The sequence below is a fragment of the Gracilinema caldarium genome, from assembly GCF_029265695.1.
GTDB lineage: Bacteria > Spirochaetota > Spirochaetia > Treponematales > Breznakiellaceae > Gracilinema > Gracilinema caldarium_A.
Map to the genome: position 1 here is coordinate 1 of NZ_JAJUHW010000023.1, position 43583 is coordinate 43583.

At 48.5% G+C, this 43583-nt stretch carries 41 protein-coding genes and 3 tRNA genes; 31 read left to right on the plus strand and 13 right to left on the minus strand.

Going from position 1 to position 43583, the window contains the following annotated elements; translation table 11 throughout:
* The 4 genes from Q7P68_RS08575 to Q7P68_RS08590 form a co-directional block, all read left to right on the plus strand.
* A partial coding sequence (locus Q7P68_RS08575; RefSeq protein ID WP_304224800.1) for an early set domain-containing protein occupies window positions 1–1690 on the plus strand: 1690 nt, incomplete at its 5' end.
* A 21-nt stretch (window positions 1691–1711) separates the two neighbouring features.
* Window positions 1712–2179: a hypothetical protein gene (locus Q7P68_RS08580; protein WP_304224801.1), complete on the plus strand. Its 468-nt coding sequence runs from the start codon at window positions 1712–1714 to the stop codon at window positions 2177–2179.
* Window positions 2180–2664: 485 nt separating this feature from the next.
* Window positions 2665–2922, plus strand: coding sequence for a type II toxin-antitoxin system Phd/YefM family antitoxin (locus Q7P68_RS08585; RefSeq protein WP_304224802.1), 258 nt, complete (start codon window positions 2665–2667; stop codon window positions 2920–2922).
* Entirely contained in the window at window positions 2915–3172 is a 258-nt protein-coding gene (locus tag Q7P68_RS08590; protein ID WP_304224804.1) for a Txe/YoeB family addiction module toxin, read from the plus strand. Before Q7P68_RS08585 ends, Q7P68_RS08590 begins: the two co-directional genes overlap by 8 nt.
* Window positions 3173–3187: 15 nt before the next feature.
* On the opposite strand, the gene Q7P68_RS08595 is transcribed toward Q7P68_RS08590, so the two are convergent.
* Together Q7P68_RS08595 and Q7P68_RS08600 are read right to left on the minus strand one after the other, a co-directional pair.
* Window positions 3188–3871 (minus strand): bifunctional nuclease family protein, encoded by a 684-nt coding sequence (locus Q7P68_RS08595; RefSeq protein WP_304224805.1) that lies wholly within the window; start codon window positions 3869–3871, stop codon window positions 3188–3190.
* A 20-nt stretch (window positions 3872–3891) separates the two neighbouring features.
* Entirely contained in the window at window positions 3892–5019 is a 1128-nt protein-coding gene (locus Q7P68_RS08600; protein ID WP_304224806.1) for a polyprenyl synthetase family protein, read from the minus strand.
* A 66-nt stretch (window positions 5020–5085) separates the two neighbouring features.
* On the opposite strand from Q7P68_RS08600, the gene Q7P68_RS08605 reads away from it, so the two are divergent.
* Window positions 5086–5706 (plus strand): SAM-dependent methyltransferase, encoded by a 621-nt coding sequence (locus Q7P68_RS08605; RefSeq protein ID WP_304224807.1) that lies wholly within the window; start codon window positions 5086–5088, stop codon window positions 5704–5706.
* Between the two features lie 11 nt (window positions 5707–5717).
* Here Q7P68_RS08605 and Q7P68_RS08610 read toward each other — a convergent pair whose 3' ends face one another.
* Together Q7P68_RS08610 and Q7P68_RS08615 are read right to left on the minus strand one after the other, a co-directional pair.
* Window positions 5718–5921 (minus strand): PIN domain-containing protein, encoded by a 204-nt coding sequence (locus Q7P68_RS08610; protein WP_304224808.1) that lies wholly within the window; start codon window positions 5919–5921, stop codon window positions 5718–5720.
* 151 nt (window positions 5922–6072) lie between these two features.
* Entirely contained in the window at window positions 6073–6324 is a 252-nt protein-coding gene (locus Q7P68_RS08615) for a hypothetical protein (protein WP_304224810.1), read from the minus strand.
* Window positions 6325–6457: 133 nt separating this feature from the next.
* On the opposite strand from Q7P68_RS08615, the gene Q7P68_RS08620 reads away from it, so the two are divergent.
* Window positions 6458–6703, plus strand: coding sequence for a DUF6364 family protein (locus Q7P68_RS08620; protein WP_304224812.1), 246 nt, complete (start codon window positions 6458–6460; stop codon window positions 6701–6703).
* A 5-nt stretch (window positions 6704–6708) separates the two neighbouring features.
* Entirely contained in the window at window positions 6709–7134 is a 426-nt protein-coding gene (locus Q7P68_RS08625; RefSeq protein ID WP_304224814.1) for a PIN domain-containing protein, read from the plus strand.
* Window positions 7135–7141: 7 nt separating this feature from the next.
* Here Q7P68_RS08625 and Q7P68_RS08630 read toward each other — a convergent pair whose 3' ends face one another.
* Window positions 7142–9751: a beta-mannosidase gene (locus Q7P68_RS08630; protein ID WP_304224816.1), complete on the minus strand. Its 2610-nt coding sequence runs from the start codon at window positions 9749–9751 to the stop codon at window positions 7142–7144.
* A gap of 132 nt (window positions 9752–9883) precedes the next feature.
* On the opposite strand from Q7P68_RS08630, the gene Q7P68_RS08635 reads away from it, so the two are divergent.
* The 9 genes from Q7P68_RS08635 (at window position 9884) to feoB (ending at window position 21503) form a co-directional block, all read left to right on the plus strand.
* Entirely contained in the window at window positions 9884–11050 is a 1167-nt protein-coding gene (locus Q7P68_RS08635) for an ROK family transcriptional regulator (protein ID WP_304224817.1), read from the plus strand.
* Between the two features lie 111 nt (window positions 11051–11161).
* Window positions 11162–12451 carry an ABC transporter substrate-binding protein gene (locus Q7P68_RS08640; RefSeq protein ID WP_304224819.1) on the plus strand — a complete coding sequence of 430 codons (1290 nt, stop codon included), beginning with the start codon at window positions 11162–11164 and terminating at the stop codon, window positions 12449–12451.
* 203 nt (window positions 12452–12654) lie between these two features.
* A complete protein-coding gene (locus tag Q7P68_RS08645) occupies window positions 12655–13569 on the plus strand; it encodes a carbohydrate ABC transporter permease (protein WP_304224820.1) in 915 nt (304 codons plus the stop codon).
* A 1-nt stretch (window position 13570) separates the two neighbouring features.
* Window positions 13571–14683 carry a carbohydrate ABC transporter permease gene (locus tag Q7P68_RS08650; protein ID WP_304224821.1) on the plus strand — a complete coding sequence of 371 codons (1113 nt, stop codon included), beginning with the start codon at window positions 13571–13573 and terminating at the stop codon, window positions 14681–14683.
* Window positions 14684–14687: 4 nt separating this feature from the next.
* On the plus strand, window positions 14688–17153 hold the full coding sequence (locus tag Q7P68_RS08655) for a glycoside hydrolase family 94 protein (protein ID WP_304224822.1): 2466 nt from the start codon (window positions 14688–14690) through the stop codon (window positions 17151–17153).
* A gap of 148 nt (window positions 17154–17301) precedes the next feature.
* On the plus strand, window positions 17302–18408 hold the full coding sequence (locus tag Q7P68_RS08660) for an endonuclease/exonuclease/phosphatase family protein (protein WP_304224823.1): 1107 nt from the start codon (window positions 17302–17304) through the stop codon (window positions 18406–18408).
* Window positions 18409–18471: 63 nt separating this feature from the next.
* Window positions 18472–18882 (plus strand): nucleotidyltransferase domain-containing protein, encoded by a 411-nt coding sequence (locus Q7P68_RS08665; protein ID WP_304224824.1) that lies wholly within the window; start codon window positions 18472–18474, stop codon window positions 18880–18882.
* Window positions 18883–18990: 108 nt separating this feature from the next.
* The gene (locus Q7P68_RS08670) at window positions 18991–19368 is read left to right on the plus strand and encodes a FeoA family protein (protein ID WP_304224825.1); all 378 of its coding nucleotides are present in this window, start codon (window positions 18991–18993) and stop codon (window positions 19366–19368) included.
* Entirely contained in the window at window positions 19365–21503 is a 2139-nt protein-coding gene (gene feoB, locus Q7P68_RS08675) for a ferrous iron transport protein B (protein WP_304224827.1), read from the plus strand. The genes Q7P68_RS08670 and feoB overlap by 4 nt, the downstream gene beginning before the upstream one ends.
* Window positions 21504–21679: 176 nt before the next feature.
* Here the strand turns inward: feoB and Q7P68_RS08680 are convergent, their stop codons facing one another.
* From Q7P68_RS08680 to Q7P68_RS08695, 4 genes are read right to left on the minus strand one after another with little or no spacing between them, the layout of a single operon-like run.
* Window positions 21680–22552: an SDR family NAD(P)-dependent oxidoreductase gene (locus tag Q7P68_RS08680; RefSeq protein ID WP_304224828.1), complete on the minus strand. Its 873-nt coding sequence runs from the start codon at window positions 22550–22552 to the stop codon at window positions 21680–21682.
* A 32-nt stretch (window positions 22553–22584) separates the two neighbouring features.
* Entirely contained in the window at window positions 22585–24909 is a 2325-nt protein-coding gene (locus Q7P68_RS08685; RefSeq protein WP_304224829.1) for a DNA translocase FtsK, read from the minus strand.
* 3 nt (window positions 24910–24912) lie between these two features.
* Window positions 24913–27282, minus strand: coding sequence for a flagellar assembly lytic transglycosylase (locus Q7P68_RS08690; RefSeq protein ID WP_486187669.1), 2370 nt, complete (start codon window positions 27280–27282; stop codon window positions 24913–24915).
* On the minus strand, window positions 27206–28162 hold the full coding sequence (locus Q7P68_RS08695) for a LysM peptidoglycan-binding domain-containing protein (RefSeq protein ID WP_304224831.1): 957 nt from the start codon (window positions 28160–28162) through the stop codon (window positions 27206–27208). Before Q7P68_RS08695 ends, Q7P68_RS08690 begins: the two co-directional genes overlap by 77 nt.
* 115 nt (window positions 28163–28277) lie before the next feature.
* On the opposite strand from Q7P68_RS08695, the gene Q7P68_RS08700 reads away from it, so the two are divergent.
* A complete protein-coding gene (locus tag Q7P68_RS08700; RefSeq protein WP_304224832.1) occupies window positions 28278–29657 on the plus strand; it encodes a tetratricopeptide repeat protein in 1380 nt (459 codons plus the stop codon).
* Here Q7P68_RS08700 and Q7P68_RS08705 read toward each other — a convergent pair whose 3' ends face one another.
* Window positions 29658–30950, minus strand: a complete 1293-nt coding sequence (locus Q7P68_RS08705) for a DNA recombination protein RmuC (RefSeq protein ID WP_304224833.1) — start codon at window positions 30948–30950, stop codon at window positions 29658–29660.
* A gap of 39 nt (window positions 30951–30989) precedes the next feature.
* Here Q7P68_RS08705 and Q7P68_RS08710 point away from each other — a divergent pair, with 39 nt between their 5' ends.
* Genes Q7P68_RS08710 through Q7P68_RS08720 form a run of 3 tightly spaced genes read left to right on the plus strand, consistent with a single transcriptional unit; the run spans window position 30990 to window position 33982 of the window.
* Window positions 30990–32510 (plus strand): NfeD family protein, encoded by a 1521-nt coding sequence (locus tag Q7P68_RS08710; protein ID WP_304224834.1) that lies wholly within the window; start codon window positions 30990–30992, stop codon window positions 32508–32510.
* Window positions 32510–33496: a flotillin-like protein FloA gene (gene floA / locus Q7P68_RS08715; RefSeq protein ID WP_304224836.1), complete on the plus strand. Its 987-nt coding sequence runs from the start codon at window positions 32510–32512 to the stop codon at window positions 33494–33496. Before Q7P68_RS08710 ends, floA begins: the two co-directional genes overlap by 1 nt.
* A gap of 3 nt (window positions 33497–33499) precedes the next feature.
* Window positions 33500–33982, plus strand: coding sequence for a hypothetical protein (locus Q7P68_RS08720; protein ID WP_304224838.1), 483 nt, complete (start codon window positions 33500–33502; stop codon window positions 33980–33982).
* A gap of 122 nt (window positions 33983–34104) precedes the next feature.
* Here the strand turns inward: Q7P68_RS08720 and Q7P68_RS08725 are convergent.
* Window positions 34105–34186: transfer RNA gene (locus tag Q7P68_RS08725), tRNA-Leu, on the minus strand.
* Between the two features lie 121 nt (window positions 34187–34307).
* On the opposite strand from Q7P68_RS08725, the gene Q7P68_RS08730 reads away from it, so the two are divergent.
* Entirely contained in the window at window positions 34308–34694 is a 387-nt protein-coding gene (locus Q7P68_RS08730; protein WP_304224840.1) for a rhodanese-like domain-containing protein, read from the plus strand.
* Window positions 34695–34825: 131 nt separating this feature from the next.
* Here the strand turns inward: Q7P68_RS08730 and deoD are convergent, their stop codons facing one another.
* Both deoD and Q7P68_RS08740 read right to left on the minus strand, forming a co-directional pair.
* Window positions 34826–35530: a purine-nucleoside phosphorylase gene (gene deoD, locus Q7P68_RS08735; protein WP_304224841.1), complete on the minus strand. Its 705-nt coding sequence runs from the start codon at window positions 35528–35530 to the stop codon at window positions 34826–34828.
* An 82-nt stretch (window positions 35531–35612) separates the two neighbouring features.
* The gene (locus Q7P68_RS08740; protein ID WP_304224843.1) at window positions 35613–36881 is read right to left on the minus strand and encodes an MFS transporter; all 1269 of its coding nucleotides are present in this window, start codon (window positions 36879–36881) and stop codon (window positions 35613–35615) included.
* 135 nt (window positions 36882–37016) lie between these two features.
* Between Q7P68_RS08740 and Q7P68_RS08745 the strand changes: the two genes are divergently transcribed.
* The 10 genes from Q7P68_RS08745 to rpoB all read left to right on the plus strand — a co-directional run.
* A tRNA-Thr gene (locus Q7P68_RS08745) sits at window positions 37017–37089 on the plus strand.
* A gap of 248 nt (window positions 37090–37337) precedes the next feature.
* A complete protein-coding gene (rpmG, locus tag Q7P68_RS08750; RefSeq protein WP_013967848.1) occupies window positions 37338–37511 on the plus strand; it encodes a 50S ribosomal protein L33 in 174 nt (57 codons plus the stop codon).
* A 6-nt stretch (window positions 37512–37517) separates the two neighbouring features.
* A tRNA-Trp gene (locus Q7P68_RS08755) sits at window positions 37518–37590 on the plus strand.
* Window positions 37591–37745: 155 nt separating this feature from the next.
* Window positions 37746–37925: a preprotein translocase subunit SecE gene (secE, locus tag Q7P68_RS08760; protein WP_304224844.1), complete on the plus strand. Its 180-nt coding sequence runs from the start codon at window positions 37746–37748 to the stop codon at window positions 37923–37925.
* A 9-nt stretch (window positions 37926–37934) separates the two neighbouring features.
* Window positions 37935–38492, plus strand: a complete 558-nt coding sequence (gene nusG, locus Q7P68_RS08765; RefSeq protein WP_304224845.1) for a transcription termination/antitermination protein NusG — start codon at window positions 37935–37937, stop codon at window positions 38490–38492.
* Window positions 38493–38654: 162 nt separating this feature from the next.
* The gene (gene rplK / locus Q7P68_RS08770; RefSeq protein WP_304224847.1) at window positions 38655–39086 is read left to right on the plus strand and encodes a 50S ribosomal protein L11; all 432 of its coding nucleotides are present in this window, start codon (window positions 38655–38657) and stop codon (window positions 39084–39086) included.
* Between the two features lies 1 nt (window position 39087).
* Complete coding sequence (gene rplA, locus Q7P68_RS08775; protein WP_304224849.1) at window positions 39088–39768, plus strand: 50S ribosomal protein L1; 681 nt, start codon at window positions 39088–39090, stop codon at window positions 39766–39768.
* A gap of 3 nt (window positions 39769–39771) precedes the next feature.
* Window positions 39772–40317: a 50S ribosomal protein L10 gene (gene rplJ / locus Q7P68_RS08780; RefSeq protein WP_304224851.1), complete on the plus strand. Its 546-nt coding sequence runs from the start codon at window positions 39772–39774 to the stop codon at window positions 40315–40317.
* Between the two features lie 179 nt (window positions 40318–40496).
* Window positions 40497–40886 (plus strand): 50S ribosomal protein L7/L12, encoded by a 390-nt coding sequence (rplL, locus tag Q7P68_RS08785; RefSeq protein ID WP_304224852.1) that lies wholly within the window; start codon window positions 40497–40499, stop codon window positions 40884–40886.
* 207 nt (window positions 40887–41093) lie between these two features.
* The coding region (gene rpoB / locus Q7P68_RS08790; RefSeq protein WP_304224853.1) for a DNA-directed RNA polymerase subunit beta at window positions 41094–43583 on the plus strand (2490 nt) is incomplete at its 3' end.

A 43583-nucleotide genomic window follows, 5' to 3' on the forward strand; every position in this document is an offset into this window, starting at 1 on the left:
AAAGTATAAGTTTATCGTAGACGGTACTTGGCTCTTCGATGCCAAGTCTCCTGACAAGACTGACGATGGTTTCGGTGGCTTTAACGGCGTGGTAGATATTGCCAAACTCGTGGCGGTAGAAAAGGCCAAGGCTTCCGGCGATTCCAGTGCCCTTGAAAAACTTATGGCCAGCCAGACCGGGCTCAAGTTCGGGACCTTTACCCAGGTAACCGCCCGGGGAAACTTTATTACCCGGAATATCGCTGATCCAGCCAAGAAAGGTTTTGAAACCGACTTTGTGGATGTTAAAGCAAAGTCCTACTGGAAACTCTCCGGTGAGCTTCTGAAAAACGTTCCTGCATATATTGAGTTACAAGCCTTTGATACTACAAAAACGCTATATGCAGTTGGTCCTACTGGAACAGTTACGACTAAAATTGAAGATGGACTTAACGATTTTGCTACCGGTATTTTGTTCTATCCCTTTAATTACCTGAAGGGAGGTACTCCTGAAGTTGGACACTTTAAAGTTGGTGTGAACAATGATTATGTAAACCTGGAAACCGCTAACAACTGGGCAAAACCTGCAAAACGGTCAACCATTCTGTGGACCACTGTAGCAGACAGTGATGCTAAGGATGGATATCTCCAGTTCACCAATGGCAAGGCCATCCAATCATTCGGTGATATTAAACTCGATGTCGGTGTTGTTCCCAACAAGACACTCAGTGCTCTTGGGCTCCGCACCTGGGTTGCTGGTACCTACATGGACGACTACACCGTAGAAATCCAGTGGGATAGTAAGTCCACCGCAGCCGAGCAGCTTGTGACCAACTATTTCGATGCCTTTACTGGTGACCTTATTGCCGGTGCCAAGGGTGTGTTTGGCCCTGTAACCGCTAAGGCTCAGATGCTCATGCCGGTTAGTTCAACAACTATTACCAAAGCCCTTGCCGCAAAGGGTGAAGTTACCTTTACTGCTACTATGTTCGGTATTACGGCGAACGCTGGATACTATGAGCCTAATGCAAGTATGCTTTATGGTGATAACGGCGGGCTGTCTGCAGGTAAATTTGTGGTGTATGCCAACCCTTATGTATCTATAGTAGACGGCGCCAAGGTTGGTATGGAAGTAACCAATACGACCACTTACGAGTTCAAATATGCTGACAGTAACACTACAAACCTGAAGCCCTATGTGAACCTGGATCTCCTTAAGGCCTTTGACCTCTACAATGCTACGGTAGATGCCTATGCTAAAATGGACCTCAACCTTGCAAGCGGTGTCGCTAGTTCCGACCAGTTCAAGTTTAACGAACTGGGCATACATGTTGGTCTCCCTGAACTGTCATCTCTTGACATTAACTATGGCCTCCAGATGGGTACTGTAAAGATGTTCAATACCCTTATTGCCACCGTTGCAACGAAGCCTGGCATCAATGTGCAGGCAGGTTTGGGACTTCGCACCACTAATGATAAGGCTACCCAGCTAGATAAGGACAAGAATGAACTCCTCGCCTTCAGTCTTGGCGCAAATTACAAGGTAGAAGCCATGAAAAACGGTGTTGTTTACGCTGCCTTTGTGTACAACATGGATCCCTATGAAGATGACAAGGATAACCTTGCTATGAGCGGTTACCGGCCTGACAAAGGAATTGATGACTTTGCTGGTTATGCTCGGTTCCGACTTGGCGTTAAGTGGGACTTCTAATTAAAAGAAGGAGATAGAAGCATGAAAAAGATACTATATGTACTTGCTGCCGCAGTTGCCCTCTTTGCAATTGCCGGTTGTTCGACCGGAATGCATGATGGAACACAAATGAATGTGACTACGGTGACTATTACTGGTCTCGATAGTTACACTGGTTATACTTATGAAGGAAAGACATTAGTTATCAATGGTCCTTTTAACGGATGGTCGGCCTGGACCACTGCAGCATGTCCTAGTGCTGTAGTTTCCAATGGTAGTGCAACATTCACCATTAATGAAATTATTTCAGATCCTCAGTTTGAATTTCTGATTGCACCTAGAACTCCTGAATCTACAGGTGATTATGATTGCGATTGGGCTTATAAAATTGGTGTAAAAGTAAATGGTGATAATGTTAAAATGGATAATAAATGGACTGGTCCAGTAACTGAACAAAAAATAAAAGGAACAATGTCTGCTAATGGGGATATTAGCTGGGATTACGAATAGAAATTGTTGATAAATACTATTAAAACATTATCTGTTAGGAAGTCTTAACCTTCTTCCTGACGTACTAGTGGACCAACCATCCGCTTCCGGGGCAGTCTGAAAGAGCTGCCTCGCACAACGGTTAGTGAAATGCAGAGAGTGTTTCAATAACTGTCATAGGCCTGGGGGCCGCGGACAATACAAATGGTTGTCCTGCGGGTCTCCAGCGCCTTCTTTGAATAAGCTAACTGACGGCTTTGGCGGTGCCAAGGCGCGGTCAGCAAACAGCCTGTTACAGGCTCACAATGTGGCAATTACCCAATCGGGTTTTGGGCGTTCTTGTACCGCCGTTGGCGGCAGGAAGTGTTTGGAACAGAGCGGGATTGCATAGGGCCTTTTTCATTAAGGAGGAGGACCGGGGACCCCAGACCCCTGGTTTTCCTCCTTATTTTTTTCTTGACTTTGTTTTGTATGTACAATATATTGTACAAGAGGTGATTGATAATATGAATGCAGTATCATTTTCTGATTTGCGTCAAAACCTAAAAACTTATTTAGATAAGGTTTTTCATGATCATGAAGTCCTTATTGTTACCCGTAAACATGACGAAAACGTGGTGCTTATTTCTATCGATGAATATAATAGTCTTATAGAAACAAACTATCTGCTCGGTAATACTGCAAATGCAAAGCATTTAGCCGAATCTATTGCACAATACGAAAATGGTTTTGTTCAAGAAAAAGAGCTTGCATTAAATGATTAAGTTATTTACCGATTTAGCATGGAAAGACTATGTGTATTGGGTAGAGACTGATAAAAAAATCTTAAAAAGAATAAATGAGCTTATAAAAGAAATAGATCGTACGCCCTTTGAAGGAATTGGAAAACCCGAACCATTAAAACAAAACCTTAAGGGTTTTTGGTCCCGCAGAATCAATCATGAACACCGCATCGTTTATAAGGTAGAGAACGATAGAGTCATATTCATCGCCTTTAGATACCACTACGAATAATTCTATTTATTTTTCCTAATCGTCCCCGAGGGATGCGAGGAGGTCCCGCAGTTTAGCGGCCCGTTCGTATTCTTCGTTGGCCACAGCCTGGTCGAGTTCTGCTTTAAGGGCTTTTCGCTGGGCTTCTTTGCTTTGGGCCTGGGCGGACTGTGGGGGCGAAAGGGGCATCCCTTCCCTCAAAAATTCGTCTTCTATGCCTTCGCTGCGGGGGCGGTTCCCCTCCTGCTGGTCATCGGCCAGGTTTTGGAGGTCCTCGGCGGCGCTGGCGGTGGCGGCGTCCACGATAAGGTTTACCGAGACGCCCGCTTCCTGGACTACCTGCTCGGAAATGTACACGGGGCATTTGAGCCGCACCGCCAGCGCCAAGGCATCGGATGGCCGGCAGTCCAGCGTAAACTCCGACTCGTCAATCAGAGTGGACTGGAGGACAAGCCGTGCATAGAAGGTGCCTTCCTTTAAATCGGTGATTTCAATCCGCAGGAGCTCCGCTCCCAGGTGCTTAATCAAACTGATCATAAGGTCGTGGGTGAGGGGCCGGGGGATGGTGACGTCCCCGAATCCAATCAGGATGGATTGGGTTTCCAATTGGCCGATAAAAATAGGAACCGCGATTTCCGAGCCGATGGGGCGGATAAGGACCGCATTGCCCTGATCTGTCCGGGCGATGGTCCAAATTTCTGCACGTACCAGGGTATACATGTGCTGCCGTCCTTTCCTGCTCAGCCGAGCAGGGCTACGAAATTAAGAAGCTGCCGGTGGGCCTCGGCGTTAATGGGGTAGCTCATAAAGGCTTCGGTTTCCAGGATCTGCATGGCCTGTTCAATGAGTTCCATACCCCGCTGGCGGGCCTCGGCGATAACTCCTGCCTGGTCCAGTTCCCCGATGAGTTCTTCAACTTCCTTGGCACTTGTTCCCTGGGCCCGGGCCGCGGAAAAACAGCGTTTAACAAATTCAATGCGGTTCGGGTTCTGATTCAGGAAAAGGATAACCGGGAGACTCTTTTTTCCTTCCACAATATCATCGCCCCGTTTTTTGCCCGGATTGCCTGTGGTCAGGTTTTTTACGTCGTCCAATATCTGGAAGCCTACGCCGAGGTTTTCTGCTGCAAGGCCTAGCTTTTCTGCAAGACGGCCCTCTTCCTGGAGCCGCCGTGCGAGCTCCGGCGCCGGTTCGGAGAGGTATTCATCAATCTGCAGGCCCTTCCTGATATCGTGCTTAAGACCTGCGCTGTATACCCCCAATTCTATGGCGAGCCGGGCGAGGACACCGGTTTTCATGCGGCACATGAGGTCGTATTCATCTAGGGATGGCAGGGATGAAAAGTTCTGGTGCCAGGCAATGTCCATGGCCTGGCCCAGGTGGATGCGCCTCAAGTGGAGGCCCCAGCATTGATAAATTCGGTTTTTTCGTTCCGCAGGGGCGTTCCAGTTTTGGAGCGAGGTAAGGCCCGTAAAATAAAGGAAGCTGCCCGCATTAAGGCCCCGGTCTAGGCCGTATAAGATGTGGATGGCCGGTTTTCCCCGCCGTTCATCGGAGCTGTCTTCTATGTCGTCGTGGATAAGACTCCCGTTGTGGGGAAATTCCACAAGGGGCACCAGGTCCAGGGCTGAGTCTCCGCCGCCCAGGGTCTGGCAGGTAAGGTCCATAAGGAGGGGCCGCCAGCGTTTGCCGCCCCGGTCTAAAAGATCCCGGCCGGGGGCGGTAAGTTCCTGTACCAGGCTGGTTTCGGGTATGGCTGGAAGGTCCGCAAAGGTCATACGGACCCATGCTTCGTCTGGTGTTTGGGGCAGGCTCTGGTTGAGTACCGCTTCTATTTTTTCGAGTCTCTCGTTATAGTATGTTTCCATACTTGTACTGTAATCTATCCGCCGTGAGTATGGAAGTAGGGGCGGGTTAATTTGTGGAGTAACACGATGGGTTCCTATGACACCTTGGATTATTGGTCACTCAAGGCGCAAAAAGAGGGCTACCCGGCCCGTTCGGTATATAAGCTTAAGGAAATGGATGAAAAATTTGGTCTTTTTAAGGGAGCGGTGAAGGGCGCGGGTTTTAAGGTCCTGGATGTCGGGGCTGCCCCGGGAAGTTGGAGCCTCTATGCGCTGCGCCGTATGGGTGGTTCTGGCTACCTTGTTTCGGTGGACCTCTCCCCCCTGTCTCGGGTGTATGATAAGGGGCTTTTTGACGCCTCCAATTTCTTTTTTATCCAGGGGGACATTACCGATGCGTCGGTGCGGTCCCAGCTTCTTGAGCGGGGGCCCTATCACCTGGTGATGAGCGATGTAGCCCCGGCCACGACGGGGAACCGCGCGGTGGATACCCTGCGGTCCCTGGCGCTGGTGGAGGAAGTGGTTGCCTACGCCGAAGCGTCCCTCGTTGTGGGGGGGAACCTGGTGGTTAAGGTCTTTCAGGGGGGGGATACCGCGGAGGTGCTGAAACGGCTCCGGAGTCTCTTTGTTACCGCCCGGAGCTTTAAGCCCGAGGCTTGCCGCTCCGAGTCCTTTGAAACCTACTACCTTGGGCTGGGGAAAAAATGAGTGGGGTGGTATTATGCAAGATTATCCCAAATTCGCAATCCTTCAATTTGCTTAAAATGGGTATCGAAGGTAATAAGCTTTGAACCCGTTTCTATTAAATGGGCGGCGATCCAAATATCATTTATGGGAAGCATTTTACCTTTTTTGTGTAAAGCGTTTTTAAGCTCCCCAAAGATTTCAGCAGTCTCTAATGATACATTTATAATTTTTATCATAGTTACGTCCGCCATAAAAACCGGCAAACAATTCGCCGATTACTACGGTGGACAAGTATATTTCTTCTGCTTCTACTAGATATTCTAAAACTTGTGTGTTGCCTGCCATGAATGCGCTATATGCATTTGTGTCGAGCAATATTTTTTTCATTTATTTCCAATCCGATATTTGAATGGTTTCGAAATCGCTGATTCGGGTTTCAAAATCCTTTTTTTCTTCATCTGACCATGTTCCGAATAGGTCTAAAAAGGAATCCCTTTTAGACACTTTTTTGTCGGTTTTTAATGTTTTCTGAAGAATGTATTTTATTGTTCTGTTCTGGCTATATCCGGTTTCATTGGCAATTTCTGTAATTTTTTGTTCAAGTTCAGCATCTATGCCATGTATAGTGATGGATTTCATAATGAACCTCCCAATGAACCATTACTAACTAAAATATAGTTCATGAATGAGGGAATGGCAATAAAAACTGTCGGCTGTATGGAGATATTTACATATACGTATTTTGTATTTATATTATACGTAGAGGTTAGATATGTTAAATAAATTGACCTTAACTATTGATGAATCTGTAATAGAGAAAGCAAAGGAATTTGCTCGTACTAAAAATAAAAGTGTTTCTCGAATTGTAGAAGAATACCTTCGTACTATTTCTTCGGGAAGTAAATCTTTCTCTTATTCTGGCAAATTAAATGCGCCCATTACTGATGGAATTATAGGAATGTTTAGTGATAATGGTCAGGATTATAGAACTCAGCTCGAAGAGGCTCTAACTGAATAATATTTATGATAAAGCGTGTACTCGTTGATACAGATATAATTCTTGATGTCGCATTAGCACGAAATCCTTTTCTAGAATCCAGCAAACTTGTTTTAGCCTTATTAGAAAACTACATCGCCGTTGGTTTTATTACTTCAAATGAGATTACAAATCTTTATTATATCCTCAGGAAATCGGGCGGCGATGCAAATGCAAGAAAATTTATTGCTGAAATTTTAAAATATCTCACCGTTATAACTGTTGAGCATGCTGATATTTTACACGCCTTAACATCGCCCATTGCTGACTTTAAAGATAGTGTTCAGCATAATGCGGCGTTACGTAATCAATGCGATTGTATTATAACAAGGAATCTGGATGATTATAAATATTCAGATCTTGCAGTATACTCACCCATAGATTTTCTAAGTCTTTATAAAGAAATAATATAATCCTCCCTCATTTATAGGTCTCCCGCAGGTGCCGGATGTGTAAGTTCTTTTGGCAATAATCTAGAGACGGGAGCGGCTGGCCCTTTTGTGGTACAAAACTGATAGAATAGAGGTTCCCGGGGAGCAGGGTCATCATGTTGTTTTCCCAGTGTCCCTTAAGGCCCGGAATATCTACGGCCACATAAAAGGCCGGGCGGTCTGCGGAAAGTTGGAGAACCAGTTCTGTTTCTCCTCTGTAATTTTTTGCCGTAAAGAGGTGGCTCTGAATGGTTGGGGTTTCCAGGCTGCACTGCTTGGGTGGGACTAGAAAGCTTGTAGTTTTGAGGCTCTTGTCCGGTTCATGGGGATCCCTGGCGCAGGAATCCCGCGGGAGTTCATCAATATGGAGTGTTCCCTGTAAAAAGACCCGATTGGGAGGAACGGCTAGGTCCTTAAGGGGGAGGCTCCACACCTGGCGGGCTCCCTCTCCTGCATCTTGTATTGGCACGGTTAATTCTTGAACGGTGAGGCCAGAAAAATCGATAAATGCGATGGTCACGCGGCCGGAAAGCACCCGGTCTGTGTCGTTGATGAGGTGCACCTGGATGATGCCATCCTTTACGAAGGAAACGAGGGCGATGGGGGCAAAGAAATGCCGGGCTGCGTAATGCAGGAGTTTCCATTTTCCGCCATATTCTATGGATGACCAGGACGCGACGGGCCAGAGGTCGTTGAGCTGCCAGTACAGGGCTCCCATGCAGATGGGCCGGTGGCTGCGCCAGTATTCCACGGCGGTTTTAATGGCCAGGGCCTGCTGGACCTGGCTCAGATAGAGCATGTTGGTAAAGCCTTCGGGAAAGCGGAAATAGCGGGAGAAATTTTCTATGATAATAGAATTTCCCCGGGGATTTTTTTGGTGATGTTCCATGACCGGCGATGTCAGATTTCTCTGGTCTTCGCTGCAGTAACTTGCGACGGTTTCCTCCGAGGGGAAGGACTGGTAACCGAATTCGGAGCAGAAACGGGGTGTTACGTCGTAGTAGGATTCAAATGGTTTGCCCTCGTGCCAGACGCTCCAATAGTGCATATCCCCCCGGCCGTCGGAGTGCCAGTTGTCGGAAAAGTCGTCGGGGCCTGCGGAGGGAGAACTGGGCCACCAGGGCCGGTCGGGGTCGAGGGCCCGGATGGTGCTGCCGACGGCGCCTTCGTTGAGCCGGTCGTAGTCGATAATATACCGGTCCCGGTTTGCCCGTGTTTCGGGGTACCAGGTCAGGGCTCCCACGTTTTCGTTGTTGCCGCACCAGAGGGCTATGCTGGGGTGTTCCTTAAGCCGCAGTACCTGGTAGCGGACTTCGCTGCGGACGTTTTCGAGAAAAGCCGGGTCTGCCGGATAGGTGGAACAGGAAAACATCATATCCTGCCAGACGAGGATGCCGAGTTCATCGCAGAGGTCATAAAAGATGTCCCGTTCGTACTGGCCGCCGCCCCAGACTCTGACCATATTCATGTTGGCCTGTACCATGTCTGTTAGAAGCTGCCGGTACCGTTCTGGGGTCTGCCTGCTTGGGAAAGCGTCCAGGGGTATCCAGTTAGCCCCCTTGGCCCATATATCCCGGCTGTTCACTCTGAATTTCATGGACCGGCCGGTTTCGTCATCCTCGGTAATGACCGTAAGGAGGCGGAACCCGATCCGCTTTGCGGCTTTTTGTGCCTCCTTGCGGTCCCCCGTGGCCGGATGTACTGCCGCTTCGATGGTGTACAGGCCCTGTTCGCCGTAACCGGCGGGCCACCAGAGTTGGGGGTTCTCGATAGAAAGGAATGCTTTAAGTTGATGTAATCCCGGCTCTTGGATTGTATACTCCTGGTGCTGTTCCGCTACTAGGTTGCCTTTCGGGTCCCTGAGGCTTACTTCGAGGACTAAGGGGTAGTTTTGTGTGGTACTGGTGACGGGACTGGAGGCCGGAAACTTATCCGGAATGCTATAGTGTACGGTAACCGGAATTTCCCAGAGGCCCTGGTCCTTCGCAATCGTTCTTGCCGAAAGAACATCGATTCTGCCGGGATAGGCGAAATCGAGGTAGCAGGCTCCGTATAGCCCCGATACCATGAGACAGGGTCCCCAGTCCCAGCCAGAGTGGCACTGGACTTTGCGGATCTGGTTGCGGTGGGGAGACTGTACGGGGTAGCTGCTGTGGGGAATCGGGTAGGGGAGGGCCTGTGCCCGTTCGGCGGCGGCCTTCTCTGCGGAATGGAAGTGGATCGTGAGCCGGTTTGTACCCGATTTAAGAAGTCCGGTTGCATCGAGTACGAGGGCGCGGAACATATTGTTTGTCTCGCCGAGCCGCTGCTCGTTCAGAAATACCTCGGCCACCGTATCAATGGACTCAAAAAACAGGTAAGGAGTTCCCTGTTCGAGCTCTGTTTCGCTCAGGGTAAAATCCCGTTCCAGGACCATGTCTTCCTGGTTGAGGAACTGGACATCCAGTTCCTGCGTTCCCTGGTAAGGGTCCGGTATGAGACCCGAGGCAAGGAGGGCGCTGTGGCTGTCGCCGGGGATGCTGCAGGGAATGTTCACCCTTCCCAGTACTGGAGATTCTAAATGCAGAGTCCAGGTTCCCGATAAATCAATCCGTGCCATATGCAGTGCCTCCCTGTCTGCGGTTCTCGCAGCCATTATACGTGTAAATAAAAAATTTTGCTTGACAGATTCTAATACTGGGAGTATACCATAGTTGATTGTATAAATCAACCAAGTAAAGGTGGTAAAACGGTGGCTCGCAGCAGTGGGATAGACCAGACTGAAAAGGCTCGGAACGCAGCCCGGATCATTAGAACTATCTGGAAAAATCCTCTCATCAGCCGCTATGAAATTGCAGAGCGGCTGCACCTGGAAAAATCTACCATTACTCACCAAGTCAGCAGACTCCTGGAATTGGGGCTTATCACCGAAATCTCCGAAGGCCAGGCAGGGCCCGCAGGGGGCAGAAAGCCTATCCATTTGGCGATTAACAAGGATTACGGCTATATCATCGGCATAGAGATGCAGGTAGAAGCCTATTCGGTTGTGGCGGTAAACCTGGCGGGGGAGGTCCTGCGTTTTAAAACTGCGGAGAAACTGATTACCCAGGAAAGTTTTATTCAGGATGTGCTGAATATCGCCATTGAGTTTGCCCAGGAAATGGGTGGCACCGAACGGCTCATCGGTGTCGGGGTCGGTATGGGGGGAATTATCGATTCGGACCGGGGAATTATCCACTATTCTATACCGCTGCACCTTACGAGCCCCATGAATTTTTCTGCCGCTATTGCGGAAAGGACTTCTATACCCTTCTTAATCGGCAATGATGCGAACTGCTGCTCCTGGGGCGAGCTGGCCTTTCATAAAGCAGACGGCTTAAAAAACTTTCTATTTGCCTTAGTACAGTTTCGCACCGGCGATGTGGCTTTGCAGGAATACGGCGGGGTTGGTGTGGGTTTTGGGATTGTGATTGATAGCAAGGTCTATACGGGGACCAATTTTACCGCCGGTGAATTCCGCAGCGCTTATTGGACCGAGGGCAACCGGGCCCAATTTTCTATTCCCTATGAAGAAATTATGACCGTTACTCGAAATCCTGCAATTTTGGAGCGTTTTGTGCGTGAAATGGGCCGGAACGTAGCCCTCTTTGTGAACACCTTTAATCTGAACAAGGTCTTTATTGGCGGAAATATAGAAGCCTACGATTTAGATGTCCCTGCAATTTTTACAGAAGAAATTAAGCGAAATTGGATGTACCCCATGCCGCCGGCCTGCGAAGTAAGCTATTCGACCCTGGGAGAAAAGGCTGTAGCCTATGGGGCTGCGGGTATGCTGCTTTACCGGATTTTTACGTCGACCCATTTGCCGGTCGACTCTGACAGTGACCAGGACCCGCTGGTGCTGTCCCTGCATTTGTAAAAAAATCATGACGACTGTCATGGTTTTTAATAAAAACCCCGTTGGGGATACGGTGCGGCAAGTGGATTACCACCTGTGCCATGGTACCGAAATACAAGAGGAGGTCTTTTTATGAAAAAGACTGTATTCGTCCTTGCAGCTTTGCTCGCTGCTTCTGGCATGCTTTTCGCCAGCGGACAGACTCAGACTGGTCAGTCAGGGTCAAAACAGGTCGTGGTAAAAACCATGGCCTACGGTGACAACTCTAACTCAGAAGGAGTTAACTGGGTTCGGATTGTCAAGGCTTTTGAAAAAGAAAACCCCAATATCAAAATTGATTACGAGCTGCTCTACGACGAGGCATATCATCAGAAAGTCGCTGCCCGTCTGGCCGCTGGCGATGTTCCTGCCCTGGCTTATATGGGCGCTGATGCCCGTTGGGGTGCCCCTTGGAAAGAAGCGAAACAGCAGTTTGATCACCGTCCCTATATCGATGCAAACTTCTTTGACCTCGCCCTTATCCCCCCAATGGGTCCCAACGGAGAAATTTTCGAGATTCCTCTTGGCACCAGCAACATCACTACTGTTCTATATATGAACGAAGAACTGGTCAAGTCCCTGGGCTTTAGCGAGCCGAAAACCTATGAAGACTTGGTCGCCATGGTTCCCAAGGCCCGGGCTGCGGGTCTCGATGTGGTATCCATCGATGGTGCTGACGGCTGGGCCTGGGGTTCCTGCCTCATGTCTGCCATTATCGCCCGGGTTTCTGGGGATCCGAACTGGGTATCCAAGGCGGTAGCCGGCCAGTACAAGTTCACCGATCAGGCCTTTGTGGATTCTCTCTCGCTGCTCCAGCGGATGGTCAAAGACGGAGTTATTTCCGATAAGTCGGTACTCGTCGATTACGGCGCCAACATTTCCAATTTCAGCAACAAAAAGGCCCTCTTCATGGTACAGGGTCAGTGGGCCGCTGGTTCCATCGATCCTGCGGTCGCTGAAAAGACCAAAATGATCGCCTGGCCCAAGCTCCCCGGAGAAAAAGCCAGCACCGCTGGCTCTGTCGCTGCGGCTATCCAGGTTGGATACGGTATTACCCAGGCTGGCGCCAAGGATCCCGCTGTTCGGGATGCAGCTCTGAAGTTCCTCAAATACTTCTATAGCTACGAGGAAACCACCCAGCGGCTCCGGGATGGCGCCATTGTGGCTCCAATCCTTAAGAACTATAAGGTTCCGGAAGACCTCCCCTCCATTGTAAAGCAGAAGGTAGGGCTTGCCCAAAAGGCTAAGAATACCGATGTTATCGACGCCTTCCTGGGCGGCGCACCCAACGATGCCTTGAATGCGGGCATGCAGAAAATTGTTGCCGGCACCGCGACCCCTGAACAGGTTGCTGCGGAAGTAGAAAAACTGCTTCGTAAATAACGAATGACAGGCGGTTGTGTCTCCGCTGCTGCGGAACATGACTGTCTGCCCAGAGCCGTATATCAGGGACTGGAAGGTCCCTGGAAGGTCCATGGTATACGGCTCTTTCGGGGGGCTGCAATATACCAGCGCCTTACATAGCTGTCATTGTAGCTCCATAAAAGGACCCCCCTGTATCCATCTCTATTTATGAGGAGTACGACATGAGAGGTCGTAACGGCAGAAACCTTCCAGCCTATATCGGCATGGTCGGTCCAGCTACCGCTATTTTTTTGTTTATTGTCGCCTATCCGATAGTGTATTCATTTTGGCTCAGTTTTACCGATTTTAACCCGAACAAGGGGGGCTCCTGGAATTTTGTTGGTCTGGAACAGTATGCAAAAATGGTGCAGGACCCCAATTTTTGGCATTCTCTTAAAAACAACCTCATTGTGGTCGCCGTATCGGTTTTTGGCCAAATCCCCATCGGCTTTGCCCTTGCCTATATTTTGTACCGGAAAATGGTGAAGGCTTCAGGTTTCTTCCAGTCCATGGTATTTCTGCCGAATTTCCTTTCCACTATCGTTATCGGTATTCTTTGGAAACGGATGTTTCAGGCTGATGGGCCTGTAGCGCGCTTTATTCAGATAGTAACCCAAAATCCACAAGCCCAGTTCGATATGATGCTGAGGGCGGAAACCATAATGTACCCCATCGGTTTTGCACTTATTTGGATGTACACCGGTTTGTATATGGTGATTTTTCTTGCCAACCTGCAAAAGATTGACAACGGTATGATCGAAGCGGCCCAAATTGATGGAGCTAATGAGTTTCAGATATTTACTCGAGTCATCGTTCCGGTCCTTTCGGGGACAATTCTTGTGTCCAGTATTCTCGCCATTGCAGGATCTCTCCGTGGCTTTGACCTTATCTTTGCTATAACCACCCAGGGGCTCCAGCGAAATAACGCCATGGTGCTTCCCATTTTTATGTATCAAACAGCCTTTCAGGATTACAACAATCCCTCCCGTTTTGCCTACGGCGCGGCAATTTCCAACGCGATTATCATCATCAGTGTATTGCTTATTCTCTTAAGCAATTTTATCGGCAAGAAACTGAATGCCGGGGAGGAATACTAATATGAATGAGCGGTTAGCTACCCCGGGTCTTAAAATAAAACACCTTATCGGCTCCTTTATTTCCTATGTGGTCTTTGTGTCCTGGACCCTTATCACGATAGTTCCCCTTATCTGGATGCTTTATTCATCATTTAAGTCCAACGAGGAACTGGTCAAAGATATTTATGCCCTGCCAAAGGCCTTGTTTGAAAATAAAAACGACGAGTATGTGGTGATCCCCAAAACATTGAACGTCATACTTCCCTATGATCCGGAAAAGGATCCGCGGGAACGGATTATCATAGAATCGACCACGATTGCCCCAACCCTGCGGCTCATGGTGCATTTCCTCGTAAAGGATGAACTTCCCCCTGACCTGCAGAACCTTAAGCCCGGAGACACGGTGCGGGTTTCCCAGCTCCCTAAAAAAATGCAATGGGATATCCATTGGAAGACCGTATTCTTTAACTACCGGTCAGCCTTTGAACGGGGAAAACTGGCAGGAAAATTTGTAAACAGCCTCCTGTATTCCGGTATATCAACCTTTTTAATCGTCCTTTTTGGATTGATGGCCGGCTTTGGCTTAAGCAAGATGGCCTTTAAGAAAGCGTCGCTTGCGATCTCAGGTCTTATCGGCTTTGGCTACCTTATCAGCACCAATTCGGTAATCATCCCCCTCTTTCTTATGCTCTCCAACATGAAGCTCACCGATACCCATTTGGGAGTCATTCTTGTGTATACCGCCTTTGGGCTCCCCCTCTCGGTTATGCTCACAACTCAGTTTATCCGTGACCTGCCGGACAGCCTCATCGAATCGGCTTTCATAGACGGGGCGACCTATTTTAAAATGTTTTTCAGTATTATCGTCCCCATGACGGTGCCGGTCATTACGACTATTTCAATTATCAGTGCTCTGGGAATCTGGAACGAGTTCCTTCTTGTGTTGGTTATCGCCAGCTCTGAACTCACCAAGTCGTTACCCGTGGGAGTCTATTCATTCTCCAGCCTTACCAGTACTCAGCTTGGCTGGCAGCTCGCCGCTTTAGTTATTGCGGTGCTGCCGGTTATGATTGTCTATTTCATTTTTAACAAACGGTTAACCCAGGGCGTTGTCGCCGGTGCCGTGAAAGGATAGGATTATGCGTTTTGGACACTTTGATGATGCGAAACGGGAGTATGTCATCAACACTCCCCGTACACCTCACCCGTGGATTAACTATCTGGGAACCGAGGGCTTCTTTTCCCTTATTTCCAATACCGCCGGGGGCTACTCCTTTTACCGGGATGCACGGCTGAGGCGCCTTACCCGGTACCGGTACAACGATGTTCCCCAGGATACGAACGGCCGCTATTTGTATATCCAGGAACGGCAGGTCGCTGCGGGAAACAGCCTCGGTAAACTAAAAGGGGAACCCTGGAATCCGGGATGGAAGCCTACCAAGATAGAGCTTGATTTTTACGAATGCAGGCACGGCCTTGGCCGGACCACCATTGTGGCCGAAAAAAATGGGCTGCGGGCCACCGTACGGTACCTGGTACCTATAGGAACAAATGCGGAGCTGCAGGAACTGGTGCTGGAAAACATAAGCCGGGAAGACAAGGCTGTCTGTATCCACTCCTTTGTAGAATTCTGTTTATGGAATGCCCTGGATGATTTTACCAATTTCCAGCGTAACCTTTCCACCGGACAGGTAGAAGTAGAGGGCTCTGCCATTTACCATGTTACGGAATACCGGGAACGGCGGAACCACTATGCTTTTTTCTGGACCGATGCGGACATTGCGGGCTTTGATTCGGACCGGGATGCCTTTGTCGGCCGGGACGGAGACTTTTCTCGTCCCCAGGCTGTAGTCCAGGGAGCAAGCTGGAACTCTATTGCTGATGGATGGTCCCCCGTGGCAAGCCACCGTATAGAGTGGACCCTTAAGCCCGGCGAAAAGCACCGGGCCCTTTTTATGCTGGGGTATATAGAAAATCCGCAGAACGCGAAATGGGCGCAGCCTGGTGTGGTCAACAAAGAACTAGCCCGGAAACTCCAAGAGCGGTTCTCCAAACCCGAAGCATTTAAGACTGCCTGGGATGAGCTCGAACGGTTCTGGGATGAAAAACTTTCTCATATCTCGGTTATTACGGGGGATGAAAAACTGGACCGGATGGCCAACATCTGGAACCAGTACCAGTGTGTGGTTACCTACAACATGGCCCGCAGTGCATCCTACTTTGAAAGCGGTATCGGCCGAGGTATTGGATTCCGTGACACTTGCCAGGACATGCTTGGCTTTGTCCATCTTATGCCCGAAAAGGCTCAGGAACGGCTTTTTGATGTAGCCTCTACCCAATTTCCCGATGGTGGGGCTTACCACCAGTTCCAGCCCCTTACCAAGCGAGGCAACGCGGACATCGGTGGAAACTTTAACGACGATCCCCTGTGGCTCGTGATTGGGGTAGCGGGGTATCTCAAAGAAACCGGTGACTGGGATTTTTTAAAAACTCCCGTACCCTTTGATAATAACGCTGCAAATACCGCAAGCCTTTTTGAGCACCTTAAGCGTTCATTCCATCACGTAACGGACAACTTAGGTCCCCATGGGCTTCCTCTCATTGGCCGGGCTGACTGGAACGACTGCCTGAACCTGAATTGTTTTTCCACAGACCCGAACGACTCGTTCCAGACCAGCACCAACAAGGACGGCAAGACCGCTGAATCGGTGCTCATCGCCCAAATGTTCCTTTATGCCGCGCCGGATTATATCGAAATCTGTAAACGTTTCGGAGACGCGGAAGAGGCTCGCAATGCCGAAGCTGCGGTCCGCGCCATGGAAAGGGCCCTGTTGGAACACGGCTGGGACGGCCAATGGTTTATCCGGGCCTATGATGACTCTAGCCGCAAGGTTGGTTCTGCCGAATGCGAGGACGGCAAAATATTTATCGAAACCCAAGGTTTCGGCGCTATGGCCTTAGTCGGCCAGGATCGGGGCTATCCAGTTAAAGCCCTGGACTCTGTGGCTCAGCACCTGGACACACCCCACGGTATCGTGATCCTCGATCCGCCTTATAAAGAATATCACCTGGAACTTGGCGAAGTCTCTTCGTATCCGCCGGGTTATAAGGAAAACGGGGGCATCTTCTGTCACAACAACCCCTGGGTTATGATCGGTGAAATCCGTGTGGGCCGGCCTGACCGGGCCTTTGAATACTGGAAAAAAATCGCCCCCGCCTACCGTGAAGAGATTTCTGAACTTCACCGGATGGAGCCCTATGTCTATTCCCAGATGATAGCCGGTAAGGGAAGTCGCCGCCATGGGGAGGCTAAAAACTCATGGCTCACCGGCACGGCCGCCTGGAATTTTGTGGCCCTTTCCCAATGGATCCTGGGCATCAGGCCCGCTTTTGACGGCCTCGTGGTGGAACCCAGGCTGCCTTCGCATGTAAAAAAGGCGGTCATCCGCCGCTATTTCCGGGGTGCCCATTACCAAATCGAAGTAGAAAACCGAAAGAACGACGGCCAAATAAGCATCCGTGTAAATGGCAATCCATTAAATGGTACCCTGGTACCTGCCGCCGCTCCCGGATCACAGGTACACCTTCAGGTGACCGTCGGTTGATAGAGCCAAACCGCATGGTTAGTGAACGCAGGTGACCGTCGGCTATCGGAGCCGTACTTTCCGATTAAAGCAGCCTCCTGGTTTGGGGCCGTACTGTGGGAGGAGGTCTCCCATGGTACGGTCCTTTTTCTTTCGGTTGACTAGGTTGATGAATAAAGCTGTCCTTCTGCTACCCCTCTTTTTTCTTGGCTGCACTGGCTGTGAAAATCCCCTTGCAAAACCCAAAAAACAGACCCATTTCCGCCTTGCGTCCTGGAACCTCCAAGCTTTTTTTGATGGCCAAGAGGCGGGCACTGAATATGCAGACTTTACTGCCAAGGCTTCCTGGAATGAGGTGGCCTATAAAAGCCGACTCCAGGTCTTATCCGACGCCATGGGCCGCTGGGGCGAGGTTCAGACTCAGGGCGACATACCCGGTCCGGACATGTTTGCCCTCATAGAAATAGAAAACGCCCAGGTCCTTGCGGACCTTCTGGCAGGACCTCTCGCCTCTTTTAAGTACACCTATAGCGCTTTTGCTATAAATCCCGGCGCTCCCCTGGGGCTCGCGCTTGCAAGCCGCTTCCCTATTACGGCAACCCGCTGCCATTCTATACAGACCCCCTCATTTTCCGCCCCGCGGCCCATGCTGGAAGCGGAAATTGAACTCCCCGGCAAAGAAGGAGAAAAACTCATTGTCTTTGTCTGCCACTGGAAATCTAAACTGGGAAGTATCAAGGAAACTGAAGCAATTCGCAGGGCCAGCGCTCAGCTTGTAAACCGACGTATCCAGGAACTTGTGCAGGATAGGTCGGGAAAGGTTCCCCTTTTTCTAGTGGCAGGAGATTTGAATGAAAATATTGATGAATACGATCGGCAGGGAACTACCATACTTACCGCTCTAATGCCTGCTGGTATATCGCTTGATCCATACCCGGAAGCGGCTCTCAGCCCTCGCCCCTGCCTCATGGTGACCGATTCTGTTCAGGAACTGCCCACTTTTACTGAAGATCCTGCTCTCTTGTATAGCCCATGGAATCAGAGCGAATGGCAGGGCTCATACGCCTACCAGAGCGCCTGGGAAAAGATAGACCATATCCTTTTAGGGTATCCCTTTTTTGATAATCTTGGCTGGGACTATGCAGGTTTTTCGGTTCTGGATCATGCGCCCTTTGTTAACGACGCCGGATACCCAAACAGCTTTAATCCCCGCACCCGCAAGGGACTCAGCGATCACCTGCCAATTGTGGCTGATTTTAAGCAACACTCTCCGTAAATGAGCCAATTTATAAGCTTTCTGCGTATTGAATAAGCTATGAATGGCTTATAATGTTGAATCATGGGTGATCAATTATCGGTTTTAGCTGAAAAACTTCGACACTTTGCATATGGTAACCCGCAGATTATCGCTGTACTGCTTGTGGGTTCATATGCACGGCAGGCTCAAAGATCTGATTCCGATATTGACTTTGTTATTATTGCAGAAGAAAAGGGCCCTTGGCTGGAAAACACAGATTGGATTAAGCAATTTGGAAGTCTTAAGCGGTTCCAGTTTGAGAATTATGGTGAGATTACTTCAATCCGGGCCTTTTTTAATGAATATGAAGTGGAATTTGGAATTGGTTCTTCACGATGGATAGCGCTTCCATTGGATGAGGGAACCAAACAAGTGATTAATGATGGATACAAAATCATATATGACCGGGATGGAACGTTGCAATCCTTATTAGACGGTTCCGGTATTGACTGAATATTTTAGAAGTTATACACTACTAACAACAAGCGGTTCAACCCGTTGTTTTTATTTATTCTTTTTGTTAGCCATATCTAACAAAAAGAATACTAACGAGGAGCTATTATGTACTTATCCGATGCACCAAATGGGGCGTCTTTTAAAGTTATCCGGGTTTTAATCGGCAAAGAAGTGGGAAAACGGCTTGCCGATATGGGCTTTACTGAGGGGGCCGAAGGTGCGGTAGTCCGCGGCGGCCTGTTCCGCGGTCCCCTCCAGGTTCGCATCCGGGGCTATGATGTGCTTATCCGCCGGAGCGAGGCCGCGGGCATCGAAGTGGAACCTGTCGGGGACTGGTCCGCTGCGGAGGACGCAAATCGCCTGTTCGGGACCTTTGGCCGCTTCGGCGGAAAGGGCCGAGGGTGGAGAAAAGGAGGCGGCAACGGCTGGGGCCGCCGCGGACGCTGGTATAACCCCCACAATTCAGAGGAGACACCACAATGACACGGGAAAAAATACGTATCGCCCTGGCGGGGAACCCCAATTCGGGTAAGACCACCCTCTTTAACGCCCTCACGGGGGCTCACCACAAGGTGGGTAATTATCCGGGGGTAACGGTAGAAAAGAAAGAAGGCTCCCGCATCCGGGGCAGCCGGGAATACCACTTTGTAGACCTTCCCGGTATATACAGCCTCACCGCCTATTCAATCGATGAAGTAGTTGCCCGTGATTTTTTGCTCGATGAAAAACCGGATCTCATTGTGGATGTCCTTGACTCCACCAACCTGGAGCGGCATCTCTACCTTTGTCTCCAGTTTCAGGAACTGGGCATCCCGGTCATTGGGGCCCTCAACATGACCGATGAAGCGGAAGCCAAGGGCATACAGGTCGATTCAGTTTCTCTTTCCGGGATCTTAGGGATTCCCATGGTAAAAACCGTGGGTCCCCGGGGGGCCGGCGTGGATGAACTGCTGGATAAGGTTGATGAAGTTCTATCTTCCCTGCAGCATCAGGACCGGAGCATCCGCTACGGCGATGAAATAGAGGGTAGACTTCAGCACCTCCAGGCTCTTATTGGAGAAGATGAGACATTTTCCAGCCAATTCCCTTCCCGCTGGCTTGCGTTAAAATTGCTCGAAAAAGACATTAATGCCTATGAACGGCTTAAGGCCCATCGGAACGCTGAGGCAATTGCCGCCGAGGCCCGGACTTCCATCAACTGGCTAGAAAAACACTATGGCAAGGATAACGAAATAGTCATTTCAGAACAACGATACGGCTACATCCGGGGAGCCGTGCGGGAATGCATTAAGATTGTTAAAAAGAGTGATTTCAGCGTAACTGAAATGATAGATAAGGTTATTATGCATCCGTTGCTGTCCCTCCCCATATTTGTGCTGGTACTCTGGGGCATGTTCCAGCTTACCTTTACTCTCGGCGAATACCCTATGGCCTGGCTCGAAGGTTTTTTCACCTGGCTATCCGGTACTCTGAATGGGATAATGGGCGAGAGCGGTTTTAAGTCTCTGCTCATTGATGGGGTAATTGCCGGAGTCGGCGGGGTACTTTCCTTTGTTCCCCTTATTATAATCTTGTTTTTCCTTCTATCCATTCTGGAAGATATTGGCTATATGTCCCGGGCAGCCTTTGCGACTGACAAATTTTTGCACACCTTCGGTCTTCATGGCCAATCAATTTTCCCCATGATGCTCGGTTTTGGCTGTTCGGTTCCCGCAATTATGGCCGCCCGTACCCTCAAAAGCCGGAGGGACCGGATACTAACCATCCTGGTCATCCCGTTTATCAGCTGCGGGGCAAAGCTCCCGGTCTATGTGCTGCTGGCTGCAGCCTTTTTCCCGAACAATCCCGCCCTCATGGTAATGGCCATCTATGGCATAGGTGTGGTGCTTTCCCTCGTAGCAGCCTTTGTGCTGAACAAGACCATACTCCGGGGCGATCCAACCCCCTTTGTCATGGAACTTCCGCCCTATCGGTCTCCCACACTGCGGGGGATCCTCTGGCATGTGTGGGATAAGACCTGGCAGTATGTTAAAAAGGCAGGCACGGTGATTCTGGCTGCATCAATCCTTATCTGGGCGATTACTAGTTTTCCTGGCTATACCCTGCCAGAAGACCAGCGGGAAAATTTACGGCAAACCTATATGGCGGAGAACCCGAATAGTACACCTGAAGAAGTGAGTGAATATATTGATATACAGGAATCGGAACTCAGGCTGGCCAACAGTTTTGCTGGCCGCCTCGGCCGCCTTATAGAGCCCCTGTTCAAACCCCTTGGGTTTGACTGGAAAATAGGGGTAGCCATGCTCACTGGTTTTGCCGCAAAGGAAGTCATTGTTTCTACTCTGGGCATCTTGTACGGAGTCGGGCATGGAGAATCGGAGGAATCGGAAAGTCTCCGAGCAGCTCTGCAGCAGGATCCTGCGTGGAATCCGCTGGTTGCCTTTGTGCTTATGCTCTTTGTTTTGGTAATACCCCCCTGTTTTGCGGCTCAAGCCACCATGCGGGCCGAACTGGGCTGGTCCTGGTGGGCCTTTTCGGTGCTGTCTCTCCTCGTCTTCGGATGGCTTTTAGGATTCGCCATTTATCAGATAGGGCTTTTGGTAGGAGCACTTGCATGAAGTGGCTGGATATTTTTGCAGTCTCAGCTGCAATACTTGGTGCATTAGCATTTTCGCTTTATAGGCTGATGAGAAACAGGGGAAAAAGAAAAAGATCCTGCTGTTCTTAATTAGTTGTGAACTGCCCGCGCTGAGACACCGGGATGAGCCCGATGTCTTCGCCGCTTAGTTTAGATTTACTGCTGTGGTTTCCGGTAAGGCCGGACGAGAAATTTGTTGGCAAAACGAGCGCTCTGTACGGGACCTACAAGGAGGCTGGCCCAGCGCTGTAGTTTCCAGTTTAAGCGGGGGATGCTATAGGCTTTTCCTTTGCCGGCCTGTTTAAGGCAATGAGCGGTGGTTTTGTTAGCGCTCCATCCATGGGCAACCTTGAGCCGTACCCCCTCTGAAGCCACCTGGGCAAACTCGCTGTCCACCGATCCGGGGCACAGGGCATGAACCCGGATGCCCCGCTCTTCCCATTCAACAGCCAGGGCAATAGAAAAGGACAGCACATAGGCTTTTGTGGCTGCATAAACCGCAAAGCCTCCCAGGGGGGCAAAGCCAGCAAGACTTGCCACATTGATAACCAGGGAGCCCTTGGTTAAAAGGGGCGAAAAACGGCTGCAGGCTTCTGTAAGAGAGCGGCAGTTAAGGTCAATCTGGCCCAATTGCCGGTCCATATCGATGACTGCAAAGGGGCCATAGGTACCGTAGCCCGCGTTGTTTATTAAAATGCTGACCGGTTTTCCCTGTTCTTTTGCCTTGTCTGCCAGGCCTGCGAGGGTGTTCGGTGCAACCAGGTCAAGGGCAAAGGTCCTGATAATGAGGGTTTTTTCATCATCCTTGGTGCTGTAGGTGGCCTGCAGCTCCTCTGCCAGGGCTGCGAGCCGGTCGCCCCTGCGGGCAACGAGCCACAGTTCATCAAAAAAGGGAAGCCCCCGGTATTTTTCTTTTCCTGCCGCAGCGGCAGCGAGCCTGCGGGCAAAGGATGCACCGATTCCGGACGAAGCTCCGGTGACAAGGGCAATCCCGCCTGGTAACTTATTGAACTTTTCGTCTTCTTCCATAAAAAAGAACCCCTTTCTTGTATAGTTTCGCTTTATTGTCCCCGCAGCAGTTCCCGGGGTTTGGAACCCTGAGCGGGTCCCACGATGCCCCGTTCTTCCATAAGCTCTACTATACGGGCCGCCCGATTGTAGCCAATCTTGAGCCGCCGTTGAATGTAGCTGGCGCTGGCTTTTCCCTGCTGGTATACGATTTCCAGAGCCTTTTCGTATAGAGGATCATCTCCTTCGTCAAAGAGGGACGGCTCTGCTTCTTCCTCTTCTTCATCGTAGAAAATTTCGTCGTCCAAATAGTCCGGCTCGCCTAAGCCTTTGACATATTCTACAACCTTTTCTACCTCTTCTTCGGACACAAAGGCTCCCTGCATACGGACCGGGAAGGGGTCTACTGCGCCGGCATAAAGCATGTCTCCCTTGCCAAGCAGTTTTTCAGCCCCCACCATATCGATAATGATGCGGCTGTCCATTTTGCTGGCCACCATAAAGGCAATACGGCTTGGAATATTAGCCTTAATAAGACCTGTAATGACATCGATGGATGGCCGCTGGGTGGCCAGCACGAGATGAATGCCCACGGCACGGCTCATGGCTGCAAGCCGAGCCACCGTGGACTCAAGCTCCTTGCCGGTGGTAGCCATGAGGTCCGCAAACTCGTCGATGACCACAACAATATAAGGAAGCCGCTCGGTAGCTATATTTCGTTCTTTAATGCGTTTGTTATAGCTGCGAATGTCCCTGACCCCCATGGAATCCAGCAGGGCATAGCGGCGTTCCATTTCATAGATACAGTACTGCAGGGCCTGGAATGCCCGCTTCGGTTCGGTAATGACCGGTGTCAGCAAATGGGGGATATCGTTATACAGTTTGAGCTCTACGATTTTGGGGTCAATCAGCATTAGCCGGACTTCGGCAGGGGAACGCTGGTACAGGATAGAAAGGATCATTGAGTTTACGCAGACCGATTTTCCCGAACCGGTAGCTCCCGCAATTAAGAGATGCGGAGTTTGTACAAGATCAATGGTTTGGGCTTCTCCGGTAATGTCCTTACCCAGGATAACCGGTATCTCCATTTTTTTGCCTTCCCGGTGGAGTTCCCCTTCTATCATTTCCCGGAAAGAGACTATGTTCCGCTTGTGGTTCGGCACCTCAATGCCGACCGCGTGTTTTCCCGGTATGGGGGCCACAATACGGACCGAGCTTGCCGCAAGCCGCAGGGCGATGTTGTCCTGCAGGTTTACAATTTTGGATAGCTTTACCCCCGGTGCGGGAAGTATTTCAAACATGGTAATAACCGGCCCCTTACGGATACCGGTCACTTCTGCCTGAATGTTAAATTCTTTCAGGGTCTCCTTAAGGATAAGCGCCGCGTCCCGGGTTGCCTGGTCAATAATCCAGTATTGACCGTCCGGGTAAGCTGTTAAAAGGCCTTCGACCGGTACATGGTAATTGCTTATGGAAAAGGCTTTGCGGGCCGTTGACACGGGTTTCTCTTTTGCAAGCTCAGCGGAAACCTCTGCCCGTTCCGCCGCTTTTTCCCGGGCAATCTTTTCTGCCAGGGCTTCTGCTTCAGTCAGTGCCTGTTCAAGATCCTGGTCTGTTTCCCCGACTGTTTGCTGTTCATGCTCTGACGAGTCGGCCTGTAAGTCCTCCTTGAAATCAACCTTTTGGTCTTTGCTGTGCAATTCTTTTTCGTGTAATTCCTCGAAAATTTTTGCGCTGGCAAGGGGTTTTACCTCGGGGAGTTCAAAAATGACTGGATCCACTGGTTCTGTAGCAGCCTCGAGATCTTCAAGAAGAGGATATATTTCTTTATCTCTTTTGTGAGTAAGGGGTTGCTCAATCAGCAGCAATGGAGCAGTGGTAGATTTTTTTTCACGTGTTTTTACTTCCACCGTCTGCTTGTATTTTGGAACCGATTTGGCAGAACGCTGGGCAATCGTTTTTGTAATTAAAAGAATAAGGAATATCTCGGCGAGCAGGACTAAAAGAAGCAAAAGACCGATACCGAGTGTTCCCAGCAGCCCTAAGAGGGGATACAACGAAAGCAGATCCTCATAATGATGGAAGACATACAAACCCAGCGTAAGAGTAAAGAAGGGTACTATGCTTGCGGTGAGGGCAAATATTCTATCGGGGCGGTAATAGGTATCAGATAAGATGAGGGCTGCTACAAAAAGATACACAGGTAGCCAATAGGCAAGATACCCATAGGCATCGAGGCAAAGTTGTCCTAGTTGGGCGAATAAAAAGGGTGCTGAGAAAAGGGCCCCGGTTATCGCGAGGGCAAGCAGAATCCCCGCGGTCCCAAAAATAACCGAAAGCGTAAGGGCTGTTTTGCTTGGATGTATAGGCTGTGCCACGGTTTATCGAGCCTCCAGGGGATGTTGTTGTACAGGGAATATATCGGCAAAAACAGCTTCCATCGACATATTAAAATAAAGATATCCGTATACGGCTGCTGCCCCTAAAACTTTTCTGCTGTATTCTCTTGTTTCGGTAATCGGTATGGTTTCCAAAAAGAGGTCTTCTACCAGTTTACTCTGACTGTTTTTCCAATTTCTAACCCTTGTCATGCCGCCATTGTAAGACGCAAGGGCAAGCAGGGGGCTCCCGGTTCTTTCGATGAGATATGCAAGGTACCATGCACCGATATACAGGTTTGTTTCAGGGTTTTCCAGGTCTTTAGCATCCGTAATTGCAAAATCAGGTCCCCCAGCTCGTTTTATACGCCATGCAGCATCTTTGGCTGTAGCCAGCATGAGTTGAGTTAGACCCTTTGCACCTGCATGAGACGTAACGTCCGGTACAAAGGCGCTTTCACTCCGAACGAGACCATAAAAGATTTCAAGGGGAATGCGATGCTGCTTTGCGATAGGTTCCATAAGATCCCGGAATGGCAGGGGATAGAGCAGCTCAAAATCGGCTCTTTGTAAGGTATAGTCTTTTCGATTCAGTAAGGCCCGGTATATTAACTGTATCTGCTCCCCCCATCTGCCAGAGGAACCAAATAATGCGGCTAACCATCGTATTTCTTCAGGCTTGAGCTGTTCTCTATATTCCAATATGTAGGGCAGGGCTATATCAGCGCAGCCCCATGTGAAATAGCCGGCAAGATAGGCCATTAATGACTTTTCATCACCTGATGTTGATATTTTGTTCTTTTCATCACTTTCATCCGTTTTTCCTGGGATCACTTGGAGTTTTGTTCCCAAAAAAGCAGCTGCTAAACTTCGGTAATAATAGGATGCCTTGTCTGTATCAAATGCAATCGTATATAAGCGTTCGGCGATCGCAGCGGGCTTACTTTCACTCGAAAATCCTAGGAATTCAAGTTCTTCACTGGGTGAGAGATAAGATTCGGTAAATGCCCGGGCAAGGATATAAGCATAGCGTGCCTTAGTTGGACTGTCTGCCTTTTGGTAAATGATCTTAAATACCCGCAATAATTCTTGCCATTTATGATTTGTTGTATAGGAAGTGCAAATTTTATCGAGCAAATCATCAAAATATGAGGGATCAAACCAAATGGGAATAAGGCTTTCAAGTGTGGCAGCAAAATCTTTTTCTTCCGTTTCCAGACTTGTGTCCAAAATGTACCAAATACAGGCATCCCGCTGTTGCGGATCCGGTGCCAAGGGCAGGGCTTTGTAAAAATAATTGAGCGCATCCGATGGTGCCTTAATCTGCCGTGCCATACGGGCGGCATAAAAAAACAGCTTAAACCGAATTTCGTTTTTATCGCCGCTTGTTATCAATGCCTTAGTGTTTTGACCAGATACAATGGTAGCATCCCAATCAATAAAAAGACGGATTCCTTCTTTTGCGGCCCCGCTGTATTGATATGCCTTTCCAAGATCGCTTAAGAGCTCTAGATAGGCTTCAAAAAGATAGCGATTTCTGCTTAATGCCTGTTTTAAGTAATACAGTGCGTCGCCGTATGATCGATCCGCTATGTATAGCCTTCCTCTAATTGCATCCACCACCGTTTGGGGTAAATAGATATGTGGTGCCTGCTGAATTTTCGCAAATAAGTCCCGTTGGATATCGGAGATGGATCCAGTAAAAAAGAAATTTTGAATCTCCGTGAGTATATTTTTGTTCTCGGGTTCAAGGGCAAGTCGGGAAAAAAGGACGAGCCCCCGTTCGCGAAGATCCATGGATACGGCGGTATAGGTCTTCTGAAGATTTACAATTTCCTTATATTGCTCACCAGCGAAATATGTTTCCGTAAGCAGCGACCGATACCAGTTCTGTTCCCTATACTGGGCTTGTTTTCCCAATTTTTTCATGAGATCCAGGGCTGTTTCGGTCTGCTTTGTTTCAATGAGCAAAGGAATAAGCGTTTTGTACCTTGTTTGTTCTGCCCAGAGGGGGAGACTTTCGGTTCCAGTGCTCAATGCCGCTATGGCCCTCTCTTTGTCTCCTAGCTTAAATAGTTTCAGGCCCGCATAAAAAGGAGCTTCAGGTCCTAATGCTGCGAGTTCTTTGAGACTGCTGGGGTCTGCGGCTCTAATGATATCGAATGATCCTTGCTGCAGTTGAGCCAGGACTTCCTGCTTTTGCAGCCCCAAAACAGTTTCAGCCTTACAGGCAGTAAGGCTGAAAAAGAGGAAAAAACTAAGAAATAAAGACAGTCCTCTGAAACGATAGAGCGTTTTACGGTTTTGGTGGAATCCTGATAGTAGTACCAGAAATGATAAGATCAGGATTGCGAATTTTATTAAAACGGGCAATGCGCGGATAAAGCCAAGGATTACGATAAAATGCCTCCGATATGTCCCATAGGGTGTCTCCCCAGCGAATCTTGTACGGCGCCCCTTCTTTCGGAATAGTCAGAGGAACCTTATAGGAGGCCACCGGTGCTGGGGGTCTTTTCCGGGCAGGTAACGGTTCTGCCGCAGGTTTGGACGGTGATACCTCAACAACCACCGCTGGTTTTGGCTCCTCTGCAGCCGCTGGGGCTGCCTGCTCCTGGACTTTGGCCGGTTCAGGTGCGGGTTTTTGCTCTGGTTCTGGTGCAGCCGTGGCTGCAGGAGCAGTAGTACTCACCGGCTTTGCCTTTTGATCATTCCGGCCAACAAACACAAACAGATATACCAGAATGGCCACGATGATGACAATGCCCAACCCTATCAGGATTGGAATTATGGGAAATGCCTTTTTATTTTCTTCCCGTTCTCTAATAGCCGAGGCTCGTTCATAAAGACCCGCTGGAGGGGGCTCTTCGTGGGCTTCGAGTTCAAAATCCGGCAGTTCGTAGGTATCCGCCTGATCAAGGGCCTTAAGAGAAACGGTCAGTTGATGCCGTTCTGTCTCATTCGGCGCATCCAGATCTACCGCTTCGGCCACCAATTCTTCCGAATCCTTAGAAGTAATAATCATTTCGATGGAAGGCTCCCCCTTAGGTTTGGGGGCAATGTGTTCAATTACGAGACTTCCAATATAATCCGCATCGGACATGCTTCTGGATTCGCTTTTATAAAGATCAATTTGAACGCTTTCCTGCCCATCATGGACGGTGGTTAATATAAGTCTTTTCTTTACCGAGGAACCCTCTTCCAGAATAGGGTAAAATTCCCCGTTTGCGATCTTAATTCCGATGCTCGCCGCCATGAATTTCACTCCTTTTATACTTATATAAACAAACTTTAGACGCCCTATGGGGCTTTGTCAATGCTAAGAATAATATTCTCTTGACGCTCACCCATTCCCTATCGATAATGAGACTATGGTAGGAATAGTTTCCATTCTCTTGGTAATCATACTGCTCGTTTCAGTCCTTTTAGTGTTGCTTGCCCTTTCAGGAAGAAAGCAAGAAAGCCCGGGAGATAAGAAACGAAAAAAAAGATCCAAAGGTCGGGATGCCCTCATTCGGGATGCTACCCGGCGCCTTGCCCAGAATCCAAAAGATCCTGAAGCCCTCCTGACCCTCGGAGAAATTTACTATCATGATGAAGTGTGGGACAAGGCATACAAAACCTATGAAACCTTGGTAGAGCTTTGCGGGGCTAACCCGGAACTGAATGAGTTCGAAATAAACATGCGGTTTGGCCTCGCGGCCCTCAAGCTCAATATGACAGAAGAAGCTTACAAAGGGCTTGTTATTGCCCGCAGCCTTCAGCAAAACAACTTTGAGGTAAACTATAATCTGGGCGTACTTGAATTTCAGAAAAAAAATTATGAAAAGGCGGTGCAGCTTTTACAGCAAGCCCGAACCCAGGATCCTGAACACGCGCTTACACTCCGCTATCTGGGACATGGTTATTTTAAGCTCCATAAGTACCGGGAAAGCCTTGTGCTCCTTCGGAAAGCGGTGGACTTGGTTCCCGATGACAAGGAATCAATCTATGCCATGGGGGAGTGCTATTACGAACTTGGGCAAGCCGAACAGGCTATTAAAATATTCACCCATTTAAGGCCTGACCCGGTTCTCGGCCCCAACGCCTGTCTTTTTGCGGGAACCATCCATTTGAACCAGCATCAATTTGCAAAGGCCATTATGGACTTTGAAATCGGTCTTAAACATGAAAACATAAAAACCGAGATACAGCTCGAACTCAAATATCGACTTGCTATGGCCTACCTAAGGCAGCAGGAAATAGGCCGGGCGCTTAATTACCTTAACGACATACAGTCCCAAAATCCTAATTACAAGGACGTCCCAGCCCTTATCGGCAAATATCAGGAACTTAATTCAAATAAAAATCTGCAGATTTATCTGATGTCCTCTACGGGAGATTTTGTAACCCTCTGCCGTAAGGTGGTTCTGAACTTTTTTCCCCGTGCCAAGGTTAAGATAACCAACATTGCGGTAAATAAAAATGAATGGGTCGATATTCTAACCGATGTGGATACCCCAAAATGGGCAGACGTTGTCATGTTTCGTTTTATCCGCAGCACCGGTTCCGTCGGTGAGCTTATCGTGCGGGACTTTCATGCCCAGTTAAAGGAAGTCAAGGCGGGCAAGGGCTTGTGCATCACCGCCGGAACCTTTACCGACGAGGCTAAAAAATATGTCGAAGCCCGGCTCATCGATCTGTATGACAAGGACAAGCTTGGCTCCCTCTTAAAAGGTGTCGATGCAAGCACCACCCAGCTCGAAATTTAATTATTCGCGCATGATGCCTGGCAGTTCTTCCATACTTTTGTCCTGCTCAGAAATCTGCTCCTGAAGCTGTTCTGCCTTCTGCAGCTTGCCTTGGATGGTCCGTGACTTCTTGTCCGCCAGGTCTACCGTATCCGCCGCTTCCTGCAATTTTTTCCGTGTTTTATCCAGGAGCTCTCCGAACTTTTCAAAATCTGCTTTAACAAGATTCAGGGTACGCCATACTTCGGTAGTCCGTTGTTCAACCGCCAGGGTGCGGAATCCCATTTGCAAACTGTTTATCATGGCGGCCAGCGTTGTGGGGCCTGCGATAACAACTCTCAATTCACGCTGTATCCTTTCTGCCAGGCCGGGCCGTGAAAGAATCTCCGCAAACAAACCCTCGGAAGGCAGAAAGAGTATTGCAAAATCAGTGGTATAGGGTGGATGAATGTATTTTTCGTAAATATCCTTTGCGGAAAGTTTCAGCCTTTGTTCCAGCAGTTTTCCCGCTGCTTCGGCGCTTAAGGTGTCGCCGTTTTCCCGGGCATAAACAAGCCGTTCATAATCTTCTTTCGGGAATTTCGCATCAATTGGGAGGAGTACGGGTCGTTCCTTTTTCCCTATCCCATCAGGTTTTGCAGCCCCCGCAGCCCCCGAAGCTCCCGGGAGCCTGATGACCACTTCTACCCGTTCTGCGCTGCCCGGTTGAACTGCCGCGTTCAGCTCATATTGATGAGGTGCCAAGAGATCCTGAATGATTGAAATCAGTTGTACTTCGCCCCAGGTCCCCCGGTTTTTCACATTTACTAAGACCCGTTTCAAGTCCCCGACCCCTGCGGCAAGACTGCGCATTTCTCCAAGCCCTGCTTGTACTTGTTCAAGCCTGTCACCAACCAGCTTAAATGATTCTCCCAAACGTTTTTCCAGGGTTTCGTGCAGTTTGTCATCCACCGTTTTGCGGATTTGTTCAAGCCGGGCTGCATTATCCATCTGAAGTTCCCGCAGTTTCCGGTCCACGGTCTCGCGCAGGAGTTCCATTTTTTGGTCATTCCCCTGTCCAAACCGGGCTATTTCGGTACGCAAAGCTGCCAACTGGTTGGCTTGAATATCCATTATTCTTGCTAAATTCTGGGTAAGTTCTGCCCTGGTGCCCCGTAATTCTTCTTGCAGGCTGCGCTCAAGTCGTTCCTGAACTTGAGTTATGGCTAAAAGCTGATTGTTAGCCTGCCTGTTTGGTGAGCGCACAATAAGAAACACGAATAAAATGAGGAAAAACAGAATTATAAATAAAATTCCGGGCAAAATTAATTCCATGGCCAAGCATTATATCAAAAACTGTATTAGAATAAAGCCATGAAACGTATATTACTTGTGTTATGCTTAGTATTTTCCATACTAAGTTTGATGTCCGCCCAGGACCAGACGAAACAAGAGACTGGCTCTGTCTGGATAATACCTATTAAGGGCGATATTGAACCCTCTATCAGTGCTTTTATTCGCAGGGCCGGTCAGAATGCCCTTAACAAGGGGGCGGGGACAATCATTTTCGAAATCGACACCTTTGGCGGCAGGGTCGATACGGCACTGCAGATTTCAAGCTTTATCGGTTCCTTAAAGAATATCCGAACCGTTGCCTGGGTCCGCAGCGGCCCCGAGTCCATGGGTGTTAGTTGGTCTGCGGGGGCTCTTATTGCTCTTTCCTGCCAGGATATTGTTATGTCCAGCGGCACTTCAATCGGGGCCGCTGCGCCGGTCACCATAGGAGCCGATGGTCAAATGAACCCTACGGGCGAAAAGACCGTCAGCGCCGTTCGTTCCCAAATGGCAGCCCTGGCAGAAAAAAACAAGCATCCGGTACTGCTTGCCCTTGCCATGGTAGACCAGGACCTGGAAGTCTGGGAAGTACAGGTAAACGGCCAAACCAAATTAGTCAGCGGTGTTGAGCTGGAAGGACTTGAGAAAAACAACGCCAACAAGGTGGTCCGGCTCAGCCAGATCAGCGCCAAGGGAAAACTCCTGTCCCTGACGGCTGGCGAAGCTCAGAAATATGGGCTTGCTCTTGCAATAGCAGATACCAGTGATGAACTGGTAGAAAAACTCGGACTATCAAGCGAGATTGTAGAGCTCGTACCGACGGCGGCCGATCAGGTTGTGTCATTTTTAACCTCCGGGGCGGTGCAGACCCTTCTCATCTTGTTAGGGCTGGTGATGCTCTTTTTGGAAATAAACACCCCCGGTTTTGGTATCCCCGGTGTAGTGGCTATCATTTCCTTTGTTACCGTATTTGGCCTTAACGCACTCCTTGGAACAGTAGGTTCCCTTGAACTGATTCTCTTCCTTGTCGGTGTAGCCCTTCTGGCGATCGAAATCTTTATTTTGCCCGGTTTTGGTATCACCGGTATTAGCGGGATCGTTCTTATCGGGCTGTCCCTCGTGTTTTCCCGCCAGGATTTTACGATACCGAGCCTTCCCTGGCAGTGGGAACTGTTTGGCAGAAACGTCTTATTTGTTTCGGTTGGTATTGTTCTTGCAATCGCTGCTATCGCCGTAATTGCCCTCATGGGCCCCCGAATTCGGCTTTTTGATCGGCTTACCCTCAAGACCAAGATTGAAGGAACCGCAGGCGGCCCCGATCCAGAACATGCGGGAACCTCGGTTATGGAAGCTGCCAGGGTAATGTCCGAGGCAGAAGAAAATTATGGGGATCTGCTGGGAAAACGGGGAAAAACGATTACCACACTTCGGCCCTCAGGAAAGGCCGAATTTGATGGAAAACCCTATGTTGTGGAAGCCGATGGGGCATTTATTGAACCCCATAAGGTTGTGGAAGTAATCCGCGTACGCGGAAATAGAATAATAGTAAGGAGTGTGTAATGACCTATTTAATACTTTTAGCCATAGTCGCGATCATCGCCCTGGGATTTCTACTTTTGTTCTTCCGGTTTTTTGGACTTTGGTTCAGGGCTATGCTTTCCGGGGCTTCGGTCGGCATGGGAAAACTCATCGGTATGTGGCTTCGTCATGTTAATGCGGCGGTCATTGTAGAAGCCCGTATTATGCTCACCAAGGCTGGCATAGAAGTCGATTCGGACATGTTGGAAACCCACTTCCTTGCCCGCGGTGATGTCATGAAGGTGAGCCGAGCCCTTGTTGCGGCAAACAAGGCTAACATTCCCCTTCCATTCCAACGGGCTGCTGCAATTGATCTTGCAGGCCGGGATGTTTTAGAGGCTGTTAAAACGAGCGTAAATCCTAAGGTTATCGATTGTCCAGATCCAGCCAAGGGAAAGCAAACTATCGATGCGGTTGCAAAGGACGGTATACAGCTGCAGGTAAAGGCTCGGGTTACCGTACGGGCCAACATCGAGCGGCTCGTTGGTGGAGCTACCGAAGAGACTATTATCGCCCGGGTTGGCGAAGGGATTGTTACCACCATTGGTTCCTCAGAAACCTACAAATCGGTGCTGGAGAACCCGGACCTTATCTCCAAACGGGTACTTGAAAAGGGTCTTGATGCGGGCACTGCCTTCGAAATACTGTCTATTGATATAGCCGATATTGATGTCGGTGCGAACGTGGGAGCCAAATTGCAGGCTGACCAGGCTGAGGCAGACAAAAGAAGATTTCAGGCTGAGGCAGAAAAACGGAGAGCCGCAGCACAAGCCCGGGAACAGGAGATGCTTGCGCTGGTCCAGGAAAATCGGGCAAAGGTTGTCCTCGCTGAATCGGAAATACCGCTTGCGATTGCGGAGGCCTTTAAGAAAGGGCAGCTTGGTATTATGGATTATTACCGTCTTAAAAACCTCCAGGCCGATACGGATATGCGGTCTTCGATAGGAAATGCCCCCCAGGGTAAATAGAATATGGAAAGTCTTATAGAGACCCTATTAACCTTCATACCTATCGCACTCATAATCGCCCTGCGAATCGCTGCCTCAAAAAGAAATCAGCAGCAGATCCAAGAGCGAAGCAGGATTGTGGATGTATTAAAAACAAAGGCTGTAAAAGCTACCGCCAAGACAGCTGTAGCGCCTCAGGGGTATAAGAGCGCTTTCGTCTTTGAAGAAAGCGCTCATCCTCCCATAGCCAATTGGGAAAAAAGTGCTTCGACGAAGCCGATTGCTGTCAGCACCCCAATAGAGACAACTATCATGGAAAATGCCTCCATGATAGAAACTGCGGCTGCTGAAGCATACGACACTGCAAAGCCTGTGCGAGAAAAAACATCAAAAAAAGAAGCTCCCTTTGATCCCTTAAACCGCCTTTCTCGTCTTTCCCGGCTTCAGCAGGCTGTTGTCTATGCGGAACTTTTGGGGCCTCCGAAATCATTGCGGGAGGATATCTAGAAGGGTATCTGTGCTACTGCGGGTTACTATCCCAGCGGTAGTTTGCATGAGACAGGCTGTTCGGCACTTATAAAACAAAAGAGCTCTCTGAAATAAGCTTCAGACAGCCCTTTAACTTTTTATGCCCAGAGGGGGACTTGAACCCCCAAGCCTCGCGGCACTAGTACCTGAAACTAGCGTGTCTGCCAATTTCACCATCTGGGCTTAACGTTGAACAACAATAAAAAAAATAGTCCATTTTGTCAAGAGGACCGAAAATCCTCTTTAATCCGCATTGTATGGGATATAAAAAGATAGTATATTAGTAATATATTAAGGAGTATATATGCGGATGAAAAAGTCTCAATTCCTATTTGGTTTATTTTTTATGATGATGTTAACTTTTTCTCTTTCAAGTCTTTTTGGACAACAGCGCAGCCGGGCAGAAATTGCCTGGGATTGGATTTACAATGCAAAGGCTCTTGTTATAGATGTCAGAACTCCAGAAGAATTTAACTCAGGCCATTTAGACATGGCTATCAATATTCCTCTCGACACTATCGAAAAAAGAATTACTGCCATTGTACCGAATAAAACCGCTTCTATTGTGCTTTATTGCCGCTCTGGAAACAGATCTGGTCAGGCTTATAACATTCTCAAATCCTTGGGGTATACTCGTATTCACAACGGCGGCGGCTACACAGAATTGTTGCAGGCAAGACCGAAAAAATAATCTTTAAGCTCATTTTATAAAGTCATCTTTTTTAAATTGGCGTTGTCATAATATGCGGTTGCGTTCGACTTGTGACCGTTGCCACTCAATCACACGCAACCGCCGCGGCAAATCGCGGATTTCAAAGCACCTTAACTGATAGCCGCTTCCAGGGCAACTTCCATCATGCGGGTAAAGGTGGTCTGCCTCTCTTCTGATGTGGTGGCTTCATGGGTTACCAGGCTGTCGGAGATAGTTAAAATTGCCAGCGCTTCCCGACCATATTTTGCTGCCAATGTATACAGCTCGGCGCTTTCCATTTCTACCGCCAGGACCCCAAATTTGGCCCAAAGTTTCCATTCTTCTGGATCTTCGGTATAGAACATATCTGAAGAAACTACATTCCCTACCTTCGGGTCCCAGTTGCGGGCCACTGCTGCATCATAGGCTGCTTTAAGCAGTGAAAAACTCGCGGTGGGTGCAAAATCACGGTTTCCAAAACGGATTGCGTTAGCTCCTGAATCGGTGCTGGCTGACATTGCAATAACCAGATCTCTGATTTTAACCGACGGTTGGAGAGATCCGGCAGTACCGACCCGAATTGCCCGTTTGACACCATAATCCTTAAATAGTTCGTTCACATAGATGGAAATTGATGGAATCCCCATACCGGTCCCCTGGACGGATACTCGTTTGCCCTTATACGTTCCCGTATAGCCAAACATGTTCCGTACTTCGCTATAGCGGACCGGATTTTCCAAAAAGGTTTCTGCGATAAATTTTGCCCGCAGAGGGTCTCCGGGCAACAATACTGCTTCGGCAATTTCGCCAGCCTTGGCTGCAATGTGAATTGACATAGCCACTCCTTACAGAAAAACTCCCAGTTAAATGGGGTCGTACATTATAGATGAATATTACGATTTTGGGTAGAACGTATGTTCACCCCTGTGTTTCATCAACATGGTGGGCTTCGCCCTTTTTGACTCCTCTCATAATCAGCCATGCGGCCATCATGCAGATACTTCCAAATATGAAAATACCTGGATAACCTGCCAGGTCAATAATGGCACCGGTAATGGGCGGAGCACTGATGGCCGCTCCCTGGCTAAAGGTGTAATAGAGCCCTGTGTAAATCCCCATATTTCCATAGGTAGCCATTTGCCACAGCATAGGGAAACTGTTTACCACAACGCCAATCCAGACGGAGCCATAAAAAAACATTAAAATAAGGAAGAGCACTAAGGAGCTTCCCGCAGGGAGCCCTAAGGTTCTGGCTATAAAGCCGGTTGTCGGCACAAGAAGCAAAATCAGGGCAAGTAAGACAAGACTCATGCGGATAAAGCTTTTTCTTCCCATTTTATGAGCCAAATAACCCGACGGAATGGCAAGCAAGACGCTTGCAATCCCTGCGATGCCCTGTGCTAAAGCCGCATTTCCCGGACTTACTTTCATTACATCTACAAGGTACAGGCCAAGGAAGGGTTTTGCGCCTTCATAGGCCATGAACCAGAAAAAGAGAGAAAATAGAATCCTAATTACACTGGAATCTCCGGACTGAAAAATCATTTTAAGAGAGGCTATAATAGAAGGCTGCTTCTCTTCTTCAGTATCCTCTGGTTTTCTTTCCTTCACAAAAACAAATAGTATAAGCGTGGCCACGAGAACAAAGACTCCTGCGGTCACGAACGGCAGAGATTCATTGATTTTCATAAATCGGGCAAGTACAAGAGTACCGATGATGAGTCCAAAGCCTCCCATGGTGTTAATAACACCGTTGGCTTCAGAGCGGTATTCACCAGGAATGGTATCCGGCATCAAAGCTACCACGGGGCCCCGAACGCTGGTTTTGAATATATTAAATAGGAAAATAATGATAATCAGACTAGCAAGCGATATGGCTGCCATGGATGGAATAACCGAAAATAAAATTGCAGACAGGGGCAGCATAACGATGATAAAAGGAATGCGCCGCCCCAGTTTTGTGCGGGTCCTGTCTGACCAAATAGAAACAAGGGGAATCAAAAAGAGCTGGAGTATATTGTCCAAAGTCATCACCGACCCGATGAGCGTATTGGAGCTGATATACCGTTTCAGAAAAATGGGGATATATGTGTCATAGAGGGGATCCATTAATCCCATGGTAAAAAAGCCAAATCCAATAAGGAATGTTAAGCCAAAATAAGTCCGAAATCCCTTCTTATGGTCCATGTGTGCCTCCGTTTTTTCTCAGCCTAACCTGCTTTTGGAAAAACTGCAAGAAATATTAAATTGATGAATAAAGGTATTGACAATTGGCTTGTTTCTTGCTATTTTCAGCGGGCATTACGGTTCTGTAATGCTTCTGCCCTTGTAGCTCAGTCGGTAGAGCACATCCATGGTAAGGATGTGGTCAGCGGTTCGATTCCGCTCGAGGGCTCTTTGTGTTTTATAAAAGCACCTTGTTTGCAAGGCGGTTGCCGCTTCGCGTCATCCGCTCGAGGGCTCTTTGTGTTGTGAGACAACACCATGTTTGCAAGGCGGGTAGCGCGTAGCGCAATCCGCCCTAACGTTTTTATTTATTGACTGGTTGGAAAATCAGTGTATCTATAAATTATAATGGGAACTGACGATCATTCCGAAGATTGCAGAATGGGTCGTGTTCTTTCTTTATAGAAGGGGATTGATATGGCTAGCAAAAAGACAGCGGTTGAACTTATAGCGTTGCAGTGCAGCGAATGCAAGCGCAAGAATTATACAACCAAGAAAAATCGCCGCACCATGCAGGAAAAGCTTGAGTTGAGCAAATATTGCAAATTTGATCGGAAGCATACGATCCATAAAGAAACAAAGATAAAGTAATTCTTTAGGCCAGTAGCTCTAATGGTAGAGCGCCGGTCTCCAAAACCGGATGTTGTGGGTTCGAGTCCTACCTGGCCTGTGTATATATTAATATTTTAGGGTTTTTCTATGGGTATAGTGTGCTGCTTAAGCTGCGCACTATTTTTTTATATTCAACGACGCATACTTGCATAATTGTCTATTTTCTGACATAGTAACAGACTGCAAACATTTGTATGTTTTGAGGGGTTGATAATGAAAAAGCTGGTCGCATTTGTAAAAGAGTCGATTGCGGAGCTGAAAAAGGTTGTGTGGCCTTCCAAAGAGGATGTTGTAAGTTCTGTTAAGGTGGTTATAGTTTCCACTTTGATATTTGCGCTTCTCTTGGGTCTTGTGGATGCCCTGCTGTTGCTCGGTGTTCAGGCTATTTTTTAAAGGATAAGCATGGCTACTGGATGGTACGTTCTTCATACCTATTCGGGGTATGAAAATAAAATAGAGAAAACTATCCGCATGATGATCGATTCAGGGGATCTGGATAAAGATGTGGTGCGGGATGTAAAGGTTCCTTCTGAAGATGTGGTTGAGGTAAAAGACGGTAAGAAACGTACTATGACCAAAAAGTTTCTGCCAGGCTATATTCTGGTAGAAATGGATTTGCCTGAAATTGGCTGGAAGGTTCCCTGTTCTAAAATAAAAAAAATCCCTGGAGTAACTGGCTTTGTAGGTACCCCTGCTAATCGCAGGCCTCAGCCCTTATCTGGCGATGAAGCTCGTGCTATTCTGCAAAAAACTGGGGAGATTAAAGGAGAACGGCCCGTCCGCTCTCGGCAGTCTTTTGCTCCCGGCGAGCAGGTTAAGATTATTGATGGGCCCTTTGAGTCGTTTACTGGGACTATAGAAGAAGTAAATACCGAGCGCAACAAGCTCAAGGTAATGGTTGGTATTTTTGGAAGATCTACCCCGGTAGAAGTAGATCTATTGCAAGTCGAAAAGATTTAGTTCTGTTTTGAATCTTTGAATCTATAGGGCTTTTTTTTGCCTGAAAGGGTAGAAAATAGCTTTGGGCTATAAGCTCCAATAGATGGGAGTTTTCGCATCTGGCGAAAACGCTACCCCGAAAAGCTTGGTTCTTTTCGGGTACACCACAGAAGGAGATTGCGAATGGCAAAGAAAAAGGTCACCGCTATCATCAAGTTGCAGTGCCCCGCAGGCAAAGCGACTCCTGCTCCACCGGTAGGACCGGCATTAGGTCCACACGGTGTCAGTGCCCCTCAGTTCGTTCAGCAATTTAATGACCGAACCAAGGGTATGGAAGCAGGTCTCATTATTCCTGTCGTTATAACCGTATATAGCGACAAATCCTTCACCTTCATTCTTAAAACTCCGCCCGCATCGGTGCTGATTAAGAAGGGGGCAGGCATTGACAAGGGGTCTTCTGAACCCCATAAGACGAAGGTTGGCAAGCTTCCCAAGGCTAAACTTGAGGAGATTGCTAAAATGAAGTTGCCCGATCTGACAGCCAACGATCTTGAGGCTGCCAAGAAGATTATAGCCGGAACTGCCCGTTCAATGGGTGTCGAGGTGGAGTGGTAATATGAAGCATGGGAAAAAATACCTCGAAAGCCTTAAAAAATATGATGCTGCAACCACCTATGATTTGGTTTCTGCTGCTGATCTGGTTAAAAAGCTGGCCTTTGCAAAGTTTGATGAAACCGTAGATTTGTCGGTGAAATTAAACCTTAAAAAGAGTCAGTCTGTCCGGGATACGGTAGTGCTTCCTCACCAGTTCCGTGGCGAGAAGAAAGTTCTCGTGTTCTGTAAGAGTGAAAAAGAAAAAGAAGCTCTTGAAGCTGGTGCAACCTATGTTGGATCCGACGATCTTATCGAAAAGGTTAAGGGTGGTTGGCTCGATTTTGATATCGCCGTTGCTACTCCTGACATGATGAAAGATGTTGGTAAGCTGGGTATGGTGCTCGGCCGGAAAGGGCTTATGCCAAATCCTAAGACCGGAACAGTTACCTTTGATCTCAAAGGCGCTATTGCGGAGCTTAAAAAAGGCCGTGTGGAATTCCGGGCAGATAAAACCGGTGTTATCCATCTGCCGGTAGGCAAGGTTTCCATGGAGCCTGCTAAGATTGCAGAGAACGTGGAAGCAGTCCTTGCGGAGATTAAGCGCAAGCGGCCCGCAGATGCTAAGGGTGATTTTATTCAGTCCGTGTCCATCAGCTCTACCATGGGTTCTGGTGTATGGGTAGCATTAAAGGATAAGGAGTAAACCATGGCTATTGTTGCAAAGAAAGTGCAGGATGCTAAGGTTTCTGCTATTGATGAACTGAAGCAGAGCTTTGGTGCCGCTCCCGATTTTATTTTTACCGATTACCGCGGGCTGACGGTTGAGCAGATTTCTAATCTGCGGAAACAGCTTCGCGCAAAGGATGCAACTTTTAAGGTTGTAAAGAATAATTTTGCCCGGATTGCCTTTGAGCAGCTTTCTGCTCCTAATGTAGAAAGCTATCTCACTGGTCCGACTGCAATTGCAATTACCCCGAAGGATTCCAATGAGGTTGCAAAAATCCTTATTGAGTTTGCAAAGGAAGTTCCTGCTCTTAAGGTAAAAGGCGGTCTCGTTGGCAATACGGTATATGATGCTGCGCAGATTGAAGCTTTTTCAAAGCTGCCTGGGCGGCTCGAGCTTATTGCAATGCTTATGTCTGTTATGAACGCTCCTGCTCGGAATATGGTGTCTGCGCTTAATGATATCAATGCCCGGCTTGTACGGACAATTAAAGCTGTGGGCGATAAAAAGCAGGAAGGTGCTGCATAATTTTATGGAACTAAGACCTTCAGGCTTCGGAAAGCTGCCGTTCCTGTCGGTCTAAAAAATACAGCAATCCGTTGCTTTTGTTAAAAGTTTGCGGGTTGTCTAGCCGCTCTGCGGCAGCCGCGTAAGTGGCAGTCCCTTAAAGGGAAAAAATCAATCGCTGAAATAGAGGAGAAGATAATATGGCAGCGTTGACAAAAGATCAGATTATCGAAGCCATTGCTTCGATGACCGTACTCGAAGTTTCCGAGCTTGTAAAAGCTATGGAAGAAAAATTTGGTGTTTCCGCGGCAGCTCCTGTTGCTGTAGCCGCTGTGGGTGCCGCTCCTGGTGCTGCAGCCGCTCCCGCTGAGGAAAAGACCGAATTCAACGTAATCCTGAAGGCCTTTGATGAATCCAAGAAGATTGGTGTTATCAAGGAAGTTCGGGCTGTTACCGGTCTTGGTCTTAAGGAAGCAAAGGACCTGGTCGAAGGTGCTCCCAAGCCACTTAAGGAAAATGTATCCAAGGAAGAAGCTGCAAAGATTAAGGAACAAATTACTGCCGCTGGCGGTACTGTTGAAATCCAGTAATCTCGTCGGTACAACACATACTTTTTCTCTCGCTTTTCCGGAACTCAATACGAGTTCCGGATTAAGAGCTTCCGGCAATTTTGCCGGAGGCTTTTTGTAGTCTAAGGACGTATAGTCTATTCTAGGTAAAAACAGGCACAATCCGGTTTATTGGGCTGGACGGCGATAGTGCCCGCAATTGAGGGCGGTTCCGATAGGGGGTAACGAATGGTTACAGGAAATTCGGTCATTAAAAGGACCTATATAGGGAAAGATTTCCAGGATGTTATGGAACTTCCTGATCTTATAGATATACAGCTTTCTTCTTACGAGCGTTTCTTGCAAAGAGAACGGCTCAGAAGGGGGGAAGCTCCCGAAATGCAGGGACTGGAAGAAGCTTTTAGGACTACCTTTCCTATAGAAAGCCCTACCGGTGATATGGTACTTGAATATGAATATTACACTCTCGATGAAGAGGGGATAAAGTTTTCTGAGCAGGAATGCAAGCAGAAAGGTTTAACCTATGCGGTTCCGCTTAAGGCTCGCATAAATCTCATTTTCCAGGAAACCGGAGAAATCCGACAAAAGGATATCTACATGGGAGATATCCCGATTATGACAGATCGGGGCACCTTTATTATTAATGGTGCAGAACGAGTTGTAGTTTCCCAGATTCACCGTTCGCCCGGTGTTATTTTTAGCCATGAAAAGGGTGTGTATTCTTCACGGATTATTCCTTACCGGGGCTCCTGGCTTGAATTCGAAATTGACCAAAAACGGGAACTTATTTACGCAAAAATAGACCGCAAGAAGCGCATTCTTGGAACCATTTTCCTCAGGGCTTTGGGGTATGAAGGCCGGGAAGAAATTATAAAGGCTTTTTATAAGACCCAGACAGTGACCATCCAGGATGACCGGGAATCTAAAAATGCCCTTGTCGGCAAAGTATTCGCAAAGGCCGTATGGATCAATGCAACCACCGAAGAGGGGCTTGTAGAGAAGAAACTGTATCGGGCGGGCGAGAAAATTCATCCCCACGATGTGGATGAACTCCTTGTTAATGGTGTTCAGTCGGTAGAAATCATCGATTTCGAAGCAGAAGATTCGCTCAACTCCCCCATGATTCTCAATTGTTTTGAGCGGGAGGAGATAAAGTTTGTAAAGGAAGATCCCACACGGGATGAGCCTTCTCGCGAGGACGCACTGTCTGCGGTTTATTCGGTACTCATGCCCGGTGAACCCATAACGGTTGAAGCGGCAGAAAAGGACCTCATGGGTATGTTCTTTACAAGCCGCCGTTATGATCTTGGCAAGGTTGGCCGCTATAAACTGAATAAGAAATTCAACTTCAATCCACCCCTGGAAGATTTCACCCTGACCAAACAGGATATCATCGCAACTATGAAATTCCTCATTAAAGTATATGTGGGGGATGAAAATATTGATGATATCGACCATCTCGGCAACCGCCGTGTCAGGTCCGTGGGCGAACTTCTTGCCAATACGATGAAGACCGCTTTCAGCCGCATGGAACGGATTGCAAAAGAAAGGATGAGCCTTAAAGAAACAGAAACGATAAAGCCGCAGGACCTTATTTCCATAAAACCAGTTGTTGCGGCGATTAAAGAGTTCTTTGGTTCAAGCCAGCTCTCACAGTTCATGGATCAGGTAAATCCCCTCGCAGAGCTGACCCATAAGCGGCGTCTTAATGCCTTGGGTCCCGGCGGTCTTTCCCGAGATCGGGCCGGTTTCGAGGTTCGTGACGTCCACTATACTCACTATGGACGAATGTGCCCTATTGAAACTCCGGAAGGTCCGAACATTGGTCTTATCGTCTCATTGGCTAACTATACTCGTGTCAACGATTATGGGTTCCTGGAAACCCCATATCGAAAAGTTGTTAACGGTAAGGCTACCGCTGAAATTGAATACCTCTCGGCCATGGACGAAGACCGGTACTATATCGCACAGGCTTCAGCTAAATTAAATCATGATGGAACCTTTGCGGACAGCCAGGTCTCCTGCCGCCGCCAGGGAGATTATACAACCCGGGCTCCGGAAGACATCCAGTATATGGACGTTTCTCCCAAGCAGGTTATATCAGTTTCAGCATCCCTTATCCCCTTCCTTGAACACGACGACGCGAACCGGGCACTTATGGGTTCAAACATGCAGCGTCAGGCTGTTCCCCTCATTTTCCCCGAACCTCCACGGGTCGGAACCGGTATGGAAGGGAAATGTGCCTACGATTCAGGAGTTCTCGTCAAAGCAAAGCGGCCTGGTACGGTAGTACGGGTTACTTCAACTGAGATCGTCATTCGTCCCGATGATGTTAAAAATGCCGATGAACGGGATGTTTATACTCTGGTCAAATATCAGCGGACCAACCAGGATACCTGCTACAACCAGCGTCCCATTGTAAAATTGGGCGAAAAGATTGTAAAAGGACAGGTGATTGCCGATGGTCCTGCTACCAAGAATGGAGAGCTCGCCCTTGGCCGAAACATCCTGGTAGGTTTTATGCCCTGGAATGGGTATAACTATGAAGACTCCATCCTTATTTCTGAACGGGTGGTGAAGGAGGATATGTTTACCTCCATTCACATTAAGGAGTTTATCACCGAAGTCAGGGAAACTAAACTTGGCCCTGAAAAGATTACCCGAGATATTCCCAATACAAGCGAAAAGTCGCTGGACAATCTGGATAGTGAAGGTATT

Coding starts and splice junctions, on each gene's coding strand:
- Q7P68_RS08580 (WP_304224801.1), top strand. CDS start 1,712: ATGAAAAAGATACTATATGTACTTGCTGCCGCAGTTGCCCTCTTTGCA.
- Q7P68_RS08585 (WP_304224802.1), top strand. CDS start 2,665: ATGAATGCAGTATCATTTTCTGATTTGCGTCAAAACCTAAAAACTTAT.
- Q7P68_RS08590 (WP_304224804.1), top strand. CDS start 2,915: ATGATTAAGTTATTTACCGATTTAGCATGGAAAGACTATGTGTATTGG.
- Q7P68_RS08595 (WP_304224805.1), bottom strand. CDS start 3,871: ATGTATACCCTGGTACGTGCAGAAATTTGGACCATCGCCCGGACAGAT.
- Q7P68_RS08600 (WP_304224806.1), bottom strand. CDS start 5,019: ATGGAAACATACTATAACGAGAGACTCGAAAAAATAGAAGCGGTACTC.
- Q7P68_RS08605 (WP_304224807.1), top strand. CDS start 5,086: ATGGGTTCCTATGACACCTTGGATTATTGGTCACTCAAGGCGCAAAAA.
- Q7P68_RS08610 (WP_304224808.1), bottom strand. CDS start 5,921: ATGATAAAAATTATAAATGTATCATTAGAGACTGCTGAAATCTTTGGG.
- Q7P68_RS08615 (WP_304224810.1), bottom strand. CDS start 6,324: ATGAAATCCATCACTATACATGGCATAGATGCTGAACTTGAACAAAAA.
- Q7P68_RS08620 (WP_304224812.1), top strand. CDS start 6,458: ATGTTAAATAAATTGACCTTAACTATTGATGAATCTGTAATAGAGAAA.
- Q7P68_RS08625 (WP_304224814.1), top strand. CDS start 6,709: ATGATAAAGCGTGTACTCGTTGATACAGATATAATTCTTGATGTCGCA.
- Q7P68_RS08630 (WP_304224816.1), bottom strand. CDS start 9,751: ATGGCACGGATTGATTTATCGGGAACCTGGACTCTGCATTTAGAATCT.
- Q7P68_RS08640 (WP_304224819.1), top strand. CDS start 11,162: ATGAAAAAGACTGTATTCGTCCTTGCAGCTTTGCTCGCTGCTTCTGGC.
- Q7P68_RS08645 (WP_304224820.1), top strand. CDS start 12,655: ATGAGAGGTCGTAACGGCAGAAACCTTCCAGCCTATATCGGCATGGTC.
- Q7P68_RS08650 (WP_304224821.1), top strand. CDS start 13,571: ATGAATGAGCGGTTAGCTACCCCGGGTCTTAAAATAAAACACCTTATC.
- Q7P68_RS08655 (WP_304224822.1), top strand. CDS start 14,688: ATGCGTTTTGGACACTTTGATGATGCGAAACGGGAGTATGTCATCAAC.
- Q7P68_RS08660 (WP_304224823.1), top strand. CDS start 17,302: ATGAATAAAGCTGTCCTTCTGCTACCCCTCTTTTTTCTTGGCTGCACT.
- Q7P68_RS08665 (WP_304224824.1), top strand. CDS start 18,472: ATGGGTGATCAATTATCGGTTTTAGCTGAAAAACTTCGACACTTTGCA.
- Q7P68_RS08670 (WP_304224825.1), top strand. CDS start 18,991: ATGTACTTATCCGATGCACCAAATGGGGCGTCTTTTAAAGTTATCCGG.
- feoB (WP_304224827.1), top strand. CDS start 19,365: ATGACACGGGAAAAAATACGTATCGCCCTGGCGGGGAACCCCAATTCG.
- Q7P68_RS08680 (WP_304224828.1), bottom strand. CDS start 22,552: ATGGAAGAAGACGAAAAGTTCAATAAGTTACCAGGCGGGATTGCCCTT.
- Q7P68_RS08695 (WP_304224831.1), bottom strand. CDS start 28,162: ATGGCGGCGAGCATCGGAATTAAGATCGCAAACGGGGAATTTTACCCT.
- Q7P68_RS08700 (WP_304224832.1), top strand. CDS start 28,278: ATGGTAGGAATAGTTTCCATTCTCTTGGTAATCATACTGCTCGTTTCA.
- Q7P68_RS08705 (WP_304224833.1), bottom strand. CDS start 30,950: ATGGAATTAATTTTGCCCGGAATTTTATTTATAATTCTGTTTTTCCTC.
- Q7P68_RS08710 (WP_304224834.1), top strand. CDS start 30,990: ATGAAACGTATATTACTTGTGTTATGCTTAGTATTTTCCATACTAAGT.
- floA (WP_304224836.1), top strand. CDS start 32,510: ATGACCTATTTAATACTTTTAGCCATAGTCGCGATCATCGCCCTGGGA.
- Q7P68_RS08720 (WP_304224838.1), top strand. CDS start 33,500: ATGGAAAGTCTTATAGAGACCCTATTAACCTTCATACCTATCGCACTC.
- Q7P68_RS08730 (WP_304224840.1), top strand. CDS start 34,308: ATGCGGATGAAAAAGTCTCAATTCCTATTTGGTTTATTTTTTATGATG.
- deoD (WP_304224841.1), bottom strand. CDS start 35,530: ATGTCAATTCACATTGCAGCCAAGGCTGGCGAAATTGCCGAAGCAGTA.
- Q7P68_RS08740 (WP_304224843.1), bottom strand. CDS start 36,881: ATGGACCATAAGAAGGGATTTCGGACTTATTTTGGCTTAACATTCCTT.
- rpmG (WP_013967848.1), top strand. CDS start 37,338: ATGGCTAGCAAAAAGACAGCGGTTGAACTTATAGCGTTGCAGTGCAGC.
- secE (WP_304224844.1), top strand. CDS start 37,746: ATGAAAAAGCTGGTCGCATTTGTAAAAGAGTCGATTGCGGAGCTGAAA.
- nusG (WP_304224845.1), top strand. CDS start 37,935: ATGGCTACTGGATGGTACGTTCTTCATACCTATTCGGGGTATGAAAAT.
- rplK (WP_304224847.1), top strand. CDS start 38,655: ATGGCAAAGAAAAAGGTCACCGCTATCATCAAGTTGCAGTGCCCCGCA.
- rplA (WP_304224849.1), top strand. CDS start 39,088: ATGAAGCATGGGAAAAAATACCTCGAAAGCCTTAAAAAATATGATGCT.
- rplJ (WP_304224851.1), top strand. CDS start 39,772: ATGGCTATTGTTGCAAAGAAAGTGCAGGATGCTAAGGTTTCTGCTATT.
- rplL (WP_304224852.1), top strand. CDS start 40,497: ATGGCAGCGTTGACAAAAGATCAGATTATCGAAGCCATTGCTTCGATG.